This window comes from Rathayibacter agropyri (assembly GCF_013249015.1).
Classification (GTDB): Bacteria; Actinomycetota; Actinomycetes; order Actinomycetales; family Microbacteriaceae; genus Rathayibacter; species Rathayibacter agropyri.
The window spans coordinates 512,001-569,048 of record NZ_JABRPL010000002.1 but is presented as its reverse complement, the minus strand read 5'-3'; the positions used below and the strand labels follow the sequence as shown (position 1 = coordinate 569,048).

Sequence of the window (57,048 nt, the reverse complement as noted above, 5' to 3'; positions counted from 1 at the left end):
CGAGATCGGTACTGCCTCAGGCTCGGAGAAGTTAGTGATGATGATTTTGCCGACTGCCCGCGGGGTGGCAGCGGGAATGGTGCAATGGTGCAGTTGCGATGCTCCGGCGCAGATCGGACGCTGCACCGTTGATGGAGGAATGGTGGCGAGTGCGACGTCGTAGGTCGGCGACGCCCAAGTTACAGTGCCGACGACCTCGCGAATGACTCTGATCTGCCGTCCGACGACAGCGCAGTGCTTGGCTAGCACGGCGTAGCGGGTCGCTTGTCGAAATGGCGTTGCGAGCGACGACCAGGTCCTGGACTTGAGGACAGCGCCCACTGTGCACTGGCGAGCGCCGGGTAGCCCTAGTGCCGTACCCGCCACGATCGGGATCTGGTGACGAAGGCTTTGGGCGTGTGTCGGAGGAGCGGCCGAACCAAGGGTCGCGAGAGTCGCGCAGCCACAGACCGCGACGACAAGCGCTAGTACTCGGCGCACTGAACGGGTGAGCGTCATGATCGCCTCTCTGGTGCGTTCGCCAATCGTGCGCCACAGCTTTCGTCTGTAGCTTTTTCTCTGCGAGTTGCCCTCGGTGACTATATGGCCTTCGAGAGGAGGGAAGCATGTTTATGCCATGAGGATCGCCTCAGCACAGAAACCGATGTCGACCCTTTCCGCTTGTGTGCGGAAATTGCGACAAGAATGCGCGGAAGGGGGCTCGACGCTGGAGCTACGCCGGTGCGAGGCCGTAGGCGTACCCGAGATCCTGCAGGATGACGTCCATGGGCAGGTAGCCCATGAGGCCCACGTTTCGATTGTCCCCTGCAACGACAAAGATGCCGTAGAGCCTGCCGTCCATGCTTACCACCGGAGCGCCGGAGTCTCCGAACTCCATGCTCCGAACGCTATAGTTACGGGCCGCCACTTCTCCGGCCCTCCAGGGGGGTGAGGGGAGAATCGACGTGAGTTGGAAGGAGCAATTGACGAGGCTCACGGCGCCGCTGGTGCACAAGCGTTCGCCGTAGGCGGGCACTCCGAAGGCAGAGTGCGAGAAGAATGTGCGGAAAGGGCGATGGGAAGAAGCGACGCAGCCGCCCTTATCCCCACGTGAACCACGTTCCCCCTACTCGTGTCGGCGTCACCCGTTCACTCGTGCCCGGCGCCACCGCCGACAGGAGCATCCGCCACCGGCGCCGCCGCACGCAGCCATCCCAGGTCGCCCGCCTCCGTGTTCATCGCCACGACCTCGGGCCGCCCCGAGCCGTAGCGGATGATCGACACGGACGCAGGCCCGACGCTCAATCGCTGGAACAGGTCGAGATGCATCCCGAGCGCGTCGGCGAGGATTGCCTTGATCGTGTCCCCGTGGCTGACCGCCGCCCACACCGCGCCGGCCCCGTGCTCCTCGGCCACCGCCGCGTCGTGCCCTCGAATCGAGCCGACCGCCCGCGCCTGCATCGCCAGCAATCCCTCACCGTCCGGGAAAACAGCCGCCGACGGCTGGTTTTGCACGGTCGCCCACAGCGGCTCCTTCGCGAGATCCCGGAGTGAGCGGCCCTGCCACTGCCCGTAATCGCACTCGGTAATGCCCTTGTCGATCACGGTCGCGGGCGATCCGCTCTGCCGCTCGAGCACGAATCGCGAGGTCTGTCGGCACCGCTCAAGAGGGCTCGATACCACTGTGGCGAGTTGGACAGCCGCCAGTCGGTCTCCTGTGCGCGCGGCCTGCGCGCGGCCCACCTCGTCGAGTCGCACTCCAGCGGTACGCCCGGCAAGTATCCCGGCGGTATTAGCGGTGGTACGCCCGTGCCGGACGAGCAAAAGCGTGGGCATTGTCCCAGCGTAGGCGCGCCGTCCGCCTCCGTGCCGTCGCCGAGATTCGGTGCCGTCGCTGAGACGTCCGAGATGGTCGTCCCTCTCGGCGTGTCGAGTGCAGGCTCGGGCAACTCAGTTCGGGGGCGTGGGGCAGGAGAGTCCGTCGTGCGGCGGATGTGCGCGGGGGGTGGAGCGTCTATTTTGACGTGGCGGCTGCGCACCGCGGCCCTGAAGGGACATATATGGACGCGACGACACCGGCCGACGCCCACCCGGCGTGGGCAGCTCCGGAGGCGACCGGCCGCCACGGCGAGATCGCCCTGCGTCTCCGCGGGTTGCGCAAGCGTTTCGGCGACAAGGAGGCCGTCAAGGACATCGACCTCGACGTCCCCGCCGGCTCCTTTTTCGGACTCGTCGGCCCCAACGGAGCAGGCAAGACCACGACCCTCTCGATGGCCACGGCCCTCCTCCGCCCCGACAGCGGCGTCGTCACCATCCACGACGTCGACGTCTGGAAGGACACCCTCGCGGCCAAGAGGCTGATCGGCGTTCTCGCCGACGGCGTGAAGCTGTTCGACCGTCTCACCGGGCTCCAGCTCGTCACCTACTACGGCCTGCTCTGCGGGCTGGAGCGGCCGACCGTGATCGAGCGGACGAACGACCTACTCGCGCTGCTCGGCCTCGACCCGGCCGACCGCACCCTGGTCGTGGACTACTCCGCGGGCATGACCAAGAAGATCGCTCTCGCCTGCGCCCTCGTGCGCGCCCCGCGCCTCCTCGTGCTGGACGAGCCGTTCGAGTCCGTCGATCCCGTGTCGGCCGCGAACATCCGCGACATTTTGACCGGCTTCGTCGCGTCGGGCGGCACCGTGATCGTCTCCTCCCACTCGATGGACCTGGTCGAGCGGATGTGCGACCGCGTCGCCGTCATCGCCGACGGCCGCGTCCTCACCTCGGGCACCCTCGAGGAGGTCCGCTCCGGCTCCAGCCTCGAGGAGCGCTTCGTCGAGCTGGTCGGCGGCCGCACCCACCAGGAGGGACCGGCATGGTTGCGCATCTCCTGAGGCTGCGGCTGCTCCTCCTGCGCAACTCGCTGACGCGCAACGTCTGGCAGCTCATCGGCGTCATCGTCGGCGGCCTCTACGCGATCGGCGTGCTCGCCCTGGTGTTCACGGGGCTGGTCGCGCTCGGCGGGACGGACCCGGCGTTCGCGAACGTTGCGGTGATCCTCGGCGGATCCGTGCTGATTCTGGGCTGGGTGCTCGGGCCGATCTTCGTGTCGGGCTCCGACCAGAGCCTCGACCTGCCCACTCTCGCGACCTTCCCGATCCCGCTGCGCACCCTCATGATCGGACTCGCCGCGGCCGGACTCGCGGGCATCCCCGGACTCGTGACCATGCTCGGCGCGCTCGCGTCGGCGGCCGCCTGGTGGAGCAACCCTGTCGGCATCCTCCCCGCCGTCGTCTCGGCGGTGATCGGGGTCGCGATCTGCGTGGTCGCCTCCCGCCTGATCGGCGCGCTGACGACGGGGCTGGGCTCGAGCCGCCGCTACCGCGAAGTCATCGGCGGAGTCGTGCTCGTCGTCGTCATCCTCCTCGGCCCCCTGTTCGTCGGGCTCACGAACGTGATCCGCGGCGGCCTCGACGTGCTCCCCGTCATCGCGACCGCCCTCGGCTGGTCGCCGCTCGGCGCGATCTGGGCCGTACCGGGCTCCGTCGTTGCGGGTGACGGGGTCGCGGCGATCGCGCGCCTGCTGATCGGACTCGCGACCCTCGCCGTACTCGTGTGGGCGTGGGCGCGAGCGCTGCGCCATGCACTCGCCGAGCCCGCCGCAACGGGCGCGCACTCCGCCTCCGGATCCGCGGGCCTTGGCCTGTTTGCCCGCTTCCCCGGCACTCCCACAGGTGCGGTCGCCGCCCGCGCACTCGGCTACTGGTGGCGGGACCCCCGGTACAGCCGCGGCCTGCTGGTCGTGCCCGCAGTCGTCGTTCTCGCGTTCTTCTACTCCGCGATCGGCGGCGGGGGGAGCACGCTGGTCATCCTGTCGAGCCTGCTCATCGGGCTGATCTTCGGCGTGACCCTGTGCGCCGACGTGTCCTACGACGGCACCGCATGGGCGGCGCACGTCAGTTCAGGAGTGACGGGGTCGGCCGATCGCGCCGGTCGCGTCATCGCCGCCGCCCTGATCGGCATCCCGGCGGTGCTCGTCGTGACCGTCGGCACCTGCCTGTACGCGGGGCGACCGGACGCCGTGCCCGGCGTGCTCGGGATGTCGCTCGCGCTCGTGCTGAGTGGGTTCGGCGTCTCGAGCGTCGCGTCCTCGCTGGTCGTGTATCCCGTGCCGGCGCCGGGGGACAGTCCGCTGAAGACGCCGCCCGGGTCGGGGATGATCTCGAGTGTCGTGATGCTCGGCAGCATGGCCGCGACCGGCCTGCTCGCGGTGCCGTCGATCGTGCTGGGCGCGATCTCGCTGATCCGCGGCGACGTGGTGCCGGGCCTGATGTCGCTAGCGGTGGCAGTGGTGCTGGGCTCGGCGCTCGCCGTCGTCGGGATCCGCGTCGGCGGGCGAATCGTGGACCGCCGCGCCCCCGAGCTGTTCGCCGCCCTCGTGACGGTGGGCTGAGCGCGGGCGCGCCGCTCCGCCGCGCCGCCGCTCCGCCCGGCGCCTGCCGCCTGCCCACTCTCCAAAAGTTGTCGCACTCGACGCCGAGTGCGACAACTTTTGGCTTCTCGCACTTCCGCCGGCTCTCGCGCGCGGCCCCGGCCCGGTCGCGCGGTCGTGCGACTGTCCAAAAGTTGTCGCACTCGACCCCCGAGTGCGACAACTTTTGGCTTTTCGCGTGCGCGGCTAGCGCGTTGGGGCGGGTCGAGCCGCTCCGGCAGGATAGGGGCATGCGCAGCATCGAAGTGCTCCTCGATCCGGAGTCGGAGGCGCGGGTCCGCGGACAGTGGCAGGCACTCGAGGCGGCCGGCATCCCGAGCCTCGCGCTGCACACCTCGGACAGCAACCGCCCGCATCTCACCCTCGTCGCGGGCCCCGAGCTCGTCGCCCCCGAGCCCGGCGCGCTCGGCCCTCTGCCCGCCTCGCTCGACCTCGGCGCTGTCCTCCTCTTCCCGCACGTCGGCCGCTTCGTGCTCGCCTGGGGCGTCGTTCGCTCCCCGGCCCTCGAAGCGCTGCACGCTCGCACTACGCGCCTGGTCCCGGGCGGCGTCGGCACCTCGCTCCCCGAGTCATGGACACCGCACATCAGCGTCTCGCGCCGCCTCCGCGCCGAACAGCTCGGCCAGGCCATACCGCTGCTCGGCGAGCCGTTCACGGCCGGCCTCACGGGCATCCGCTTGTGGGACGGCGACGCCAGAACCGTGACCGACCTCTGAGCCCGCTCCGTCTCGGGAGGCGCCCCCGCTGTGACAACCTCAACCGTTCCTGCGAGCCGATTGTCGCCCGGCGACCCGACCCCATCCCAACCCGACCCCCCCTCGAACATCCCTCCACACCCCGCTCCTCACTGCCCTCTCCACAGAACCCCGCGCACCCGGGGCGGCGTCGGAGGCGGCCGGTAGAGTTCCCCGCGTGACAGACCCCACCGCAACCGTCCTCGCCGCTTCTCCGACGCCCGCCGCTCCGGCGGAGCCGCGTGGCACCGCGCACAGCGGCGCGAGCGAGGCTCAGGCGATCCTCGAGAAGGTCTTCGGCTACGCCTCGTTCCGCGGCGAGCAGCAGGCCATCGTCGAGCAGGTCATTCACGGCGGTGACGCCGTCGTCCTCATGCCCACCGGCGGCGGCAAGTCGCTCTGCTACCAGATCCCGGCGATCGTCCGTCCGGGCACGGGCGTGGTCGTCTCGCCGCTCATCGCCCTCATGCAGGACCAGGTCGACGCCCTCCGCGCCAATGGCGTGCGCGCCGAGTTCCTGAACTCCACGCAGGACGCGGGCGAGCGCAACCGCGTCGAGCGCGCCTACCTCGCCGGCGAACTCGACCTGCTCTACGTCGCCCCCGAGCGCCTCGGCAACGAGGGCACGAAGCAGTTCCTTGCTCGCGGGCGCATCGCCCTTTTCGCCATCGACGAGGCGCACTGCGTCAGCCAGTGGGGTCACGACTTTCGCCCCGACTATCTGGCGCTCGGCGAGCTCGCCGAGCGCTGGCCCGACGTCCCCCGCATCGCCCTCACCGCGACCGCCACCGAGGCCACCCACCGCGAGATCACGACCCGCCTGCACTTGGGCGCGGCCCGCCACTTCGTCTCGAGCTTCGACCGTCCCAACATCCAGTACCGGATCGTCAACAAAGTCGAGCCGCGCAAGCAGCTGATCGATTTCCTCCGACGTGAGCACGCGCACGACGCGGGCATCGTCTACGCGCTCTCCCGCAAGAGCGTCGAGGCGACAGCGGAGGCACTGCGCGCGGCGGGCTTTGACGCGGTCGCGTACCACGCGGGTCTCGACTCCCGCGTCCGCGCCGCCGCCCAATCGCGCTTCCTCCGCGAGGAGGGTGTGATCGTCTGCGCCACCATCGCCTTCGGGATGGGGATTGACAAGCCGGACGTCCGCTTCGTCGCGCACATCGACCTGCCTAAATCGGTCGAGGGCTACTACCAGGAGACGGGTCGCGCCGGTCGCGACGGCCTCCCCTCCACCGCCTGGCTCGCCTACGGCCTGCAGGACGTCGTCCAGCAGCGTCGGATGATCGACGAGTCGCCCGGCGATCTTGCTCACCGCAGGCGGATGTCCGCGCACCTCGATGCGATGCTCGCCCTCTCCGAGACGGTGCAGTGCCGCCGGGTCAACCTTCTCGCCTACTTCGGCCAGCAGAGCGCCGCCTGCGGGAACTGCGACACCTGCCTTGAGCCGCCGGCTTCCTGGGACGGTACGGTCGCGGCGCAGAAGTTCCTCTCGACCGTCGTGCGACTCAAGCGCGAGCGCAACCAGCAGTTCGGCGCCGGCCACATCATCGACATCCTGCGCGGAAAGACCACCCCGCGCACGACCCAGCACAAGCACGACGCGCTCACCACCTGGGGCATCGGCGCCGACCTCAGCGACACCCAGTGGCGCGGAGTCGCCCGCCAGCTCCTCGCGCAGGGCCTACTCGGAGTGAACGACGACGGCTTCGGCACGCTCGTGATTACCCCCGCCTCCGCCTCCGTGCTCGGCGGCGAGCGCAAGGTCGAGCTGCGGCAGGAGCCCGAGAAGCCAGCGCGCTCCAGCGGATCCTCGCGCTCCGGCCGGTCCGTTGTCGCCGAACTCTCCAGAGAGGCGCAGCCCCTCTTCGAGCGCCTCCGGGAGTGGCGTGCCGCTCAGGCACGTGCCCAGTCGGTCCCGGCGTACATCGTGTTCAACGACGCGACCCTTCGCGAAATCGCGACCACCGAACCGGCCACGATGGATGCGCTCAGCATTATCGGCGGTGTCGGCCAGAAGAAGCTGCTCACGTACGGCGAGGCCGTGCTCGCGGTCGTCGCGGGAGAGACCCCCGAGATCGTCGTACCGGAGCCGCGCGATGAGGCGCCCGCTCCTCGCCGCCCCCCGAGCGCACGCAGCGGCGGCTCTCGCTCAGGCGGGGCCACACCCTCGTTCGCCGGCGAGCCGTCCCGTCCGCCGGTGTCGGCCGCGGAGCCGCCCGAGGACGACTGGGTTCCGCCGGACGAACCTGACTGGGAGCCGGGTTGGGACAGCTACTGACCCCTGTGGAGGCGGAGGTGCGGATCAGCCGGTGTGCTCCGGCGGCGAGGTGCCCTCGATGTCGCGGGCGACCGATCCGCTGCCCCAGCCGCGTGCCAACCTGTAGAACAATCCGCAGAACGACAGCAGCATCGTCACCACCAGCGCCGCGGTGATCGGAACGATCGTCACCACGAGATCCCCACGCTCACCGGTGCACGATCCGCTGGTGCGAGCCCGCCGGTCTACGCCCGCACACCTCGAAAGAGCCACGGTCGAAAGAGCCACGGCGGCGGGGGAGGGGCGGCGGCTCGCTCATACTCTGAGGCTCACCGCTCCCCACTGCGCGTCGGCCCCACGACACCGCGGCCTCGAGCCACGCGACTCGTTGTCGCTGTCAACGATCTGGCGACATCCCCACCAGCCACTCAAACCAGGCCGACGAGGCCAGCCAGCCCGCAAGCGGAATGACGAACGCGAGCGTGCGCCGTCTCCATCGGAGGACCGACGCGACGACCGTCGCGTACACGATCAGCCAGAACCCGCCGAGGGAGGCCAGAGTGCCCGGGTCGAAGAAGGCGCGAGTGCAGTGGTCCTCCCAGCAGAGCGCCGACCATGTACCCGCTACCAGACCGACGAGCGATCGGACCAGTGCGATCGGACCAGTGCGATCGGACCAGTGACAGAACGACGAGAGCAAGCAGCAGGAGCACTGTCGCGATCAGGTCGGCGGTCAGAAACGCAGGATCATTGCCGCGCCGAGCATCGTCCTGCTCTGCGACCATCAGGTGCGCCCCACTGCCGCCCCGATCACGGTGACCGCGATCGTTCCGCCCGCGCCGATCACGAGCACCCACGCGGCGCTCCGGCGCCGAGCGAGGCGAACGACCGACACCACCGAAGCCAGGAGGAAGGGCACCCAGACGGCCGCCGCGACAACGAACGTCACTGTCGTGGCGGACGGGTGAGAGGAGGATCCGCCGTAGAGAGAACTCAGCATCGCCGCAACGAACGCCATCAGGGAGAGCGTGGCGGTGAGGACGAAGCCGAGGGGCAGGAGGATGAGCGTCACCACGAGATCAGCGGTCGACCCCGGACGCGGAACACGATCCTTCTGCACCGTCGCAGATCGGCGGAGTTCATCATCACTCACGTCGTCCCACTCTGCCCAGACGGACGCTAGCCGCCTTTCCTGGCGCGTCACCGCACCAGCACTGACGCGACGACGCCAGCGCTGCTCCCTGCGAGGAGTCGCGCTCCGTCGCCCCGCGCAGCTCGAAACGAGGGGTGAAGCCAACTCATGTAGTGAGGTTAGAGCGGACGTTGGACGCGCCGCTCACGATGGCGTCTGCTGTCGGGGGCGCCCTCTCTCCGCCTGGCCAGTTCCGACAACGCGTCGACGCCTCCGCCCGGCGCCCTTTGTGCCCCCACCACGGAACGTTTCCGACCTCGCGCCGCGCGGCCTACCGTGCTCACACCGCCTCCGCTGCCGCGCCCGCCGGCGCATGATGCGCCGGGAGCGGTCCCCACCAAAGACGGTCGAAGGGACACAAACACCATGGTTAGTACCGCTCCCCACCCTCGCTCCGCCGCCGATGCCGCTGATCGCGCCGCGACCGGCCGCTCCCGGCTCCGCCGCTCCCGCACCGGCTCCATCTCGCCGACGCCGCCGATCGACTCGCTCGGCTCTGAGGTCGACGCCCGCCTGGATGCCGACGGCGCCCCCTCCGTCGACGTGGCCGCCCTCGGCGAGACTCTGCTTGGAGCGTGGCGCGAGCAGCGTCTCGCCACCCGCGCGCTGACGGCCCGCGCCGACCTGCACCGCCTCGACGGGCTCCCGATGAACGAGCACCGCGCCCGCGTCTCGGAGCAGATGCGCATCCTCGCCACGGAGGGTGGCGTGCACCGCGCCTTCCCGCGCGATCTCGGCGGAGATGCCGATCACGGCGGCAATATCGCCGGCTTTGAGGAGCTGGTCACCGCCGATCCCTCGCTCCAGATCAAGTCGGGCGTGCAGTGGGGCCTCTTCGGCGCTGCGGTCCTGCACCTGGGCACCCGCCCTCACCACGAGAAGTGGCTCCCTGGCATCATGAGCCTCGAGATCCCCGGCGCCTTCGCGATGACTGAGACGGGGCACGGCTCCGACGTCGCCTCCATCGCCACGACCGCCACGTATGAGGACGGCGAGTTTGTGCTGCGGACCCCGTTCCGCGCGGCCTGGAAGGACTACCTCGGCAACGCGGCCATCGACGGGCGTGCGGCGGTCGTGTTCGCGCAGCTCATCACTCGCGGCGTGAACCACGGCGTCCACGCTTTCTTCGTGCCGATTCGCGACGAGCAGGGTGAGTTCCTTCCCGGAGTTGGCGGCGAGGACGACGGCCTCAAGGGCGGGCTGAACGGGATCGACAACGGCCGGCTTCACTTCACCGGCGTCCGCGTCCCGCGCGAGAACCTGCTCAACCGCTATGGCGACGTCGCCGCGGACGGCACCTACTCCTCGCCGATCGCGAGTCCTGGCCGCCGCTTCTTCACCATGCTGGGCACGCTCGTGCAGGGTCGCGTCTCGCTCGACGGCGCCTCGGTCGCCGCCGCGAAGATCGCCCTCACCGTTGCCGTCACCTACGGCGACCAGCGCCGCCAGTTCACGGGCGGGGGAGAGCGCGAGGAGGTTCTGCTGGACTATCAGCGCCATCAGCGCCGCCTCTTGCCGCGCCTCGCCACCACGTACGCCGCCGGCTTCGCGCACGAGAAGCTGCTGCGTGCCTTCGACGAGGTGTTTTCGGGCGCGAACGATACGGAGGAGTCCCGGCAGGACCTCGAGACCCTCGCCGCCGGCTTCAAGGCGCTCTCGACCTGGCACGCGCTCGACACGCTCCAGGAGGCGCGCGAGGCCTGCGGAGGCGCCGGCTTCCTCGCCGAGAACCGCCTCACTCAACTGCGCGCCGACCTCGACGTCTACGCCACGTTCGAGGGTGACAACACCGTGCTGCTCCAACTCGTCGCGAAGCGCCTGCTCACCGATGTTGGCCGCCGTTTCAAGGACGCGCAGCCGACCGATCTGGCGCGCTACGCCGCCTCCCACGTCGCGGAGGCGACAGTCGACACCTCAGGATTGCGGCGCCTCGCCCAGGTCGTCGCCGACCGCGGATCGACGGCCCGGTCGGTCGGACAGCTGCGGGAGGACCAGCGCGAGCTGCTGACCGGCCGTGTCGAGAGCATGGTCTCGGGCATCGCGTCGCGTCTGCGCCCGGCGTCGAAGCTGCCCGCAGACGAGGCCGCCCGCCTGTTCAACGCGCAGCAGAACGAGCTGATCGAGGCGGCCCGCGCGCACGCAGAGCTGCTCCAGTGGGAGGCGTTCACGCAGGCGCTCGACGGGATCGAGGACGCAGGCACCCGCACGGTCCTCACCTGGCTCCGGGACCTGTTCGGGCTCGGCCTGATCGAGAAGCACCTCGACTGGTACCTCATCCACGGCCGACTCTCCTCGCAGCGGGCGCTCGCCGTCACCTCCTACATCGACCGCCTGCTCGCCCGCATTCGCCCGCACGCCGCCGACCTGGTCGCCGCGTTCGGCTATGCCCCCGAGCACATCCGCGCCGCCATCGCGACCGGCGCCGAGGCGACGCGCCAGGAGGAAGCGCACGCGTGGTACGCCGCCGCCCGCACCGCCGGCACCCTCCCCGCTCCCGAGAAGCGCCGCTGAGGGGTCAGGCACGGAGGTGCGCCAGGGCCTGGTCGCGCTCGGCGCGCAGCTCGAGCACGGACTCGTTAATTTTGGCGCGTGAGTACGCATCGATTTCGAGGCCGTCGATGATCCGCCACTCGCCGTCGACCGAGCGCACCGGGAACGACGAGATCAGCCCCTCTTCCACGCCGTAGGAGCCATCCGACTCGACCGCGGCCGAGGTCCAGGCGGTGCCGTCGACCCAGTCGCGCACATGGTCGAGAGCGGCGGAGGCGGCAGACGCGGCCGACGACGTTCCGCGGACCTCGATGATTTCGGCGCCGCGTTTGGCGACCCGCGGCTCGAATTCGGAGTGCAACCACTCGGCGTCGACAAGCTCGGTCACCCGCCGGCCACCGATCGTCGCGTGGCTGACGTCCGGATACTGCGAGGCGGAGTGGTTGCCCCAGATCGCAACGCCCTCGATCGCACCGACCGGGCTGTCGAGCTTCGCCGCGAGTTGAGCGAGTGCGCGGTTGTGGTCGAGGCGGGTCATCGCGGTGAAGCGACCGGCCGGGATGTCCGGCGCGCTCTGCCGTGCAATCCACGCGTTGGTGTTCGCGGGGTTGCCGACGACCAGCACGCGAATATCGGAGGCGGCGTGCGCGTTGAGCGCTGCGCCCTGCGGCCCGAAGATGCCCGCGTTCGCGGCGAGCAGGTCGGCCCGCTCCATGCCGGCGCTGCGCGAGCGGGCGCCGACGAGGAGCGCGACGTTCGCGCCGTCGAAGGCAACGGCCGGGTCATCCGTCACTTCGATCCCGTGCAGGAGGCGGAAGGCGCCATCCTGGAGCTCAAGGGCGGTGCCCGCGGCGGCGCGGAGTCCGGCCGGGATCTCGAGGAGGCTCAGGCGGACGGGGATGTCGGGACCGAGAAGCTGACCGGAGGCGATGCGGAACAGGAGCGAATAACCGATCGTCCCTCCCGCTCCTGTGACCGTGACCGTGACCGGAGTGCGCTGCTGACTCATGGCGCCGAGCGTATTCCCGCAGCCTGCGTGTCGGGGGATCGAGGAGCGCGCGTCTCGTGATCCTCCTCCCCCCGCGGTGGCCCCGTCGACCCGCGGAGCACGAGTGTGTTGCGCAGGCGCGGGTGCGGCTCCGGCACGCTCCCGCCGTCGATCAGCGTCATCAGCGCCCGCGCCGCCGCGCGCCCTACCCGGTGCAGCGGCTGCCGAATCGTGGTCAGCGCGGGCACGATCCGGGACGCGTCCGGCACATCGTCATAGCCGACGACTGAAATATCGAGCGGCACCGAGAGCCCCAGCGCGCGCGCCGTCTCGATGACGGCGATAGCGGAGGCGTCGTTCGCCGCGAACACCGCGGACGGCCGCTCGGGCAGGAGCAGCAGATCGTGCGCCGCGGCGAGCGCGGGATCGTGGCGGTAGTGCCCTACCCGCACGAGCCCCGGGTCGTAGGCGAGGCCGGCATCGGCGAGCGCCCGCTGGTAGCCGGCTCCGCGGCGGTGCGACGACTCCAGGTCGGGGCGGCCGCCGATGAAGCCGATCCGCCGGTGGCCGAGCCCGATCAGGTGACTCGTGGCGAGCAGGGCCCCGCCGAAGTCGTCGGTGGTCACCGAGGGCAGCTCGGTCTGCGCGGTGAGCGGATCGACGACCACGAGCGGCAGGCACGACGACGCGATCACGGAGGTGGGTGTCACCAGGATCGCCCCGTCGGCCCGCGCGTCGATGAGCCGTTGCAGCGATTCGAGTTCTCCGCCGCTCGCCCCGCTACCGGCCAGTACATCGAACCGGGTACCGCGCACGGCCGTGGCCACGCCCTGGAGCACCTCCGTGCTGAACGGTTCGAAGTCGCCGAGGAGCACCCCGATCAGCCCCGGCGGATCAGCGCGCTCTCGCGTCACCGACGCGGCCTGTGCCTCGATTCGTGGTCGTGCGGACATCGGCGTCCCTCTCGCTGTCCCTGTCCGACTCCGGGCAGAGCGGCCGCGTCGACTGTCGGCGCCTGCGAGGAGGCCGAAATGCATCCTTGCAATCGGGAATGTTCCCGGTAACATTGCCCGCAAGACTAGCTGAGCGAGCGTTCAGCAGTCGAGGGCAACACGTCTGGGACAGCCTCCCTCCCCCTCGGTGCTGAGGGGTGTCGAGAGCTGGAGTTCGCGCGGCCACGCTGTGGAAGCCGCTGCGCATGAACCGCTCCTGTTCGCGCTTCTCGTCCTCTTCGTGCGCTCCGTCCTTGGGGCAGGCGCACCTTTCCTACGGCTGTCGCGGCCGTCCCACCACTCGCGCTTTTCAGCGCTCGATCTGATCGGCGATGACGCCGATCGAGGAGGCACTCTCATGTCCTTGCGATCCACCCCCCGATCCCTCCCGCTCCTACGGACGAGCGTCGCCCTCGTCGGCTGCCTTCTCGTCTCGGGAGTCGCCGCCGCGGCCGCGGCGGCGGAGACCTCCTACGGCTCCGACGATGTCGATGTGAACGTGACCGTCACCGAGCTCGACCAGCCCGGTGTCCTGTCAATGTCCGTCGCTGGGTCTGACGCTGCGCTCACCGAGTCCGGCTCCACCCCGACGATCCGCCAGTTCACCGGGCAGCTGCCCACCGTGACCGTTACCGACACCCGCACCGCTGACGAGATCCCCGACGACGCCGGCTGGTATGTCCTGGGTTCAGCGAGCGCCTTCACCGGCGATGCGGACCAGGAGGAGATTTCCGCCGACCACCTCGGCTGGACGCCCGCGCTGATCGACGGCGGCGAGTCGGGCCTGGTGTCGGAGGGTGACCCTGTCGACACCGTCCTCGACGAGGGCGACGACGCCGTGGGCTTGCTCGATCAGGAGTTGCTCGCGCTCTCGCTCGACTCTGAGGACACCGCAACCGATGGCTCGTGGAGCGTCACGGCGGACCTGACCCTGAAGACCGAGCCCGACGTTGCGGCCGGCGACTACACGTCCGTCCTGACCCTGTCGCTGTTCGAATGACCCTCCAGCGCGCACTCGCCGGTGCGGTGATCGGCGCTCTCCTCGCGACCGGGCTGCTCGCCTCGGCCACGCCGGCCGGCGCCGCCGAACCGTGGTCGCCGAAGCCGTCGTACACCTCGACGGACCGGGGCGACGGTACCTACTCCGTCCCGCTGCTCAACGCCGATGTGCCCGATGTCTCCGTCGAGCGGGTGCCCGCGGCTGAGAACGACGAGGGCCGGGACGTCTACTACATGATCAGCACCACGATGCACCTGAGCCCGGGCGCTCCGATCATGAAGTCCTACGACCTCGTGAACTGGGAGATCGTGAACTACGTCTTCGATCGGCTCGAGATCGGTGACCGCTTCTCGCTCCGCAACGGGCAGAACTCCTACGGCAATGGCCAGTGGGCCTCGTCGCTGCGGTACCACGACGGCCGCTTCTACGTGGTCTTCAACACCAACAACCTCGGTGGCTCGTACCTCTACTCCACCGACGACATCGAGGACGGGGCCTGGACGCGCACCGCTCTCGGCCGCGCCTTCCACGACCCGTCTCTCTTCTTCGACGACGCGAATGGCGGCACTCCGTACATCTTCTACGGCTCGGGATCGACCAGCGCCGTGAAGCTCAGCGACGATCTCACCACTGTGGTCGCCGAGTACCCGAACATCCTCCGCACGGCTGACTATCCGGGCGCCGCCTACCTCGGCGGGCTGTTCGAGGGGGCGCAGGTGCAGTACATCGACGGGCAGTACTACATCGTCATCATCACCTGGCCCTCCGGTCAGGGCCGGCAGGTGGCGCTGTTCCGCTCCTCCGAGCTGCTGGGCCGCTACGCAACGACCGACGGCAGCAATCCCTACGAGGGCAAGGGCGTGCTGAATTCCAGCGGCTTCGCCCAGGGCAGCCTGGTGCCGATCAGCCGCGAGGACGGCACGACCGCCTGGCACGGCATGTTCTTCCGCGATAGCTTCCCGACCGGCCGCATCCCGGGCCTCATCCCGGCGACGTGGAAGGACGGCTGGCCGACCTTCGGGACGAACGGCTCGGTGCCGGTCGGCGGGAGCTTCCCCAAGCCGATCCGTCTCAGCCCCGAGGAGGAGCTATTCGAGCGGCAGAAGAGCCTGGTCGTGTCGGACGACTTCGACAACGATGCCCCGGCGAAGGCGTTCCAGGACGAGTCGTGGACGATTCCGCCCGCACCCGCCTACGACCAGTCGCTCCTCGGCGTCGAACTGCTGCAGAACCCGGGGGCGGAGTCGGGCACGGCACCGTGGGCCGGCCAGTTCGGTGCGACCCTGAGCGCCGACACCACCGACAAGGCGTCCGGCGCCGCGTCGCTCCGCGTCAGCACCCGCACGCTCAACGGCTCCGGGCCGAACCAGGTACTCACCAGCAAGCTCCAGCGCGGAGTGACGTACACCGTGTCCGCCAAGGTGAAATACAGCACCGGCCCGGCCTCAGTGCGCTTCAACCTCTGCGCCGACTTCGGCGCCGGACCCGTGACGATGGCCTCGGCCGCCGTCCCTCAGGGCCAGTGGACGACGATCACGGGCAGCTACACCGTGCCCGAGACAGCGAACGTCGGCAGCGTGAAGTTCGCCGTCGAGACGCCGTGGGGCAATCCGCAGCCGGCGTCCTCGAGCGTCGAGTACCTGCTCGATGACGTCTCGCTCATCGGAGCCGCCCCGACCCTGGAACGCCCGACCGCCGCCGAGATCGAGCCCAACGGCTCACGACTCGACCTCGCTTGGCAGTGGAATCACGCCCCCGACAACCGCTACTGGTCGCTGACCGAGCGCGAGGGCTGGATCCGTCTCACCAACGGCAAGGTCCTCACCGGCACCGCCGCGCACACCCGGCTCTCCGGCTCGCCCGACATGACGTACCTGGAGGAGGCGCGCAACACGCTCTCCCAGCGCATCGTCGCGCCGAAGCAGTCGGCGGAGGCGACCCTCGACGTGTCCGGGATGAAGGACGGCGATGTCGCCGGACTCGCCGCCTACAACCGCGGCTTCTCGTACGTCGCGGTGAAGCGCGTCGACGGCGTGCGCACGGTCGGAGTTGTGAACCGCAGCCAGCCGTTCGCGACCACCTTCGACCAGGCCACTGTCGAGTCGTTCCTCCCCGGCACCACCGCCTCCCTCGGCGACGCCGCCGAGGTGCACCTTAAGGCCGACCTCGAGCTCGCGGCCCCCGCCGGGCAGCTCTGGACCACCTTCTCCTACAGCCTCGACGGGCTGACCTGGACGAAGCTCGGCTCCCGCGTCGGCCCGCAGACCCTTGACGGACAGCTCACGCACTTCATGGGTCACCGCCTCGGGCTGTTCAGCTACGCCACGAAGACGGCCGGCGGTCACGTCGATGTCGACGAGTTCCTCCTGAGCGACACGCTCTCCTCGGAGGCGAAGGCGCTCGACCGCTCGCAGTTGGACGCAGCGATCGCCCACGCGGCGACCCTCCGCGCCAGCGACTACCCGGCCGACGCTTGGGCCGACCTCCAGTCGGTCCTCGCGAAGGCGAAGGCTGTCGGGCAGGCCGGGACGCAGAACCAGCTTGACGCCCCCGAGCGCGCGCTCAGCTACCAGCTGGCCCGCCTCGGGACGCTGAAGGAGGCGTCGCTCGACGTCACCGCCGCGGCTGCGACCCGGTGCATCGCCGGGAAGGTCGTCGTCACGGTCCGGGCGACGAACGCCGATGACGTGCCCGTCGCCCTCCGGATGGAGAGCGCCGCCGGCACCAAGACGGTCGCCGCTCTCGCCCCCGGCTCGACCGCGAGCCACGCCTTCACGACTCGAGCGGTATCAGTCCCCGCGGCCGACGTGGTGGTCACCGCGACCGCGACGTTCGACGGCACGCCGGTGACGACCACCGTGACAGCGCCTCACCCGGCCGTCTCCTGCGGCTGATCTGCGGGGCGGCCTGCGCTCAGGCCGCCCCGCCCCTAACCCCTCGGCGGCATCCGTCGCCGACCCGCACGACACGATCAAGGAGGATCCGTGAGAACACAACGAGACACCGCCCCGAGAGGGCGGTTGCGGCTCAGACTGCTGGCCACGGCCGCACTGACCGCACTGCTGGTGGCGCCGTTCGCCGCCCAGACCTCGACAGCGGCCGAAGCGGAGCTCGTCGTCAACGGCGGCTTCGAGAACGGCACGAGCGGCTGGTTCGTCAACAACGGCAACGCCGCTGACTCCGGAACCATCGCCACCACGACGGACGCGCGCACCGGCACCGCCGCCGCGCTCGTCACCGGCCGGACGACGACAGGCGCCGGCGCCATGCAGGACCTCAGCGGAAAGGTGGTCGCCGGCCAGACCTACCAGGTGAAGGCGCAGATCAAGTACGAGAACGCCGCGAGCCCCGCGACCAAGCAGTTCTTCGCCACCATGCACTACGGAGGAGGCACTTACACAAACCTCGCGAGCGTCACCGCCACCAAGGGCCAGTGGGCGACGATCAACGGATCGTTCACCATTCCCGCCGGGCAGAGCGTCGCGACCGCGCGCCTCTTCTTCGAGACGCCGTGGACCGCGACTCCGTCGGCCGCCCCTGAGACGCACCTGATGGACTACAAGCTCGACGACGTGTCGCTGGTCGGAGCGGCACCGCCCGCGCCCGCCTCGCGCACCATCGAGGTCGTGGGCAAGCTCCCGGGCGACCACAACCCGCTCATGGGCTGGAAATTCGGCGCCGACGGCTTCGGCTTCGTCGAGAACGGTCGCGTGTACATGTACATGACGAACGACACTCAGGGCTACGCCCCGAACCCGGCCACCGGTGTCTCGGCCGGAATCGACTACGGCAAGATCAACCAGATCACCGTGATCTCCTCGGATGACCTCGTCAACTGGACCGACCACGGCGAGATCCAGGTCGCGGGCTCCACCGGAGTCGCCCCGTTCACGGGCAACTCGTGGGCACCGGGAATGGCGAAGAAGACCGTGAACGGCGTCGATAAGTACTTCCTCTACTACGCCAACGGCGGCGGCTCCAGCAACGTGATCACCGGTGACTCACCGGTCGGCCCGTGGACCAGCCAGCGCACCTCCACCCTGATCAACGCGTCCACCCCGGGCGCAGAGGCTGTCGCGTGGAAGTTCGATCCGGCTCCGCTCGTCGATGACGATGGAGAGGGCTACCTGTTCTTCGGCGGCGGACCCGCCTCGACCGCGCTCCCCGCGGCCGAGCGCTTCAATAACCCGAAGAACATCCGCGTCATCCAGCTCGGCGACGACATGATTTCCACCGAGGGCACCTCCGCGGTCGTGGATGCGCCGGTCGCCTTCGAGGCGGCCCAGGTCTTCAAGCGCGAGGGCAAGTACTACCTCTCCTACTCGTCGCACTTCGGCGGCAACGATTTCGGCGGCAATCAGACCCCCGAGCCCGGCTACCCGGGCGGCGGCGAGATCGGCTACATGATCTCGGATGACCCGATGTCGTGGCCCAAGGAGGCGTATGCCGGCGTGATGTTCCCCAACCAGAGCCGTTTCTTCGGAGCCGGCACCGGCGGCAACAATCACCAGTCGGTCTTCGAGCTGGGCGGCAAGTACTACTTCACCTACCACGCTCCGACCCTCAACAAGCGGATCAACGGTGACACCACCCAGGGGTACCGCAGCCCGCACATCCAGGAGCTGCAGTTCAACACCGACGGCACGGTGAAGCAGGTGGTCGGCGACTACAAGGGCGTCGATCAGGTGAAGGACTTCGAGCCGTTCCGCACCTTCCCAGCCGAGACCATCGGCTGGAGCAAGGGCATCGCCACCGCGCCGCTGGGCACCCCCGCGGCCGGCGCGACGCAGAACCTCGTGCTGAAGGACCTCGACAACGGTGACTGGACCGCGCTGTCCGCCGTCGACTTCGGGGACACCGGAGCGGCGATGTTCACGGCACGCGCGAAGGCTCTGCAGGCCGGCGGCACCATCACCGTGCGCCTCGACTCCGAGACCGGGCCCGTCGCTGGCACCGTCGCGGTGAACGGGACGACCGGCGAATGGGCCGACGTCAGCGCGGCGCTGACCGGAGCGACCGGAGTGCACGACGTGTACTTCAGCTACTCCGGACCCACTGGCGACCTGTTCGAGCTCGACACCTTCGCCTTCACCGAGGGCGAGGCTGCCCCGGCGCTCGAGGTCGCAGCGACCGCCGCCACTCGCTGCATCGCGGGCAAGGCGATCATCACCGTGCAGGCGACGAACGAATCCGAGGAGGCGGTGTCCGTCACCATGACCTCGCCGTACGGCACGAAGACGGTGGCGTCGGTCGCGGCCGGAACCACCGTCTCCCACGCCTTCACCACCCGTCAGGCGAACCTGTCTGCCGGCGCGGTGACGGTCGGCGCCTCGGCGACGATCGACGGGAAGGCCGTCTCGACTGAGGTAAGCGCGCCGTACGCGGCACGCCCGTGCTCGTAGTGCAGTGAGCGAACGGGGGAGCGCCCTCGGCCCTTCGGGGCCGGGGGCGCTCCTGCGTGTGCGTGTGCGTGTGTGACTCTCAACGCTCGGCTCGCTCAACGATGACGACACGTGCGCACCTCAGAGCTCTGGCGTGTTCTTCTTGTCTGTCCGAGCTACTGTGGCCTGCTTATCGTGGTGCGCATTTATGCGTAGGAGTCAATTGGTTACAGAGCGCGGACAAGCAGGTATTTCGCGCGAGGATGCTCTCTAGGCAGGCGTCGCCGCCGCAGCGGTCGAGGGGACCATCGAGAGCCCCCCCATCCAGGGGCGGACCGAGTCAAACGGCCCAGTGCCTGCGCCGCGGTCAGTAGGGTGCGGCCTATGCGAACTCTGTATCCCGAGATCGAACCGTACGACTCCGGCATGCTCGACGTCGGCGATGGCCATCAGCTCTACTGGGAGGCTTCGGGCAACCCCGAGGGCAAGCCGGTCGTGTTCCTGCACGGCGGGCCAGGTGGCGGAACCTCGCCCGCCCACCGCCAACTGTTCGATCCTGAGAAGTACCGCATCGTGCTCTTCGATCAGCGGATGTGCGGCCGCTCCACTCCGCACGCTAGCCAACCCGACGCCGATCTCGCCACGAACACAACCTGGTACCTGGTCACCGACATGGAGCGGCTCCGCGAGCACCTCGGCATCGAGCGCTGGCTCGTCTTCGGCGGCTCCTGGGGTTCAACCCTCGCTCTCGCCTATAGCGAGACGCATCCGGAGCGGGTGACCGAGATCATTCTGCGCGGCATCTTCACCCTCCGCCGCGCCGAACTCGAGTGGTTCTACGAGGGCGGTGCCGCCGCGATCTACCCCGACCTGTGGGAGCAGTTCACCTCCGTCGTGCCGGCGACCGAGCGTGGCAGCCTGATCGAGGCGTACTACCGCCTCCTGCACGATCCCGACCCCGCCGTACATGGCCCCGCGGGCGTCGCCTGGACCACCTGGGAAGCGTCGACGGCCACGCTCGTGCAGAGGCCGGAGCTGATCTCGACCTGGTCCGACCCCGACTTCGCGCTGGCCTTCGCGCGGATCGAGAACCACTTCTTCGTACATAAAGGTTGGTTCGAGGAGGGTCAGCTGATCCGCGACGCCGGCGTCCTGCGCCAGATTCCCGCCGTGATCGTCCAGGGCCGCTACGACATGTGCACCCCCGCCTTCACCGCGTGGGACCTGCACGGCGCCTGGCCCGAGGCCGACTTCCGGATGATCCCCGATGCCGGGCACGCCTTCGACGAGCCGGGCATCCTCGATGCGCTGATCGAGGCCACCGACCGTTTCGCGCCCTGAGCGCTCCGTCCGGCGCCTGCTCCCTCCCGCGCCGGAGCACTGGACTTAACCTGGGCGCATGCGTTCCGACGATTCCTCCGGGATGGATGGCTGGCCAACGGGCCGTCTGCTCTCGACCGCGTCCCGCATGGTCGAGCATGCGCGCCAGGGTGCCCTCGCCCAGATCGGCCTGACGCATGCCGGCCTGATTGTCCTGCATCTGCTCCACGCGGGGCCGGTCGCGCAAAAGCAGCTGGCCGCGGCCGCCCACGTCGAGGTGCAGACCATGTCACGCACTCTCGAGCGGCTTGAGCGTGAGGGTCACATCACTCGCACCACCGACCCCGCTGATCGCCGCCGTCAGCTCGTGTCGCTGACTTCGGCGGGTCGTGCCGCCTGGCGTCGCGCCCACCGGCTCGAGGTCGACCTGTTCCCCGGTTCCTGCGAGGACGGGGCGCTCCGGGAGGCGCTCCTCGAGATCATCCGCTCGGCGCGCACCTCCCGCTGGGGCTAGCCGCAAGCCCGAGCGCAACCGACGCACGGGGCGCTATTTTCGACGGCATGACCTTCAACGACGACTCCCAGCTCAGCGGCGGCAAGGTCCGTCGCCGCGGCCGAACGACCGGCGTCGCGGTCGGCGGAGGCGCGGTGGGTATCGTGGTCCTCGCGTTGCTCTCGCAGCTGCTCGGCGTTGATCTCTCGAGTCTCGGCGGCCTCGTGGGTGATTCTTCTCCGCAGCAGATTACGAGCACGGCGGTCGCGTGCGAGAGCGGCGCCGACGCGAACGCCGAGGTCGACTGCCGCCTTGAAGGCGCTGCGGAGTCGCTCGACCGCTACTGGGACGCCTCAGCGCAGACCCTTGGAGTTGCCTACCGCACTCCCGCAGGCGTGGACCTCTTCGAGGACCAGACCTCCACGGGCTGCGGAGGCGCGACCGCAGCGGTTGGTCCGTTCTACTGCCCACCGGATCAGACCATTTACCTCGACACCGCGTTCTTTGACGAGCTGCGCACCCGCTTCGACACCTCGGGCGGATCGCTCGCGCAGATGTACATCCTGGCCCACGAGTGGGGGCACCACATCCAGAACCTGACCGGGGCGATGGAGTCGGCCGACCGCTCCGGAACGGGCGCCGAGTCGGATTCGGTGCGGCTTGAATTGCAAGCCGACTGCTATGCCGGTGCTTGGGTCGGCGACGCCTCCACCGTGCCGGACGAGACGGGCACGCCCTATCTCCGCCCGGTGACGGCGCAGGAGTATCAGGACGCTCTGGGCGCTGCGGCCGCGGTCGGCGACGACCGCATCCAGGAGCAGGCGACCGGCACGGTCGATCCGGAGGGCTGGACGCACGGCTCGGCCGAGCAGCGTCAGCGCTGGTTCCGGGCGGGCTTCGAAGGCGACGCGACGAGCTGCGACACCTTCACCGCCGCCCAACTCTGACCCGCCCTCCGGGCCCTGCGCCCCTCCCGCCGCTCTGCCGCTCTGCCGACCCTCTGTGCGATTTGCAGGAACGTGCGCGATTTGCAGGAACGTGCGCGATTTGCAGGAACGTGCGCGATTTGCAGGAACGTGCGCGATTTGCAGGACTTCAGCTGAAAAGAGCGCTCTCCTCCGCAGAGGACAAGCGACTGGAGGCGGAATCACCTGCGAATCGGACGGACTCCTGCACATCGCACGGACGCCCGCGGGCCCTCACGAAACCGAGTCGGCCGGCTCCTCCATATACCACTCCGTGAACGAGCGCGCCCGCCCGTCCGCCGCGAAGCGGACCACCCACAGGTTCAGATACGTCCGGTCGCCCGGGTACACCGTGCGCGCCTGAACGACCGCCGTCTCCTCGGTCAGCGCGACCAGCCCCCACGCGAACGTCGGATCGCCCGGCTCCTCCTCGGCGAGCCACCACGCCACGATGGCGTCGCGCGGAGTGATGGCGTCGCGATAGGGCGCCTCGAAGTACTCGGCGTCTTCGGTGAACAGCGCTGCCACATCGTCTGCGTCGTCCGTGGCCCAGGCCTTCTCGTAGGCGGCGATCCAACTCTCGATGTCGATCATCCGTCCATCCTCGTCCTGCCAGACGCGCGCGTGAAGAGCGGAATCGGGAACAATATCCCGAGCTTGGACGTTAGCCCCCGAGTCGGAGAGAGCAGAGCCGAGCGATACTTTCCCGCCGCCGCCGCCGCCGCCGCCGACGCCGACGACGGCCCGCCGGCCGCCCCCCGGCCGTCCGCTCGCCGCCAACCCGAAGGACCGCCGTGCCCGACTCCGACAGACGCTCCCTGACCCGATCACCTGACCCGCGCCTCGTCACCGCCGTCCTGGCCTTCGCGGGGATGAGCGCCTCCTTCATGCAGACACTGGTCGTGCCGATCCAGTCGGAGTTGCCGACTCTCCTCGGCACGGACCGCAGCGCGACCGCGTGGGTGATCACCGCGACCCTGCTCAGCGCGTGCATCCTGACCCCGGTCTCTGGCCGTCTCGGCGACCTCTACGGCAAGCGCCGGATGGCCGTGGCCGCGCTGGTCGTGCTCGTGATCGGCTCGATTGTCTGCGCCTTCGCTGGCGACGTCTGGACCCTCGTCGTCGGCCGCGCGCTCCAGGGCGCCGTGACGGGCGTCATCCCGCTCGGTATCTCGATCCTCCGCGACACCCTGCACCGCGACCGCCTTCCGGGAGCCATCGCGCTGGTCAGCGCGACCCTCGGCATCGGCGGCGCGCTTGGCCTGCCGCTCAGCGCCCTCATCGCGCAAAGCACCGACTGGCATGTCCTGTTCTGGATGTCCGCCGGACTGGGCGTCCTCGACATCGTCTTGGTGATGCTCGTCGTTCCCGTGTCCACCCTGCGCTCGTCCGGCACGTTCGACGTGGTCGGTACGATCGGTCTCGCGAGTGGCCTGAGCGGCGTGCTGATCGCCGTCTCGCGGGGCAACGACTCCGGCTGGACGAGCCCCGGGATCCTCGGCTCCGGGCTCGGCGGCATCGCCGTCCTGCTGCTCTGGGGCTGGTATGAACTGCGGCAGGAGAGTCCACTCGTCGATCTGCGCGTGGCGGCCCGCCCCGCCGTGCTCTTCACGAACCTCGCCTCGGTGGCGGTCGGTTTCGCGTTCTTCGGTGCGCAGATCACGCTCCCGCAGCGGCTCGAGCTGCCCGCCGCCTCCGGAGTCGGCTTCGGCCTGAGCCTGATCGTCGCGAGCCTCGTGCTCGCCCCCTCGGGACTGGCGATGATGGCGACCTCACCGCTCGCCGCCCGGCTCTCGGCGCAATCGGGGCCGAGGCTGGTGCTGGTCGCCGGAGCCGCGCTGATCGCCGTCTCGTACCTGCTGATCCTGTCGTTCGGGAGTGAGGTTTGGCAGATTCTGGTGATCAACGCGCTGATCGGCGTCGGCCTCGGACTCGCCTACGCCGCGATGCCGACCCTGATCATGCACGCCGTCCCCGCCTCCGAGACCGCCGCGGCCAACGGCTTGAACTCCCTGATGCGCACGCTCGGCACGACTCTGTCCTCCGCCGTCACCGCGGGCGTGCTCGCGCAACTCACGGTGCCGGTCGGGGCAGTCGAGCTGCCCAGTCCGCAGGGCTTCCAGACCACGTTCGTCATCGGCGCTGTTGGTGCGGCGGTGGCGGTCGTTCTCGGTCTGCTCATCCCGCGGGCTTCGCGTCCGGAGGCGCGCCCCGCGCTGCCCTGACCCGTCCTGGTCCGCGCACCGTGAGAGCACCCCCGTCCGGCCGAGCGGTTCAGCCCGCGAAGGCTCCGCGGTAGGCGCGGGCGGGATGCGTCGCAGGCAGTTCGTCCGTGCCGAAGAGCTTGCGGCGCAACGTCCCCTCCGCGTACTCCGTCTGGGCGAGGCCCCGCTCCTGCAGCACCGGCATCACCCGGTCGACGAACTCCTCGTAGCTGCCCGGCAGGATCCAGTTGACGACGTTGATCCCGTCGATGCCCGCGTCCCGCCACTCGGCGAGGTGGTCGGCGATCTGCTCGGGAGTGCCGACGACGCGCCCCCGCAGCTTCGCCGAGAGGCGCGCCAAGTCGCGAACGGTCGGCTCCCGGTCCGGTGAGGCATCACGGATCCACTGCAGGTGGCTCTGCCCGGCGTACGTCTCGATCGCCGACAGCGGCAGGTCCGGGTCGAGCTTCTCGCCAGTCATCGGGTCGAAGCCGAGGTTCGAGTGCACCAGGAAGGCGTCGGAGGAGAGGTACTCGTCGATGTCGCGCTCGGCTCGCCGCGCCTCCTCCTCCGTGTCGCCGGTGATGAAGGAGAGGCCGAGAGAGAAGGCAGGAGCGCCCAGCTCGCGGCCCGCCTCGGCAGCCAGGCGGCGGGTGTCGTCGATCAGCTCGCGCGTCTTCTCGCGTGACCCCGAGAACACGAACTGCGCCTCCGCGTTGCGCGCCGCGAAGCGTCGGCCAGCGGGGGAGGAGCCGGCTTGGAACAGGACCGGTGTGCGCTGTGGTGACGGAGCCGAGAGGTGCGGGCCCTGCACGCGGTAGCGCTGTCCGACGTGGTCGATGCGGTGGATGCGAGCCGGGTCCGCGAAGGAGCCGCTCTTGTCGCGCAGCAGTGCGCCGTCGTCCCAGGATCCCTCCCACAGCTTGTAGACCACGTCGAGGTACTCCTGCGCCCACGCGTAGCGCTCGTCGTGCTCCTCGAGGCGGTCGTAGCCGAAGTTGCGGGCGGCACCGTCGAGTGCGCTCGTGACGATGTTCCAGCCGATGCGCCCCTTCGAGAGGTGATCGAGCGTCGAAACCTTCCGGGCGAAGTCAAACGGATGCGACTGAAGCACCGAACTCGTGAACGCGAAGCCCAGATGCTCGGTGCTGACCGCCAGCGCTGAGAGCAGCACCGACGGATCGTTGCTTGGCAGCTGGAGTCCCTCCCGTGCGTTGACCTCCCAGTCGCCGTCGGCCGGCCCGTAGAGACCTGCGACATCCGCGAAGAACATCGCGTCAAACCGGCCGCGTTCGAGCGTTCGGGCGAGGTCGACCCACAGCTGCACGTCGTCGAATTCGTGCTGACGCGCGTCCGGGTGTCGCCAGAGCCCGTGCTGGATGTGGGAGGCGGTGTTCATGACGAAGGCGAAGAAGCGCAGCGGGCGGGGCTCGATACTCACGTCTCCACAGTAGGGCGGGCACTCCCACCTGCCTCGGACGTCGGCGCGCGTAGGGTGTCCGACTGTGGACCCGAGCCCCTCCAACCCCGTAACCGCTGTCCCGCCGCTGACGGACGACGTCGCGCAGGCCCTGGACGCCACGACCGTTGCCGAGATCCGCGCGCTGCGGGATGACTTCGCGCGGTTCATGCTCCAGTACAAGTTCGGGATGGACGAGATCGTCACCAAGGTGTCGATCCTGCAGGAAGAGTTCCGCGAGCTGCGGGAGTACAACCCGATCGAGCATGTGACGAGCCGCCTGAAGTCGGCCGACAGTCTGATCGGGAAGATCGAGCGCAAGGGCTGCGAAACGACGTTCGAGGGGATTGCCGACGCGATCACCGATATCGCGGGCGTCCGGATCACCTGCAGCTTCGTCTCGGACGTGTACCGCGTCTTCGACCTGCTCACGTCGCAGTCCGACGTGACCGTGCTCGAGGTGAAGGACTACATCGCCCGGCCGAAGGAGAACGGGTACAAGAGTCTGCACGCCATCGTCCAGGTGCCGGTATTCCTCTCGGGCGGATCGGTGGACGTCCGCGTCGAGGTGCAGTTCCGCACCATCGCCATGGACTTCTGGGCAAGCCTGGAGCACAAGATTTACTACAAGTACGAGTGCCAGGTGCCGCAGGAGCTGCTCGACGGCCTCGCCGATGCGGCCCGTACTGCGGCCACGCTCGACGCCGACATGGAGCGGTTGCACCTCCAGGTGCGCGGCGAGCTACCGGGGGCGCGTACGAACGACGTGTGAGGGGTGTGTGAGCCGCGGTTGGCTCCGACGACGCACGGCACCTGGACGCATTGCAGCGCACGCTCGATGCTGCGATGCGTGCTCGATCCGTGGATCCGCCGTGCACGGCGGTATCCCGCGCGCCCCTCAGTAGCCGGCCGGGCGGGAGATGCCGCCGGGTACGAAGAAACCCCCGCCATGTAGAAGCTAGGCGAGGGTTTCCGTGGCTCCGACGGGCGTCGATCCCGTGACCTCACGATTTTCAGTCGTGCGCTCTACCAACTGAGCTACAGAGCCATTGTGACGAACACCGTGCGGTTGCGACGCACTGTCGAACTGCTCGATGTCGAACCGCTGCGACGAAATGTCGCCGGAGAGGTGGTCTCCTGAAAAAGGCCCTCCCTCTCGGAAGGACCCTTTGCGACCCTGACGGGACTTGAACCCGCGACCTCCGCCGTGACAGGGCGGCACGCTAACCAACTGCGCTACAGGGCCTCGTTGCGAAGACAAGCATACTGCCTTCGAGGCTGTTCAATTTTCACGCCCCGACCCTGACGGATCAGTGCACTTGCCAGTAGTCCCATCCGTGACCCCAACGGGATTCGAACCCGTGCTGCCGCCGTGAAAGGGCGGTGTCCTAGGCCACTAAACGATGGGGCCGAAAGCTGGACGGGACGACCTGTGGCCGACCCACCCATGACTACCGACACGCAAGCATAGGGGACCTGGCCTCGGATGCAAAATCGAACGTTTTGTGGGGCGCGCGCACCCCTTCCGGGGTTGACCCGGGTCTAGGAGATCGGGCGGGGGCGCGATTAGGGTGGGGCGGAATCGCTCTTCACCTGCGCGCCGGCGCCGCACCGCCGTGGGAGGAGGCCCCACCAATCCCCGAGGTCCTATGCCCTACTCCCTGCGCAGCCCGCGTCCCGCCCACCCATCGGGTATCACCCGACTCGGGCGACTCCGCGGTGGGGTGTTGAGCCGACTCCGTAGCGCGGCACTCGCCTCCGCCGCCCTCGCACTCGTCAGCGGACTGTTGGTCGCGACTCCCGCTCAGGCGGCCGATTACCCCACGTGGGCGGACGTCGAGGCGGCCAAGGGCAACACCGCTGCAGCAGCGGCGCAGGTTGACCGGATCACGTCACTGATCGGCGACCTGCAGCGCGAGGTCACGGCGGCCCAGCAGCTCGCCCAGCAGCGGGGCGACGAGCACTTTGCCGCGCAGCAGGCTTTCGACCTCGCGTCCGACCGCTCGAGGGAACTGGACGACAAGGCGAGCGCCAGCGCGCAGAAGGCCGACGCGGCCTCGCAGCAGGCGGGCCTGCTCGCCGCTCAGCTCTATCGGAGCACCGGCACTGACCTTTCGGTCAACATGTTCCTCGACCAGAAGTCCGGTCAGGCCGACCAGCTGTTGTCGAAGATTGGCAACATGACCAAGCTCGTGGAGCGCTCCTCCGCGATCTACGAGCAGGCCAGCGCCGCACGCAACACGGCCTCCTCCCTCGCCGATCAGGCACTGGTGGCGCAGACCGAGCGCGAGCGGCTCCGCGTCGCTGCCGAGCAGAAGCTCGCCGAGGCGACCGCGGCGCAGGCGGCGTCGGAGGCGGCGCTCGCCGAGCAGCAGCAGCAGAGCGTCGTTCTCGAGCAGCAGCTCGCCGCTTTGCGCGATACCGAGTCCAAGACCGTCGCTGAGTACGAGGCCGGAGTCGCAGCCCGCGAGGCGGAGCGCCTGCGCAAGCTCGCGGAGGAAGAGGCGTCCCGTCAGGCCGCTGCCGAGGCCGAGCGGCAGGCATCGGCCGCGGCTGCGAGTTCCGGCGGCTACAGTGCTGGCAGCAGCTCCACCGCGGTGAGCGACTCCGGCTGGGTCCGTCCCGCAGCGGGTCGCATCTCCGGAACCTACGGGGCCCGTGACAGCATCTCTACCGGTGGCGGCTCGTCGGGCTCGTTCCACCGCGGCACCGACATCGCGGGCGGGTGCGGCATCCCCATCTTCGCGGCCCATAGCGGCACGGTGACCTACGCGGGTCCGAATGGCACGTACGGAAACTGGGTGCTGATCGATCACGGCAGCGGCATCAGCACGGGCTATGCACACATCATGCCGGGCGGTATCTTCGTCCGCGTCGGCGACAGCGTCCAGGCGGGCGAGCAGATCGCCGCCGTCGGCACCACCGGCGCCTCGACCGGTTGCCATTTGCACTTCGAGACCCGCGTCAACGGTTCGGCCGTGGACGCCCAACCGTTTATGGCCACACGAGGAGTCACCCTTGGTTGACGCACAGACGACTGCCCGCAGCTTCACTCCAGCACCTCGGGAGCGCGCCTGGAAAGGCCGCCTCCCCCTCACGATCTCGGCGGCCTTCGCGGTGAGTGCCGTAACGGCCTCGCTGGGCATTGCCCCCGCTCTCGCGGAGGACGCGAAGTACCCCTCGTGGGACGACGTGCAGAATGCGAAGAAGGACGAGGCGAGCAAGCAGGCCGAGATCGACTCGATCACCGGGCTCATCGCACGCCTCCAGGCCAGCGTCGACGAGAAGTCGATCACGGCGATGAAGAAGGCGGAGGCGTGGCGCCAGGCCAAGGAGGCTCTCGACGCCGCCGCACAGGCCGTCTCCAGCCTCGGGGAGAAGGCGACCGCCGCCTCCGCGCAGGCCCAGACCTCGAAGATGCGTGCGGGTCTGCTTGCCGCACACCTCTCGCGCGCAGCCGGTGGCGACCTCTCCGCGAGCCTCGTGGCCAAGGGCCAGGACGCCGGCGACCTGCTCTACCAGCTCGGTGCGATGTCGCAGCTGTCGGAGCAGTCGCAGAAGGTCTACGCCGACGCTCTCGCTGACAAGCAGAACGCGGAGTCGCTTGGTCAGCAGGCCGACGTGGCCGTGACGGAGCACGAGAGGCTGTCGAAGGAGGCGGACGAGGCGCGCGCCGACGCCGATGCCGCGGCCGAGTCCGCCCGCTCGGCCCTGACCGCGCAGGAGCAGAAGTCTGAGCAGCTGATTGCCCAGCTGGCGATGCTCAAGGACTCGACTGTTGACGTCGAAAAGGCATTCCTCGCTGGCGAGGAGAAGCGCAAGGCAGACGAGGCCGCTGCCGCACAGGCGCAGGCGGAGGCTCGCGCCCAGGCCGAGGCGCAGGCTGACGCGAAGGCGCAGGCCGACGCGCGAGCTCAGGCTGACGCCAAGGCGCAGGCCGAGGCCGCTCGATCCGCAGCGTCGTCGCAGCGCGGAGCATCGTCGTCCAGTTCCTCCCAGGCGGTGCAGTCTGCTCCCTCCCTCCCGCAACCGGCCGCACCGCAGCCCGCAGCCCCTCTCCCACAGCCTGCGGCGCCGCAGCCCGCTCCGCAGCAGCCTGCGCCGGCGCCCGCCGCTGCCCAGCCCGCACCGGTCCAGGCCCCCGCGCCCCTTCCGCAGGCGGTGTCCGCCCCTGTCCTGCAGCCGCAGAGCAGCGCGGTGGAGACCGCCATCTCGTACGCGATGGCTCAACTCGGTGAGGAGTATGTGCTCGGCGGTATGGGTCCGAACCAGTGGGACTGCTCCGGTCTCACCAAGGCGTCGTACGCCTCCGCGGGCCTGTACATCGGGACGCATTCCGCGACGAATCAGTACTCCACCATGGCCGGTGCGGGCAAGCTCGTTCCGTACAGCCAGCGTCAGCGTGGCGACCTCATCTTCTGGGGTGGCGGCGGCGACTACTACCACGTGGCCATTTACCTCGGGAACAATCAGATCCTCGAGGCCGCCGATTACGGCAAGCCTGTGCGGATCTGGAACACCTGGGGCTCCCCGGCCACGATGGTCGGCCGCCCGAGCGCCTGAGGTCTCGCCGCCCCGAGAACGACAGCCCCGAGACGACGGCCCCGAGACGACACGAACCCCCTCCCGTCATGCCACGGGAGGGGGTTCGTGTCGTGTCAGGCGAGGGGTCAGTGCCCCTCTTCGGCCAGCTTCTTGATGCCGTCCTGGACGATCTGCTCGGCCTCTGCCGCGTCGCCCCACTCCTCGACCTTGACCCACTTACCGGGCTCGAGATCCTTGTAGCGCTCGAAGAAGTGCTTGATCTCGTTCTTCGTCTGCTCGGGAACGTCGCCGATGTCCTGGATGTGCTGCCACCGCGGGTCCTTCGCGGGGACCACGATCACCTTGGCATCGGAGCCGGCCTCGTCGGTCATGTTGAGCACGCCGACCGGGCGGACCGAGACGCCCACGCCCGGGAACACGGGGTACTCGAGCAGCACCAGCGCGTCGACGGGGTCGCCGTCGAGGCCGAGGGTGTTCTCGAAGTAGCCATAGTCCGTCGGGTAGACGAAGGAGGTGAAGAGCACGCGGTCGAGGTACACGCGACCGGTCTCGTGGTCGACCTCGTACTTGTTGCGGCTCCCCTTGGGGATCTCGACGACGACGTCGTATGCGGCCATGCTCTCTCCTTGAGTCGGTGGCGCCGCGAGCGGCGCATCGGCGGTGGTGATCCGCCCCGACGCGCTCGTGCGCATGCGCGCTCGCAGGCCGGATCGCTGGCCTAACGTTACTTGATGTGCCCGATCGCCCCCGCCTAACCCCCGCTGTCGCCGACATTCGGCGGGCGGTGCGAGCGAGCCTCGCTGAGCTCGATCCCGGGGCGCTGGTACTGGTCGCGCTGAGCGGTGGCGCCGACTCGCTCGCGCTCGCGGCGGCCGTCGCGTTCGAGGCGCCCCGAGGTGGCCGAAGGGCCGGCGCGGTGGTGGTCGATCATGGGCTGCAGGAGGCGTCGGCCGATGTCGCGCGGCGCGCGGGGGAGCAGGCCCACGCGCTCGGGCTCGCTCCGGTGCTGGTCGAGGTGGTCTCGGTCCCGGCGGTCGGTGAGGGCGGTCCGGAGGCGGCGGCCCGCACTGCGCGGTACCGCGCTTTCGACGATGCGATGGCGGCCTCGGGCGCGGCCGCGATCCTCCTCGGACACACCCTCGACGACCAGGCGGAGACGGTGCTTCTCGGACTCGCCCGCGGAGCGGGAGCCGCTTCGCTGCACGGGATGGCGGCGGTGAGCGGTCGGCTGCGTCGCCCCCTCCTGGGCTTGCGCCGCGAGGCGACGCGGAGCGCCTGCACCGATCAGGGGATCGTGGTCTGGGACGACCCGCAGAACATCGACTTGCGGTACTCCCGGGTGCGGGTGCGCCGCCGCGTGCTACCGGTGCTTGAGGACGAACTCGGGCCGGGCGTGGCGCAGGCGCTGGCGCGCACGGCGGAGCAACTACGCGAGGACGCCGACGCGCTGGACGCGCTTGCGCTCGACTGGGCGCTTGAGCTGGTCGGGCAGGATGACGCGGGGCACGTGACCATCGACGCCCGGGGGCTCGCCGCCGATCCGCCGGCCCTCCGACAGCGCATCATCCGCCTGGTCGTCGCCAACGAGTTCGGAGTCGCGCTCTCGCGCGCACAGACGCTGGCCGTCGCCGCGCTGGTCACCGACTGGCACGGCCAAAAGGGCATCAACCTCCCGGGCATCGTCGCGACCCGCTCCGGCACCACCCTCGTCTTCGCCCCGCTCCCGCCCCCTTCGTGAGATGCCTCTTGAGTACGCGACACGCCGACGGAGGCGTGCACATGTGGCATCTCGCGAGGGCCATCCGGAGCCGGACCAGCCGTAGAGTTGCCGGGTGGAAGCAGCCGACATTGCCGACGACATCACCGAGGTCCTCTACACCGAGGCGCAGATCCATGAGCGGATTCGTGATCTTGCGCGCGCTATTGAACGCGACTACGCGGGCGAGAACCTGCTTATCGTCGGCGTCCTCCGCGGTGCCGTGATGGTGATGGCGGACCTGGCGCGAGAGCTCAAGCTCGACATCGCAATGGACTGGATGGCCGTCTCCTCCTACGGGAGCGGCACCAAGTCCTCCGGCGTCGTCCGCATCCTAAAGGACCTCGACTCCGACATCACGAACCGCAAGGTCCTGATCGTCGAGGACATCATCGATTCCGGACTGACCCTCTCGTGGCTGCAGGGCAATCTGCGCAGCCGAGGAGCGGACTCCGTCGAGATCTGTGCCCTGTTCCGCAAGCCCCTCGCGGCCAAGGTCGAGGTCGAGGTTGCCTACGTCGGCTTTGACATCCCGAACGAGTTCGTGATCGGGTACGGACTCGACTACGCCGAGCGCTACCGGAACCTGCGCGATGTCGCCGTCCTCGCCCCGCACGTCTACGAGTAGCCTCGCGGACACCGCGCAGGAGAGTCTCGAGCGGCTCTTCGCGGTGCCGCTGCTCGGCTACCACATGAGCTACCCGACGTCGCTGCGAGCGGATCTCGAGTTCAACTACTGGTGGCTGGCGCACGCGATTGACGCGGCGGTCGACGCCTTCGAGCGCACGGGCGATGAGGCGCACCTTGAGCGGGCCAGGCAGATCCACCGCGCCATCCGCCTGCGCAACGGCGGACGCCTGGTCAACGGCTACTTCGACGACATGATGTGGCTCGGTGGTGCCCTTGCGCGGCTCGGTGAGGCCTCGGGCGATCCGCGGTGGCTCGACCGTGCCGATCGGCTGTGGCGCTTCGCGGTCGAGAAGGGGTGGAACCTCCGTCACGGGGCGAGCCTCGCGTGGCGCCGCCGTCAGCTGCACTACAAGAACGCTCCGGCGAACGGCCCCTTTGCGATCCTCGGCGCGCGGCTGGAGCGCCTTCGCCCCGCTGGCCGCGAGGAGCTTTCGCGAGCCGCCTTCGACTGGATGCATGTCCGGTTGCGGGACGACGACACCGGCTTCGTGGCCGACGGCATCGGTCGCGAGGGCGGGACGACGCGCGATGAGTGGGCCTTCAGCTACAACCACGGCGTCTACCTGGGGTCCGCCCTGGCGCTGCACCGGCTGCGGCCCGATTCGCGCCTCCTCGAGCACGCATCCCGGACGGCGGAGGATCTGCTCGACCGGCTCGCTCCCGACGGCGTCTTCGTCGAGCAGGGCACGGGCGACGGCGCGCTGTTCGGCGGCATCGCCTACCGGCATCTTGTCGACCTCGCAACGACCCGCGGAGTCGAGCCAGCGGTCGCGGAGCGTGTGCGCGGCTTCGTCACGGGCAGTGTCGCCGCTCTGCAGCGCTCGAGTGAGCGTCGCGGAGTGCTGCTGGCCGGCCCGCGCTGGGACGCCCCACCCTCAGGGCCCGCCAGTCTTTCGGCCCAAATCGGCGCCGTTCTGGCGATCGAGGCCGCCGCGGCGCTGGAGCGGGCGTCGTTCGTCGCAGACTGACCGGGTGAAGGCACTCGAAAAGCGAACCCTGGCCGTCGTGATCAATCCGAGCAAGTTCGACAACGTCGTTGCGGCGGAGGACCTGGTCGCGACGATCGCCCGCCGGCACGGCTGGAACGAGCCGCTCTGGTTCACGACCAGTCCCGACGACTCCGGTGCGGCCGCGGCCCGAGCCGCCGTGGAGGCCGAGCCCGACCTGATCTGCTCGATGGGTGGCGATGGCACGGTGCGCGCAGTGGCGACGGCCCTCCGCGGCACCGGGATTCCGTACGGACTGCTGCCGAGCGGGACGGGGAACCTCCTCGCCCGCAACCTTGGGATCCCGCTCGGATCGCTCCCCGAGGCCGTCGAGATCGCCCTGCTCGGGCAAAATCGGGCGATCGATGTGGGCATCGCGACGTTCGACGACGGCGAGGAGCGGGTGTTCATGGTGATGGGCGGCGTGGGCCTCGACGCGGAGATCATGCAGAACACGGACGAGGAGTTGAAGAAGCGGGTGGGCTGGGGCGCCTACTTCGCGGCCGGGGCGCCGGCGATGTTCAAGGCCGGCTTCGAGGCGACGCTGACGATTGACGGGGCGGCGGAGCCTCCACAGCGCTGCTTCATGCTGTTGGCCTGCAACTGCAGCTCTGTCGTCGCCAACATCGAACTCGCGGCCGGCGCGGTGCTCGATGACGGCGATCTGGAACTGGTGCTGTTGCGCCGTCGCTTCGGCTTGGCACTCGATGTGGCGACCGGCAACCGCAACGGGCTCGCGTCGCTGCGGCAGTGGCCGGGCCGCGAGTTCGCGTTCGACCTGGACCAGCCTGTTCTCGCGGAGCTGGACGGCGATCTGCTCGGCCGCACCAGGTCGGGGCGCTTCGGAGTGGACCCGGGTGCGTTGCTGGTGCGCCTGCCTGTGCCGATTCCGCGCAGCCCTGGGCTCACTCCGCACGACTCTGTGATCGTCGCCACCTCCGAGATCGCGACGTTGATTCCCCGGCCTCCCGCCTCCTGAGCGCTTGCGCGCTCTTCTTTACGGCTGTAAGTTACTTGACGGACGTAAAGAAGGCGCTTCCGGGCGCCGGAGAAGAGGACCCTCGTGACCGACCCGCGGCTCATCCGCTCGCGCGAACTGCTGCTGTCTGCGATCACGACGGCGCTGGACCGACCAGGCGACGAGCAGCCGTCGATCACCGAACTCTGCGCGGAGGCGGGCGTGAGCCGGCCCACGTTCTACCAGCACTTCGGCGACGTCCCCTCGCTGATCGAGGCCGCTGCCGTCGAGCGGATGCACGCGCTGTTTGCGGCTGTCGCGCCCGTTGCACCGCAGGCTGACTGGGAGGGCGCGGTCCCGCGCGTGGTCCGCGGGTTGCTCGAGGGCCTGCTCGGGCACGCCGACTTCTTCCGCCGGGTGCTCAGCGGAGGCACGGCCCGCGCGGTGCAGGAGTCGGTCGTCGCGTTCCTCGCGCAGCGGCTCCTCACCTTCTCGCCCCTCGCGGAACGCACTCCGGGCGAAGGCGACCACGCCCGTGTCGAGCGCTTCGCCGTCTTCCTCGCTGCCGGAACGACCTGGCTCGTCGTCGGCTGGCTCCTCGACGGCGAGGCCCGCCGCCCGGCCGCCGAAGCCTCTGCCGATATCGCCGAACTCCTCGTCACTGGAGTCGCGTCGCAGCGGCTCGCCGCCCTGCACTCCACGAAGTAGAAGGACCATGACCACCACACCGCTCGGCCGTACCCTGCGCGCCGTGAACCCGCGCCTCGCCGTCGTCTTTGCCGCGATCGCGCTCATCCCGCTGATTTATGCGGGTTTGCTGACCTCGGCGAACCTCGATCCGACCCACCACCTCGACACCGTGCCCGCCGCGATCGTGAACGAGGATGCCGGCGCGACCGCCTCCGACGGCTCGGCCCTCGCCCTCGGCCACGACCTGGCCGAGGAGCTGACCAGCAGCACCTCGGAATCGAACTTCGCCTGGACCGCCGTCGGTGCCGACGAGGCAGCGCGCGAGCTGGCCTCGGGCGACGTGTATGCCGTGCTGACCGTTCCCGCGGGGTTCTCCGCGGACGTTGCTTCAGTGGGCGGCGACGATCCGTCCGCCGCCGTGCAGGCGATGCTCTCGGTCGAGACGAACGACGGCGCCAACCTGATCGTCGGCAACATCGCGTCGACGATCGGCAGTACCGTCACGCAGACGCTCGAGAAGAAAGTGGGAGAGACGTACCTGCAGAACGTCTACCTCGGTTTCACCGATGTGCACTCGAGCCTGGAGCAGGCGGCCGACGGGGCGGGGCAACTCGCGGATGGCGCCGACCGCGCTTCGGCGGGGTCCTCGAAGCTCGTCGTCGGCCTCGCGCAGCTCCAAGACGGCACGGCGCAGCTCGCGACCGGTGCCGCCGCGCTCCGCTCCGGCGCCTCGTCGGCTTCCGACGGAGCCGCGACCCTGTCCTCGGGGCTCCAGCGAATCGCCGATGGGACGGGCCAGCTGCCCCAGCAGGTGGGAGCCCTCGACTCCGGCGCACGCACGGTCGCATCTGGTGCGCAGCAGCTCGACAGCGGCGCGGGCGGCCTCGCCTCGGGAGCCGCGGACCTCGCGTCGGGGACATCGGGGTTGAAGGACGGAGCCGTCTCGGCGGCCTCAGGGGCACAGTCCCTCTCGACCGGCGCCGGTTCTGTGGCGGACGGCGCACGGGCGGCACTCGGTGCGGCGCAGCAGCTCGCGGCCGGCGCGGGAACCCTCGCCGCGGGCACCCCGGCCCTCGCGACCGGTGCGGCGGGAGTCGATTCCGGTCTCGCCTCGCTCCTTGCCCGCTACGACTCCCTTACGGACGCCCAGCGCGTCGCTGCACTGACAGCGCTCAAGCAGGGCGCCGCCGCCGTCGCCGGTGGAGCGTCCACGGCCGATGCGGGGGCGCGGGCTCTCGGCGGCGGGACGACGGCCCTCGTCGGCGACGGCAGGTCCGGTCTGACGGCCCTCACCGCCGACGCCTCCTCGGTCTCCGGCGGGGCTGCCGACCTCGCGACCGGCGCGTCCGCGGTCGCGACCGGCGCCGCCTCCGCCGACGCCGGAGCGCAGAAGCTTTCGGCCGGCGCGCAGACGCTGGCCGGCGGCGCGGCGTCGCTCGACGGCGGCGCAACGCAGCTTGCGGGCGGAGTGGACACCCTCGCGGGCGCGATCGGCCCGCTCAGCACCGGCATCGCCGATGCGGCCTCCGGTGCCGCGACTCTCTCCTCCGGGACGGCCGACGTCGCAACCGGCGCCGCCGCACTCGCCGACGGTGCCAGCTCCGCCGCCTCGGGAACCACCGTCGCCGCCGACGGCTCCCGCGACCTCGAGAGCGGCGTCGACTCCCTCGCCTCCGGATCGCGGACACTCGACACGAAGCTGACCGACGGCGCAGCCGACGTGCCCAGCTACACCGACGAGCAGGCGCGAGCGCTCAGCGCGGTCGCCGCGGCTCCGGTCGGCCTCGATGCGCAACGGCTGAACCGCGTGCCCTCCTACGGCTACGGCCTCGCTCCCTACTTCTTGGCCCTGGCGCTCTGGGTCGGAGCGCTCGCGTTCTACTTGATGAGCGCGCCCCTCAGCGCCCGCCTCCTCGCCGAGCGCCGACCCGCCTGGGTGATTGCGGTGCGCAGCTACCTGCCGGGCGCGCTGATGGCCCTTGCTCAGGGCGTGCTGGCCGCGCTGGTCATCCGCTTCGGGGTGGGGGTCGAGGCCTCGAACCTGCCGGGGCTGATCGGAATCGCGGTCCTGACGAGCCTGACCTTCGTGGCTATCAATCAGGCGCTGATCGCACTGCTGGATGCGCCGGGACGGTTTCTGGCCCTGCTGTTGATCGTGCTGCAGTTGTCCTCTGCCGGAGGGACGTACCCGGTTGAGACCGCGCCGGCCTTTTTCCAGGTGATCCACGGGGTGCTGCCACTGACGTGGACGGTGGAGGCGTTCCGCTCACTGATCGCGGGCGGGAGCATCGGGGTGGCGCACGCGGTGCTGGTGCTGCTGCTGTGGCTGGCCGGGGCGTTCGTGGTCACCGTGCTGGCAGCGGCGCGCCGACGTCGGGGGCTGACCCCCGCGCTCCGCGACCCGGAGCCGCTGCTCGAGTCGGCGTAACGCGCGTCGCCGTGAGTGTCCAAAAGTTGTCGCTCTCAGCGTCGAATGCGACAACTTTTGGACACTGGCGAAGTCGGCGCAGGTGTCAGGACGCGCGCGTTCGGCCCACGGCGAACGCGTGGGCGCCGTCCAGAGAGCGGGAGGTAGCCTGTCATTCACATTTCCTCGTCAGAAAGGCGCCGGGTGTCGCACCCGCAACAAGCATGAACGTCAAGCGCATCTTCCGAGGTCCCATCCTCTACGTCGTCCTGGCGATCGTCGCGGTGTGGATCGGCTCCTCGCTGATCACGATGTCCGGCTTTCGCCCGGTTACGACGCAGGAGGGCCTCGACCTCCTGAAGGACGGCAAGGTCGACTCCGCCAAGATCGTCGACGGCGAGCAGCGCGTCGACCTCACGCTTAAGCAGGCCGACGGGGACAACGGGACGCAGGTGCAGTTCTACTACGTCGCCCCGCGCGGATCCGAGGTCGTCAACGCGGTGTCTGCGGCGGAACTCGGCAGCACCGGCTACAACGACGAGGTCCCGCAGACCAACTGGTTCCTCTCGGCGCTCGGATTCCTGCTCCCCATCCTCCTGATCGGCGCGTTCTTCTGGCTGATGCTCTCGGGCATGCAGGGCGGCGGCAACCGCGTCATGCAGTTCGGCAAGTCAAAGGCGAAGCTGGTCTCGAAGGAGTCGCCGAAGGTCACGTTCGGCGACGTCGCCGGCGCCGACGAGGCGATCGAGGAGTTGCACGAGATCAAGGAATTCCTCAAGGAGCCGGCCAAGTTCCAGGCGGTTGGCGCCCGCATCCCCAAGGGCGTCCTGCTCTACGGCCCTCCCGGCACCGGCAAGACCCTGCTGGCCCGCGCCGTTGCGGGGGAGGCGGGCGTCCCCTTCTACTCCATCTCCGGCTCCGACTTCGTGGAGATGTTCGTCGGAGTCGGCGCGAGCCGCGTCCGCGACCTCTTCCAGCAGGCGAAGGAGAACTCGCCCGCCATTATCTTCGTCGACGAGATCGACGCCGTGGGTCGCCACCGCGGCGCAGGCATGGGCGGCGGGCACGACGAGCGCGAGCAGACCCTCAACCAGCTCCTGGTCGAGATGGACGGCTTCGACGTCAAGACGAACGTCATCCTGATCGCGGCGACGAACCGCCCGGACATTCTCGACCCGGCGCTGCTGCGCCCCGGCCGCTTCGACCGCCAGATCGGCGTCGACGCTCCCGACCTGCTCGGCCGCAAGCGGATCCTCGAGGTCCACGGCCGCGGCAAGCCGCTCGCGAGCGGGGTCGACCTCGAGGTCGTTGCGCGCAAGACTCCGGGCTTCACCGGCGCCGACCTGGCCAACGTCCTCAACGAGGCCGCACTGTTGACGGCCCGCTCCAATGCGCAGTTGATCGACAATCGTGCGCTTGACGAGGCCATCGACCGTGTCATCGCCGGGCCGCAGCGCCGCACGCGGGTCATGCGTGACAAGGAGAAGCTGATCACCGCCTACCACGAGGGCGGCCACGCCCTGGCTGCCGCGGCGATGCGCCACACCGACCCGGTGACCAAGGTCACGATCCTCCCGCGCGGTCGCGCCCTCGGCTACACGATGGTGCTCCCGCTCGAGGACAAGTACTCGACCACCCGCAACGAGCTGCTCGACCAGCTCGCCTACGCGATGGGCGGGCGTGTTGCCGAGGAGATCGTCTTCCACGACCCGACCACGGGAGCGTCGAACGACATCGAGAAGGCGACTTCCATCGCCCGCAAGATGGTCACCGAGTACGGCATGTCCTCCAACGTTGGAGCGGTGAAGCTCGGCCAGTCCTCGGGCGAGATGTTCCTCGGCCGCGATATGGGCCACCAGCGGGACTACTCCGAGCAGATCGCCGAGACGGTCGACGCCGAGACCCGCCAGTTGATCGAGCAGGCGCACGACGAGGCGTGGCAGGTCATCAACGCCAACCGCGACATCCTCGACCGTCTCGCAATGGAGCTTCTCGAGAAGGAGACGCTCGACCACGACCAGTTGGCCGAGATCTTCAAGGACGTGCGCCGCATCGATGAGCGCCCGCAGTGGCTCTCCAGCGACAAGCGCCCGCTGTCCGACCTGCCGCCCATCGCGGTGCCGGTCGCCAAGGCGCCGATCGACTCCGGCGCGACCGACGGAGGCGTCTCCTCCGCAGGAGCCGACGCAGTCGCCCCGAAGCGCCCGCCGCTGATCAACCCGCGCCCCGCGACGGCGTAGCGAGCGCGTGCCCGTCGACAAGGCGCGCATCGAGGCGGCCGTCGCCGAAATCCTCGTGGCCATTGGGGAAGATCCCGGCCGCGAGGGCCTGGTAGCGACGCCCCGCCGAGTTGCCGAGGCGTACGAGGAGTTCTTTAGCGACTTCTCCGCGAACGCCGCTGCCCAGCTGACCGAGACGTTCGCGGTCGTCGAGGACGGCCAGAAGCCGCCGGTGGAGCACACTGTGATCGTGCGCGATCTCGTTTTTCGCTCCGTCTGCGAGCACCATCTGCTGCCGTTCATCGGCGTGGTGCACATCGCCTACCGACCGCACGAGCGGGTCGTCGGGCTCGGACGGCTGCCGCGCGTGGTCGACACGGTCGCCTCGCGACCGCAGATCCAGGAGCGGCTCACCGAGCAGATCGCCGATGCGCTTGATGAGGGGCTCGCCCCCGAGGGGGTGCTGGTCGTCGTGGACGCGGAGCATGGCTGCGTCCGGATGCGCGGACCCCGGCAATCCACCAGCTCGACCGTGACGGTCGCCGCTCGCGGCAGCCTCGCAGAGACGGCCGCCCGCGCCGAGATCATCGCGCTGATCGGCGCCGCACGGGGGCAGTGAGATGGCCCCCTCCGTCGTGGACCTCGCCCCGGCAGACCGCAGCGCGCTCGTCGGGATCCTCAACGTCACTCCGGACTCGTTCAGCGACGGCGGCCGATGGGTCTCGGTCGATGACGCCGTCCGCCACGGCCTCGCGATGACTCGCGCGTCCGGCGAGGGGCCTGCCTCCTTCGGCGCCGATCTGATCGACATCGGAGGCGAGAGCACCCGCCCCGGTGCCGTCCGTGTCGACCCCGCCGCCGAGCAGGCGCGAGTGCTGCCCGTCGTGCGCGCGCTCGCGGCGGAGGGCGTCCGGGTCAGCATCGACACGATGAGCGCGGAGACCGCCGGCGCCGCCCTCGACGCGGGTGCCGTCGTCGTCAACGACGTCTCGGGCGGGCGTGCGGACCCGGCCATGCTGCCGCTGGTCGCCGAGCGCGAAGCGGTCTATATCGCGATGCACTGGCGCGGCCACAGCGCGGGCATGAACGCGCTCGCCGAGTACGACGACGTCGTGGCAGAGGTGCGCGACGAGCTCGAGCGCCGCGTCGACGCGGCCCGGGCGGCCGGGATCCGCGACGATCGCCTCCTGCTCGATCCGGGCCTCGGCTTCGCCAAGAACGGTGGGCACGACTGGGCGCTGCTGGCCCGGCTCGGCGCGATCCGCTCGCTCGGGTTCCCGGTTCTCGTCGGGCACTCGCGCAAACGCTTTCTCGCCCCCTTCGCCCCCGCCGGCGTCCCGGCCGCCGAGCGCGACGACATCTCGGCGATGCTGAGCCTCGTCGCGGCCGAGCGGGGAGCATGGGGTGTGCGGGTGCATGACGTCCGCTCGAGCGCCAGGGCACTCGCGCTCGCCGCCCGACTCCAGGAGGAGACCCCGTGACCGCGCTCGATCCCGCCACCCTCGCCCTGCGCGACTCCATCACGCTGACTGGCTTGCGCGTGCGCGCGCACCACGGTGTTTTCGACTTCGAGCGCGAGAACGGGCAGGACTTCGTGATCGACGTGACGGTCTGGCTCGACATGTCCGCCGCAACTGAGGGGGACGCCCTGGCCGAGACGGTGCACTACGGCGAACTCGCGATTGCGCTGGCCGACGCCGTCACCCGCGATCCAGTCGACCTGATCGAGACACTGGCTGAACGCCTCGCCAGCGTGGCACTGGGCTTCCCGGCGGCCGACGTCGTCCGCATTACCGTGCACAAACCGGATGCGCCGATCCCGCTGCCGTTTGAGGACGTCGCCGTGCAGATCACGAGGACCCGCTCGTGAGGCCCCGACAGGAGCGGATCCGTCCGGTGCGGCACGTGGTTCTGGCGCTGGGCAGCAATCTCGGCGATCGCCTCGCGCATCTCGAGGAGGCGCTGCGCTTGCTCGCGACGACACCGGGGTTGCGGATCGAGGCAGTGTCGAAGGTGGTCGAGTCGCCGGCGTGGAAACCCGAGGGCGTCGATGAGTCTGCCCCCGGATACCTCAACGCCGTGATCACTGGGTCGACGACGCTGGAGCCCGAGGACCTGCTCGCGGCAACGGCGGCGATCGAGGTGGCCTGCGGGCGGATCCGCGGCGCGGGCGAGGAGCGCTGGGGCGACCGCACGCTCGACATCGACGTGATTGCCATCGGAGGTGTGCGCCGCGACGACGCGCATCTCACCCTGCCGCACCCGCGCGCGGCCGAGCGCGCCTTCGTGCTGGAACCCTGGCTCGACGTCGAGCCGGATGCGGTGTTGCCGGGAGCCGGGCCGGTGGCCGAGTTGCGCGCGCGGGCAGTGGACCGCGTGGCCGACCACGTCGCGGCGCTGACCTGGCCGGCGCCGACGCATCCGTCCGCCGACCCCGAGAGCAGGACCCCGTGAGGCGCACCCGCATCAGCACTCTGCTCGGCCTCGCCCTGGCCGGAGCCGTGGCCGGCTTCCTCTTCGACCTCGCCATCGCCGCCGCGGGACGTCCTGTGCTCATCCCCCCGCTGACCGTCCCGCTCACCCTCGTCGTCGTGGCGGCCCTCGTGCTCGGCTTCGCGATTCCGATCCACCGGGCTACGACAGGCACGCTGCACCATCCGATCGACCCGTTCCGTGCGATGCGCGTCGTGGTGCTCGCGAAGGCGTCCAGCCACGTCGGCGCGCTGCTGCTCGGAGCGTCGGGCGGCATCCTCGTCTACCTCCTGAGCCGGGCGATCCCTTCGCTAGGCTCCGTGTGGCAGGACATCGCGTCCATCGTGGGCGCGGTTGTGCTGCTGGTGGCCGGTGTGATCGCCGAGTACCTGTGCACCATCCCGCCGAGTAACGACGACGACAGCGCCGTCGGCGAGGTGAACCACGCCTGACGCCGACGCCCGCTCGCACGTGGGCAGGGAGGACGACGCCATGCCCGCCGAGCCCGAGGACGCGGTGCTGCCGACGCGCCGCGACGCGGTCACGCGCGGGAGAGACCGCCTCGAGGTCGCGGGGGAGTGGCGGCGTGTCTCGCCGAAGTACGTCGCGGTCGAGGTCGTGTCGGCCGTGGTGTCCAGTGTGATGCTGCTTGCTGTGCCCGTCGTGCTGCTGCTGATCGGCGTCTCGTGGGCGTGGATCCTGGTGCTCGCCGCCGCGGTCCTCGCGGTGACCCTCCTGATCGTGGCGCCTCGCCGGGCGCGCGCCTACGGGTACCTCCTGCGGCAAGACGATCTGCTCTTTCGTCGCGGCATCATGTTCCAGCGTTTCGTGTCGGTGCCCTACGGGCGGATGCAGCTCATCGACGTCACTCGCGGGCCGCTCGCCCGGGCGCTCGGCCTCGCCGACCTCCGCTTTGTCACCGCCGCCGCGGCGACCGGCGTCAGCATTCCGGGCCTCGCCGAGAGTGATGCGGAGGAGCTCCGCGACCGCCTCGTCGAGCTCGCTGAGTCGCGCCGGGCGGGCTTGTGACGGAGTTCCGCGCTGTCGAGACGGACCTCGCCGACGGCGACTGGCACCGCCTCCATCCCGCAACGCCCGTCCTCAAGGGCGGGATCGGCCTGCTGGTCGTCCTCGGGATCATCGTCACCAACCTCCGCGAGCGCCTGGTCGAGCTGTTCCTGCCCGGCCCCGAGGGCTTCGAGAGCGGCGACCCGGTCGACGAGCTGCTGCGTCGCGGCTTGGTCGGCTGGGCGCTGTTGGCGGTCGCGGTCGGACTCGCCGTGGCCGTCTTCGCGTTCTGGCTGTCGTGGCGGATGCATACGTTCCGCATCACGGACGAGGTCGTCGAGGTGCGCTCGGGCGTGCTCTTCCGCACCAACCGGAGGGCGCGATTGGATCGCATCCAGGGCATCGCCGTGCAGCGACCGTTGTTCGCGCGGCTCTTCGGCGCGGCGAAGCTCGAGGTGAGCGTTGCTGGCCAGGACGCGACGGTGCAGCTCTCGTATCTCGGCTCGCGGCTGGTCGATGCTGTGCGCCGCGACATCCTGCGCCTGGCGTCGGGGGTGGGTGAGCGGGAGTCGGCGGTCGCGGGCGAGGGCCGGGCCGGCGGATTCCTCGCGCGCCGGCTCGAGGAGTTCGGCGAACCGGTGGACGACGCGCCACCCGAGTCGGTCGTGTCGATCCCGCCGGGCCGCCTGCTCGGGTCGCTGGTGTTCAGCGGATTCACGCTGTTCCTCGCCGCCGCGGTGGTGGCCGTCGTCTTCGTGGCCGTCTACGGCTCGCCGATCGTGCTCGTCGCGATCCTTCCCGGCCTGATCGGCTCGGGCAGCTATTACATCCGGCAGTTCGTGCGCTCGCTCCGCTACTCCATCGCCGCGACGCCCGACGGCGTGCGCGTCGGCTACGGCGTGCTCTCGACCAGCAGCGACACACTGCCGCCCGGGCGGATCCACGCGGTCGAGATTACGCAGCCGCTGCTCTGGCGGCCCTTCGGCTGGTGGCGTGTCCGGATCGACCGCGCCGGCCACGCGGCGTCTCGCGGGGCGAACGGCGAGCCGAACACCACGATCCTGCCCGTCGGCGATCTCACGACGGTCGAGCGCGTGCTCGGCCTGTTGCTGCCAGGCACACAAGAGTCGACTCCGGTTGGCGACGCGCTGCGGCACCGCGACGCCGCAGGATTCACGCGGGCGCCCCGCTCGGCGGTGTGGCTTCGGCCGTTCTCGTTCCACAGGACGGGTTACCGGCTGACGGATGAGGTCGCGATCCTGCGCAGCGGTGCGGTGTGGCGGCGGGTCGCGGTGGTGCCGTTGGCGCGCATACAGAGCATCGGCGTGCAGCAGGGGCCGCTTCAGCGCCTGCTCGGGCTGGCCTCGGCACACGTGCACACGGTCGCCGGCCCCGTCACTCCGACCGTGCCGGTGATGAGCGCTGCCGACGGGATGGTCCTCTTCGAGCGGCTCGCGAGTGCGGGCGTCCGGGCGGCGGCGCGGGATGCGAGCCACCTGTGGGGCCGGCGGGCGGAGTCGAGCCTGCCGACGGTGACGACCGCGACCGCCGCAATGACCGCACCCGCGGCGACGTCCTGGCCCGCTCCGAAGGGGGACCCGTATGCCTGAGATCCGCCGCGATGGACGCCTTGGCGTCGGCATCATCGGTGCCGGCCGGGTGGGCCCGGTGCTTGGTGCGGCGCTGGCTGGTGCCGGCCACGCCGTGATCGGGGTCGCGACCACCAGCGAGAGCGGGCGGGAGCGCGCCGACGCGCTCCTTCCGGGAGTGCCGGTCCTTCCGATCCCGGACCTGGTGGAGCGCAGCGAGTTGGTGATCATCGCCGTCCCCGGGAGTGAGATTGCGGCGCTCGTCTCGGGCCTCGCGGCGATCGGGGCGTGGCAGCCGGGACAGCTCGTGCTGCACACGGCACCCGAGCACGGCTACGGCGTGCTGGCGCCTGCGCTCGCGTCCGGAGTCATTCCGCTCGCCGTCCATCCCGCGATGGCGTTCAGTGGTACGAGCCTGGACCTCGCCCGGCTCGCCGAGACCTACTGTGCGGTGTCGGCGCCCGGCCCGGTACTACCGATCGCGCAGGCGCTCGTCGTGGAGATGGGCGGCGAGCCGGTGACCGTAGCGGAGGGGGACCGTGCGGCCTACGCCGAGGCCGTGTCGACGGCGACCACCTTTTCGACGGCCATCGTCGACCAGGCGGCCGGATTGCTGGCGAGCATCGGTGTCGAGAAGCCGGGCTTCTTCCTCTCGAGCCTGGTCCGCTCCTCCGTCGACGACGCCCTGCGCCGCGCCTCCGGCTGACGCCGCGGCCGCTGGTGCGCCCGACGCGCCGGAGACATCGTCGTGTCGCCGAGACGGCGCGGCGGGCGGGACGCCTCGGCGGTCAGCGCGGCGTCTCGTGGCCTCGCGCGGCGCCGCGGGCCGCAACGAGGACGGTGAGGCAGCACAGGATGACAGCGGTGGCGCTCGTCGCCAGCACGGCGTACCCGGCAGCGGCGGCCACGAGTCCGGCGGTGATGCTCGCTGCTCCGCCGCCCACGTTGAGCAGGAGGTCGGTCATGCTCTGGGCGGCCGCGCGGTCCGCGGGGGCGAGGTCGAGCGTGACCAGCGTCGAGCCGGCGACCGTCCCAAGCGACCACGCCGCGCCCAGCAGGACGAGGCCGATCCCGAACAGCAGGGGCCCGTTCGAGGCGCCGATGGCGAGGATTCCCGCGGCAGAGGCCGTAAGAGCGAGGCCGGCCGCACCGCAGCGCAGGGCGCCCCAGCGCCGCACGAGCAGCCCGAAGAGGGGACTCAATCCGTACATCGCGGCGAGATGCCCGCTGAGCACGATGCCGACGACCACCGTGGTCTCATCCGCCCCGTGCTCGCCGCCGCCGTGCTGACCCGCGTGGTGCAGGTGCACCGGAGCCAGCGCCATGAGCGCGATCATGACGGCGTGCGAGGCCACCGAGATCGCGACTCCCGCGAGGGCCCGAGGGTGCTCACGGAGCACAGTGATCGCGTTCGCGCGCACGATGACAGGTCGGACCAGCGCCGCTGTGGTCGTCGGCAGGCCGATGCGAATGCACGCTGCGGCGGCTCCGTAAAGCACAGCAGGGAGGAGGAAGGACGTCGCGCCGGCGGTGAGCGCGGCGAGGTTCGGACCGACGAGCGAGCCAACCGTCGATGCCCACAGGACCATTGCGATCATGGCGGCCGTTGTGTCGGGGGCAGGAGCGGAGTCGGCTGCGGCGAACCGCGCGGCCAGCCCGGCGACGGCTCCGCCGCCGATCAGGACGGTGCCGAGCACGAGCAGCCACCACAGCCCCAGCCCGATCGCCGCGGCGCCGACCAGCGCGCCGGTTGCCGCGATGCTGTACGCGAGGGAGAGAGCCGCGCGGCGACCGAAGCGTTCGGAGAGACGTGCGATCGGTAGTGTCAGCACGCTCGCTCCGACAACCATCGCCGTCTGGGTCGCTCCGGCCACCTGTTCGGTTCCCGCCAGCGCCACCGCCGTGACGCTCGCCGTCGCCAGCACCAGTCCCGCCGCTGTGGACGCCAGCACCTGCGCCGCGACAAGCGTGCGCAGTGCGGTGCCGTGCGCGGGCGGCTTCCCGATGCGAGTAGGGCTCATCGCATGGCACGGTACCAGTATGGCTCCCAGCCCGGATCGCCTGGCGCCTTCACGTTCCTGTCAGCCCGAGACACCGCCGTATCGCTCGAGACGCCACGGCGGGCGGGCCGTCTCGGCGGTCTGCCTGGTGCCTCACGCCGCGGTGCGCCCGCACTGCTCACTCGAGGAGGAGGACGTTCGGCAGGGCGGGGTCGATCTCGCGACAGAGAGCGTAGAGGGCACCGGCGGTCCCGAGCAGGAGACCGCGGACGGTGGTGATTCCGCTCGGAAGACCGCTGCGGGCACCGGAGCGGCCGATCGAGCCTGGTCCGCTCCTCCATCGACGACGCCCTGCGCCGGGCGTCCGGCTGACACTCCGGGCCTCGAACGCGATCGTTGACGGGCAGGTCATTGGAGCAGCAGCACCCATTGGCCCAGCGCGACAATCCCTGCGACGCCGGCTACGCCCGCCCAGCAGAAGGCGAACAGAGACCATTCGCTGTACTCCGAGTGCTGGCGGCGGTCGTGAATCGCGGCGACGACTGCGGCGCCGGTGAAGCCGAGCGTGAGACAGCTCGCGCCGACCGCGACGACCGCCCTCACGGCAGAATCTCGATCGTACCGGGATCGGTGAGCAGCGGCTCCGCGGTCCGCTCGATGTGCTCGAAGGTGCCGGGGCGGTTGGCGACCGTGATGAGAAAGCGGCCGCGGCTGGGACGCTGGAACTTGTACCCGGGTACTGGGTCCCCGGGTGGGTCTTGCCAGGCGGCAAGCATCGCCTGCTCCGCGATCGACAGAGGCACCGCCGACGTGAGCAGAGGCATTTGTGCGCCGGGTAAGTCGCCGCAACTCACCATGCTAGAGCGTTCCGCGAAGCCCTTCGCCTTCATCTGATCCTCTACGGAGGCGAGTGCGAGGAGGCCGCTCATGGTGCGGCTGATGATCGCGAAGCCCACGCCGCGGGCGCGGTTGGAGTGGGCGAGCCTGCCCGATACGAGGAGAATTGCGGGATGCCCGCCTCCGCGGAGGCGAGAGCATCTTCGTGACGGAACATGGTCTGTGCCAGCCTTCGGGTTGATCGCTGAGGTGAGGATCGTGGGTAGCCTGGGAGCGAATCCCGAGTCGTCTGCCATGCGGATGTCGTCAGCGACAGGCGCGTATGGCCGTGCCGCACTTGGTCGTGAGTGTGCACACCCGGCCGCTGCTGCTCTGGTACGGGCTCACGACGGTAGCCTCCTTCTCGAGAATCTCGGGTATCATTTCCTTCTTTCCTTTGTCATCTATTTCGATCTCCCACTCCGCGTCGCGAAGGGAGCAATGTTGCGCACCAAGCGACGACGGAGCGCAGCGGGGTGCACGGGATGACCGGAGTTCGAGAACCAGATGATGTCGAGATAATCATTGGGATTTGAGGAAGCAGAGACGGCGGCGACGTCCGGTCTTTGCAGAGATGCCATGGTGAGAATTTCCGGTAGTCGCGGCATCCCGATTCCGGGTGTGCCGCGACTGTAAGACGTCGCGGTGGTGGGACGGAACTATCCGATGGTGGGAGCTTTGGTGACGGAGTGATCCGGTCGGTGTGTCCGCCTCCCCCGATCGGTGGAGACGGAACGCGAGCGACCCCTGTCATCGGGCGCCACTTCGCGTCCGTCCCCTGGTGCCCGGCCTATCGTCGGGTGGTGCGGGACACGAAAAGTGAATGGTGGACACGCGACGTCATCGTCGCTGCTGTCGCGGTCCAGGTGTGCGCCGTGACGGGTGTGCTGGGTCATCCTGAGTGGCGGTGGTCGGTGCTCATGGCCGTGCTGCTGATTGTGCGACGGACCCGTCCGGTGGCCTTCGCCGTGGTGGCCGCAGCGGTGTCGGTGGCCCACCTCATCGTCGATGGCGGGCTGCTCCTGCCGGGTGGCGTGGTCCTGCTCGTTGCGGTCTTCTCCGTCGCTGCGCACGCCTCGGAGCAGGCACGCAGCATCGGTCTGCTTCTGGGGATTGGCTACGCCGTCTCTCTGGGTGGCTGGGCTCTCTTCGGGTCCTCGTCGGGATTCGGGGCGGCCGGTCTGGTCGTCGGGCTGGTCTTGATCAGCATCGTGACGGCCTGGGCGCTCGGGCTTCTCGAGCGGCGCAGGGCCGAGGCGCTGCGCGACGCCCGCCGTCGGCGCGAGCTTTCCGAGCGCGATGTCGCGATCCGGGGCCGGCTGGCCGCCTACGAGGAGCGCGAGCGCATCAGCGGTGAGATGCACGATGTGCTCGCGCACACGCTCACGAGCATTGTGGTGCAGGCCGAAAGCGGCCGGGCAAGAGCGTCGGATGCACAGGCCGCGGACGCGTTCGAGACGATCTCCGTAACGAGCCGTTCCGCACTCCAGGAGATTCGCGGGCTGCTCTCAGCCGAGATCGTGTCAGCGGCGCTGCCGACACCCGGGATCGATGACCTCGGAGAGCTGGTCGAGGGCTTCGCGAGATCGGGGATGACCGTCGCTCTCCAGGTCACCGGCGTGCCGCAGCCGCTGACTCCGGAGATGTCGCTGTCGGTCTACCGGGTGGTCCAGGAGTCGCTGACCAATGCTCTGCGGCACGGCAGCGGTGACCAGGCGCGGGTGAGGGTGGCCTGGGAGGAGAAGACGCTCACAGTCGTCACGACGAATCCGATCGCCTCGACTCCGTCCGTACCTCTTCGTGAGCAGCGGGGAATCGCCGGAATACGTCGTCGCTGTGCGCTCTACGGCGGCAGCGTTTGCTACTCGCACAGCGACGTCTTCATGCTCACGGCGTGCTGGCCGCTGCGGACAAGCGCTCACGGAGCGGGAGCTTCCGCGTGACGGCGGCGAGGGGCCGGATCTCTGTGATCGTGGTGGACGATCACGCTCTGGTCCGCGACGGCTTGATCCGCATCGTCAACGCCCAGCCCGACATGGAGACGGTGAGCTATGCGGTCGACGGGGCGACCGCCATCGAACGTGTGCGCGACCTGCGACCGGACCTGGTGGTGATGGACGTCCGGATGCCCGTGCTGGACGGGATCGAAGCGACGCGGGTCATCACGTCCGAGCGGATCAGCCCCAGAACCCGAATCCTCGGACTCACGACTCACGACAGCGACGTCTACGCCATCCGCATGCTTCAAGCCGGAGCCGTCGGCTTCATCCTCAAGGACAGCACCGCCGAGCAGCTCGTCGATGCGCTTCGGGCCGCGCACAGCGGGACCTTCACGACCTCGGCGAGCACCGCGGTGCGGCTGGTGAATCGAATGGCCGCGGGGGAGGCAGAAGGAGGGCCGCCGGACGATTCGGCGCTCGCCGCGCTGACCAAGCGCGAGCGGGTGGTCTTCGAGCGGGTCGTGTCGGGCAAGTCGAATCCTGAGATCGCGCGGGATCTCTGCGTCGCCGAAGTCACGGTCAAGACGCACGTCGGACACATCCTGGCCAAGCTGCATGTGCGCGACCGCGTTCAACTCGTCATTTGGGCACACCGACGAGGGCTCGGCGCGGCCGAGTTGACCCTCGACAGCGCTACCTCCGGCTGACGCGGATCACCTGCCGCTGCGCCCGTCTCCGACCATCAGAGGAGAAGCGCCGTCGCAAGTCACACCGCAGCATGATTCGCATCGGCTGCCTTGCCGCGACGATGGAAGCCACCTCAGTCTGGGACGCCAATACGCCCGGACAGGGCGGATCAAGGAGGAGTGCATCATGAGCACAGTCATCGCCACGCACGGGCTGACGAAGCGCTTCAAGCGCCACACGGCCGTGGACGGGCTGAACCTCGTCGTGCCGTCGGGTGTGGTCTATGGCTTTCTGGGCCCCAACGGTTCCGGCAAGTCCACGACGATGAAGATGCTGCTCGGACTTACCCAGCCGACGTCCGGCTCGATCGAGCTGTTCGGACAGCCTCTCACGCGCACCGCGCGGGGCGAGCTGCTCGCCTCGATCGGCTCGATGATCGAGGCGCCTCCCGGATACGGGCACCTGACGGGGTGGGAGAACATGCTGATCGTGCGGGACATGCTCGGTCTCACCGACGCGCAGATTGAGCGCGCACTGAGCACGGTGCGACTGACCGAGCACAAGGGCAAGCTCGTGCGCAACTACTCCCTCGGTATGAAGCAACGCCTCGGAATCGCCATGGCTCTCGCTCGCAATCCCGTCCTTCTCGTCCTCGACGAGCCGACCAACGGTCTGGATCCTGCCGGCATCGAGGAGATCCGCACACTCCTGCTCGACCTGGCCGACCAGGGGATCACGGTGATGGTTTCCAGCCACCTTCTCGACGAGATCGACAAGATGGCCTCCGTCCTCGGCATCCTCGCCACAGGGAAGCTGATCTTCCAGGGCAGCCGCGACCAGCTCTTCGCGCATTCCGTGCCCGACCTCGTCCTCGACTCTCCCGCGCCCCAGGAGGTCCTCCGGTTGGTCCCCGACGCGGTGGCGACAGGAGAGCGGATCCGGGTCGGCGGCTACGGGAAGGATGAGACCGCTGCGCTTATCAAGCGCCTCGTCGACGCGGACGTTCCGATCCACGAGGTCCGTCGCGTCCAGCAGAGTCTCGAGGACGTCTTCATGGATCTAACCGGCCGGGGTGGTCTCCTGTGACGCGGCCAGGATTACGACGGCTCATCAACTCCGTGGCACTGGAGTTCCGCAAGATGCGACGGCTGCGGGCGATCCCTCTCCTGATCGGTCTCGTCGCTGCTGTCGCTGCCCTCAGCTCCGCCTCCCTGTTTTCGGGAAGCGCTCGGGCGACGTTCGATGACTCGGATGCGTCGCCCTGGGCGGCACTGCTGCTCAGCTACACCATGATCGTGGCGATGACCTCGCCGATCCTCGCCGCCGTGCTCGCCAGCAGGCAGACCGACATCGAGCACTCGGGGTCCGGCTGGAACCTCGCTGCCGCTGCCGGGCGTCGTCGTCCGAGCCTCTGTCGGGCCAAACTCTGCGCTCTGGCCCTCTTGCTGGCGCCTGCCGTTGCCTGTCAGACGCTCCTGGTGATCGGCATTGGCGTCCTCGTCGGGATCACCGTGCCCCTCGATGCCGTGCCCTGGATCGTGTACACCGGACTCGTCTATCTGCTCGACGTCACGTTCTGCGCGCTGCACATTTGGCTCGCCGCACGGGTGGAGAACCAGCTCGTCAGCGTGGGAGTCGGGATGCTTGGCGCGTTCCTCGCGGCGTTCTCCCTGCTGATTCCCGCTTCCGTCAGCCGGGTTATCCCGTGGGGGTACTACGCCGTCATCTCGCAGGCCGGGCAGTCCGGCGACGTCGTCGTCTACATCCAGGCGCCCTACGGATGGATTGCGGGGTTCCTGATCCTCGCCGCTGCCGCCTTCTCGGTGGGAGTGCACCGTCTCGATCGCATCGGAGGATGATCCATGTTCCGCGCCGAACTCACGAAACTGAGGCGATCCAGCACCTGGATCGTCGCCCTGATCCTGCCGATCCTCGCGGTGGTCACCGGCACGATCAACCTCGCAACCAACGTCGAGGTTCTCGATTCGGGGTGGGGGTCGTTCACCTCTCAGGTTGTGCTCTTCTACGGAATGATCTTCTATTCGATGGGGATTAGCCTCCTGACGGCCACCGTCTGGCGCGTCGAGCACCGCGGCACGAACTGGAACCTTGTGCTGACCTCCACCGTCGGGGCGTCACGGCTCTCGCTGGCGAAGATTGCCGTGGTCCTCTTGCCCACCGCCGTCATGCAGGGTGTCCTCGTCGCAGGTACTGCGGTCTCCGGAACCTTCGTGCTCCATCTGCCGGGGCCCTTTCCGTGGGAATTCGCCGTCGTGGGGCTCGTCGCCGTCGTCGCGGCTCTTCCTCTCATTGCCGTGCAATCGCTCCTGTCGATGCTGCTGCGATCCTTCGCGGTGCCTGTCGCCCTCTGCCTTGTCGGCTGCGTCGTTGGGGTCGCCGCAGTCACGTCCACGGCGCTCCATCCCCTCGGCTACGTCCTGCCGCAGGCCATCACCACGCGGGCGTTGAACCTCGGTTCCACCGCGATTGTCGGCTCCGGGTCACTCACTGTCGACGATGCGCTGCCGATCGTCCTGACCGCACTTGCCCTCGCGGCGGCGCTTACCTGGCTTACTGTCGTCGCGCTCCGCATCGTCAAGCTCCGCTGAGAGGCGGCGGCACTCGCCGAGACATCCCGGCCCCGCCGAGACGCCGCGCCGGTCGGGTCGTCCCGGCGATCAGCGCGGTATCTCGCGGAGCCGGAGGCTGGCACCGGCCCGCCGGTAGCATCGACAGGTGATCAGCACCATCGAGCGCATCGACGTTCTCCGCGAGCGGCTGCAGGAGGCGCGGCGGGCCGGAAAGCGCGTCGCACTCGTTCCGACGATGGGGGCGCTGCACGCCGGACACCTGGCGCTCGTCGCCCGGGCGCGCGAACTCGCAGACATCGTCGTGGTCTCGGTTTTCGTGAACCCGTTGCAGTTCGGGCCGACCGAGGACCTCGACCGCTACCCGCGCGACCTCGCTGGTGACACCGCACTGCTCGACGCGGCAGGGGTCGACGTCGTCTTCGCGCCACACGTCGCCGAGATGTATCCCGATGGAGCCTCCTCGACACGCGTTGTCGCCGGCCAGGTCGGCGAGCTCTACGAGGGTCGCTCGCGGCCGGGGCACTTCGACGGAATGCTCACCGTCGTTGCGAAGCTGCTGAACATCGTGCAACCCGATTTCGCGGTGTTCGGGCAGAAGGACGCGCAGCAGTTATTCCTCGTGCGGCGGATGGTCGGCGACCTCAACCTCCCTGTCGCGATCGAGGGCGTCGACATCGTGCGGGAGGAGGATGGACTCGCCCGCTCCAGCCGCAACCGCTACCTCGACGACGAGCAGCGTCGAGCGGGACTCGCGCTGCCGCGACTCCTCGCCGCCGCTGCCGCAGCGGCTGACCGCGGTGCCGACGCGGCGATCGACGCGGCGCACGCCGTCGCGCGGGACGAACCGCTCGTTAGGCTGGACTACCTCGCCGTGGTGAATCCCGCGACGCTCCTCCCGGTCGATGCCGACCACCGCGGTCCGGCCCTCGTGCTCGTCGCCGCGCGTGTCGGCACCACCCGCCTCCTCGACAACGGCCCGATCCTGCTCGCCTGATCTCGGCCGTCCGCCTCCTACCGAAAGCACTGCGCCATGGCCGACACTCCCGACGCCCCCGTGCCCCCGACCGAGCCGACCGAGCGCACCGCCGCCGAGCAGCAGGCGCTCGACCAGGAGGCCTCCGAGCAGAAGGCCGTCCGCCTCGGCAAGCGTGAGCGTCTGCTTGAACTCGCCGGCGACGATCTTGGCGCGGGTGCCTACCCGGTCGCGGTCGGGGTCACCGACACCGTCGCGGCCGTTCGCGCGCGGCACGAGGACATCGAGCCGGATGCGAAGACCGGTGAGCGCGTCGGCCTCGCCGGGCGGATCGTCTTCCAGCGCAACACAGGCAAGCTCTGCTTCGCGACCCTCCAATCGGGCGATGGCGAGCGGATCCAAGCGATGGTGTCGCTCGGCGAGGTCGGCGAGGAGTCGCTGGCCGCGTGGAAGGAGTTGGTCGACCTCGGCGACCACCTCTTCGTCGCCGGTGAGGTCATCTCGAGCAAGCGCGGCGAGTTGAGCGTCTGGGTCTCGGAGTGGACCATCGCCGCGAAGGCGCTCCTTCCGCTGCCGAACCTGCACAACGACCTCGGCGACGAGACCCGGATGCGCCAGCGCTACCTCGACCTCATCGTGCGGCCCCAGGCCCGCGAGACCGTGGTGACCCGGGCGAGGGTCAACGCCTCCCTCCGCAGCACCTTCGCGGCGCACGGATTCCTTGAGGTCGAGACGCCGATGCTCCAGGTGATGCACGGCGGCGCCTCCGCTCGCCCCTTCGCCACGCACTCCAATGCGTTCGACACCGAGTTGTACCTGCGCATCGCGCCCGAGCTCTACCTCAAGCGCGCGGTCGTCGGAGGCATCGACCGGGTCTTCGAGATCAACCGCAACTTCCGCAACGAGGGCGCCGACTCCACCCACTCGCCCGAGTTCGCGATGCTCGAGGCGTACCAGGCCTACGGCGACTACACCTCGATCGCCGACCTCACCCAGGAGCTGATCCAGAATGCGGCGCAGGCCGTCGCCGGCTCGCACGTCGTCACCTGGGCCGATGGCACCGAGTTCGACCTCGGCGGCGAGTGGGACCGGCTCTCGATGTACGAGAGCCTGTCGCTCGCGGCCGGCATCGCGATCACTCCCGAGACTCCGCTGATCGAGCTCGAGACCCTCGCCGCGCGCGAGGGCGTCGACGTTCACGTCCCCACTCACGGCAAGTACATCGAGGAACTGTGGGAGCACTTCGTGAAGGGGGGCCTCACGCGCCCGACCTTCGTGATGGACTTCCCAGTCGACACCTCGCCGCTCGTGCGCGCGCACCGGAGCGTCCCGGGCGTCGTCGAGAAGTGGGACCTCTACGTCCGTGGCTTCGAGCTGGCGACCGGCTACTCCGAGCTGGTTGACCCTGTCGTGCAGCGCGAGCGCTTCGTCGAGCAGGCGCGCCAGGCCGCGGCGGGTGACGATGAGGCGATGCGCCTCGACGAGGACTTCCTCCGCGCGCTCGAGCATGGCATGCCGCCGACGGGCGGGATGGGGATGGGCATCGACCGCCTGCTGATGGCGATCACCGGCCTCGGCATCCGCGAGACGATCCTGTTCCCGCTGGTCAAGTAGGTCGAGAGGCGTCGGCGTCCGCCGGGTCGGAAGGCTGAGAAGTCGACGCCCCGGCTTTCCCTGGCGCGCGAATCACAGGTCCCCCTGGTTCCACTCGAAGAGCCGAGCGGCGAGCAAAGCCGTTGCGGCTCCAATCGCCGTCATCGTCAGCCAGAGCCAATACACCGAGAGGAATGGTGCCGTTCCCGCGATATCGGCGCCGACCGCCTGCATAAACCACGTGCTCGGGAGGGCGTAGGTGAAGGAGCGGACGACATCCGGGAAGACGTCGAGCGGTATGACGCTCCCTGACGTCAGGATCACGACGACCGGCAGGAATCCCGTGATCTGGGTGATCAGGTCCGGATTCGACGACCGGCTGGCGAGCAGGTAGGCGAACGCGAAGAGCATCGCGAGCCCCAGGACGAGCGTGACGAACAGCCTCACAACGTTGAATGATTCGACGTATCCCTGCATCCAGGCGATTCCGACGATCACGAGGGCTTCCGCCATCCCGAGAGCGAACCGGACGGGGCTCTGCGCGAGGATGAACGACATCCGGCGCACAGGCGTCGTCCCGAGCAGACGAAGCGTCCCGCGCTGACGCAGCGCAACGAGCGGCACCGACGTGCCCATGAACGCGATCGCCATGAACCCGGTCACCAGGACTGTTACTACAGATCTGATGCGGATGGCGTCGTGACGGTAACAGGTTTCCGAGAGGGAAGTAAGCCCGACAGCACGCAGACGTGGACGACGCAGGACTTCGGTGATGACATCAAATGCTGGCTAGGGATTGTTGGGAGTGGCGTCGGTGGGGCATTTAGTGGAACGGCAGTGGGCACCGCCACCTTCTGTTGACGGAGCGTGCATCATGGAGAGTATGGATTTCACCTCATGGAGAACGATCCGCTGGTTCCTGCTCTTCCAGGGTGCGCTGGCGGTATTTTTCTTTTTTCTCGGCGCGCCGATCGGGGGGTGGCTGTGCTTGGTCGTGCCCTCATTCGTCACCGCGCTCACCTTGATTACTCGAGCGAGGCAGAAGGAAGAACGGCCGCGCAACGAAGAGCGTCATCAGGACTCATAAAGACAATCTCGTAGGGCTATCGATATCACCCCCTTCTA

Annotated in this window: 53 protein-coding genes and 3 tRNA genes (1 of these 56 cut by a window edge); 38 read left to right on the top strand and 18 right to left on the bottom strand. The window is 69.4% G+C overall.

Going from position 1 to position 57,048, the window contains the following annotated elements; genetic code table 11:
* The 3 genes from HRF29_RS08320 to HRF29_RS08310 all read right to left on the bottom strand — a co-directional run.
* Positions 1-498: the 5' portion of a trypsin-like serine protease gene (locus HRF29_RS08320; protein WP_173247405.1), read on the bottom strand. 309 nt of this gene lie to the left of the window's left edge; only the first 498 of its 807 coding nucleotides appear in the window; its start codon is at positions 496-498; its stop codon lies beyond the left edge, outside the window.
* A 214-nt stretch (positions 499-712) separates the two neighbouring features.
* Positions 713-877, bottom strand: a complete 165-nt coding sequence (locus tag HRF29_RS08315; RefSeq protein WP_173247402.1) for a hypothetical protein — start codon at positions 875-877, stop codon at positions 713-715.
* A 251-nt stretch (positions 878-1,128) separates the two neighbouring features.
* Positions 1,129-1,815: an MSMEG_4193 family putative phosphomutase gene (locus HRF29_RS08310; protein WP_173247399.1), complete on the bottom strand. Its 687-nt coding sequence runs from the start codon at positions 1,813-1,815 to the stop codon at positions 1,129-1,131.
* Between the two features lie 224 nt (positions 1,816-2,039).
* Here HRF29_RS08310 and HRF29_RS08305 point away from each other — a divergent pair, with 224 nt between their 5' ends.
* The 4 genes from HRF29_RS08305 to recQ all read left to right on the top strand — a co-directional run bounded on the left by HRF29_RS08305 (position 2,040) and on the right by recQ (position 7,480).
* Entirely contained in the window at positions 2,040-2,861 is an 822-nt protein-coding gene (locus tag HRF29_RS08305; RefSeq protein ID WP_173247396.1) for an ABC transporter ATP-binding protein, read from the top strand.
* Positions 2,843-4,420: a transporter gene (locus HRF29_RS08300; RefSeq protein WP_173247393.1), complete on the top strand. Its 1,578-nt coding sequence runs from the start codon at positions 2,843-2,845 to the stop codon at positions 4,418-4,420. The genes HRF29_RS08305 and HRF29_RS08300 overlap by 19 nt, the downstream gene beginning before the upstream one ends.
* A 269-nt stretch (positions 4,421-4,689) precedes the next feature.
* On the top strand, positions 4,690-5,175 hold the full coding sequence (locus tag HRF29_RS08295) for a 2'-5' RNA ligase family protein (protein ID WP_173247391.1): 486 nt from the start codon (positions 4,690-4,692) through the stop codon (positions 5,173-5,175).
* Positions 5,176-5,371: 196 nt separating this feature from the next.
* Positions 5,372-7,480: a DNA helicase RecQ gene (recQ, locus tag HRF29_RS08290; RefSeq protein WP_173247388.1), complete on the top strand. Its 2,109-nt coding sequence runs from the start codon at positions 5,372-5,374 to the stop codon at positions 7,478-7,480.
* A gap of 24 nt (positions 7,481-7,504) precedes the next feature.
* On the opposite strand, the gene HRF29_RS08285 is transcribed toward recQ, so the two are convergent.
* Complete coding sequence (locus HRF29_RS08285; protein ID WP_173247385.1) at positions 7,505-7,651, bottom strand: hypothetical protein; 147 nt, start codon at positions 7,649-7,651, stop codon at positions 7,505-7,507.
* Positions 7,652-8,243: 592 nt separating this feature from the next.
* Complete coding sequence (locus tag HRF29_RS08280; protein ID WP_173247382.1) at positions 8,244-8,612, bottom strand: DUF6264 family protein; 369 nt, start codon at positions 8,610-8,612, stop codon at positions 8,244-8,246.
* Positions 8,613-9,017: 405 nt separating this feature from the next.
* On the opposite strand from HRF29_RS08280, the gene HRF29_RS08275 reads away from it, so the two are divergent.
* Positions 9,018-11,162 carry an acyl-CoA dehydrogenase family protein gene (locus tag HRF29_RS08275; RefSeq protein ID WP_173247379.1) on the top strand — a complete coding sequence of 715 codons (2,145 nt, stop codon included), beginning with the start codon at positions 9,018-9,020 and terminating at the stop codon, positions 11,160-11,162.
* 4 nt (positions 11,163-11,166) lie between these two features.
* Here HRF29_RS08275 and HRF29_RS08270 read toward each other — a convergent pair whose 3' ends face one another.
* Both HRF29_RS08270 and HRF29_RS08265 read right to left on the bottom strand, forming a co-directional pair.
* Positions 11,167-12,150 (bottom strand): malate dehydrogenase, encoded by a 984-nt coding sequence (locus HRF29_RS08270; RefSeq protein ID WP_173247376.1) that lies wholly within the window; start codon positions 12,148-12,150, stop codon positions 11,167-11,169.
* Positions 12,147-13,082 (bottom strand): LacI family DNA-binding transcriptional regulator, encoded by a 936-nt coding sequence (locus HRF29_RS08265; RefSeq protein ID WP_173247373.1) that lies wholly within the window; start codon positions 13,080-13,082, stop codon positions 12,147-12,149. Before HRF29_RS08265 ends, HRF29_RS08270 begins: the two co-directional genes overlap by 4 nt.
* 397 nt (positions 13,083-13,479) lie before the next feature.
* On the opposite strand from HRF29_RS08265, the gene HRF29_RS08260 reads away from it, so the two are divergent.
* The 6 genes from HRF29_RS08260 to ypfJ all read left to right on the top strand — a co-directional run bounded on the left by HRF29_RS08260 (position 13,480) and on the right by ypfJ (position 22,262).
* Complete coding sequence (locus HRF29_RS08260; RefSeq protein ID WP_173247370.1) at positions 13,480-14,121, top strand: hypothetical protein; 642 nt, start codon at positions 13,480-13,482, stop codon at positions 14,119-14,121.
* The gene (locus tag HRF29_RS08255) at positions 14,118-17,015 is read left to right on the top strand and encodes a family 43 glycosylhydrolase (RefSeq protein WP_173247366.1); all 2,898 of its coding nucleotides are present in this window, start codon (positions 14,118-14,120) and stop codon (positions 17,013-17,015) included. Before HRF29_RS08260 ends, HRF29_RS08255 begins: the two co-directional genes overlap by 4 nt.
* A gap of 90 nt (positions 17,016-17,105) precedes the next feature.
* Entirely contained in the window at positions 17,106-19,523 is a 2,418-nt protein-coding gene (locus tag HRF29_RS08250) for a family 43 glycosylhydrolase (protein WP_222929617.1), read from the top strand.
* Between the two features lie 363 nt (positions 19,524-19,886).
* Positions 19,887-20,843: a prolyl aminopeptidase gene (gene pip, locus HRF29_RS08245; protein ID WP_173247363.1), complete on the top strand. Its 957-nt coding sequence runs from the start codon at positions 19,887-19,889 to the stop codon at positions 20,841-20,843.
* A gap of 58 nt (positions 20,844-20,901) precedes the next feature.
* Entirely contained in the window at positions 20,902-21,336 is a 435-nt protein-coding gene (locus tag HRF29_RS08240; protein ID WP_173247360.1) for a MarR family winged helix-turn-helix transcriptional regulator, read from the top strand.
* A 47-nt stretch (positions 21,337-21,383) separates the two neighbouring features.
* Positions 21,384-22,262, top strand: coding sequence for a KPN_02809 family neutral zinc metallopeptidase (gene ypfJ, locus HRF29_RS08235; protein WP_173247356.1), 879 nt, complete (start codon positions 21,384-21,386; stop codon positions 22,260-22,262).
* Positions 22,263-22,514: 252 nt separating this feature from the next.
* On the opposite strand, the gene HRF29_RS08230 is transcribed toward ypfJ, so the two are convergent.
* Positions 22,515-22,874 carry a nuclear transport factor 2 family protein gene (locus HRF29_RS08230; protein ID WP_173247346.1) on the bottom strand — a complete coding sequence of 120 codons (360 nt, stop codon included), beginning with the start codon at positions 22,872-22,874 and terminating at the stop codon, positions 22,515-22,517.
* Between the two features lie 200 nt (positions 22,875-23,074).
* Between HRF29_RS08230 and HRF29_RS08225 the strand changes: the two genes are divergently transcribed.
* The gene (locus tag HRF29_RS08225) at positions 23,075-24,505 is read left to right on the top strand and encodes an MFS transporter (RefSeq protein WP_343043694.1); all 1,431 of its coding nucleotides are present in this window, start codon (positions 23,075-23,077) and stop codon (positions 24,503-24,505) included.
* Positions 24,506-24,554: 49 nt separating this feature from the next.
* Here HRF29_RS08225 and HRF29_RS08220 read toward each other — a convergent pair whose 3' ends face one another.
* The gene (locus HRF29_RS08220; RefSeq protein WP_173247776.1) at positions 24,555-25,883 is read right to left on the bottom strand and encodes an LLM class flavin-dependent oxidoreductase; all 1,329 of its coding nucleotides are present in this window, start codon (positions 25,881-25,883) and stop codon (positions 24,555-24,557) included.
* Between the two features lie 229 nt (positions 25,884-26,112).
* On the opposite strand from HRF29_RS08220, the gene HRF29_RS08215 reads away from it, so the two are divergent.
* Positions 26,113-26,715, top strand: a complete 603-nt coding sequence (locus tag HRF29_RS08215) for a GTP pyrophosphokinase (protein WP_173247774.1) — start codon at positions 26,113-26,115, stop codon at positions 26,713-26,715.
* 203 nt (positions 26,716-26,918) lie between these two features.
* Here HRF29_RS08215 and HRF29_RS08210 read toward each other — a convergent pair.
* The 3 genes from HRF29_RS08210 to HRF29_RS08200 form a co-directional block, all read right to left on the bottom strand.
* Positions 26,919-26,991: transfer RNA gene (locus HRF29_RS08210), tRNA-Phe, on the bottom strand.
* A gap of 124 nt (positions 26,992-27,115) precedes the next feature.
* A tRNA-Asp gene (locus HRF29_RS08205) sits at positions 27,116-27,189 on the bottom strand.
* Between the two features lie 92 nt (positions 27,190-27,281).
* Positions 27,282-27,354, bottom strand: a tRNA-Glu gene (locus HRF29_RS08200).
* 238 nt (positions 27,355-27,592) lie between these two features.
* Here HRF29_RS08200 and HRF29_RS08195 point away from each other — a divergent pair.
* Both HRF29_RS08195 and HRF29_RS08190 read left to right on the top strand, forming a co-directional pair.
* Positions 27,593-28,969: a peptidoglycan DD-metalloendopeptidase family protein gene (locus HRF29_RS08195; RefSeq protein ID WP_246226822.1), complete on the top strand. Its 1,377-nt coding sequence runs from the start codon at positions 27,593-27,595 to the stop codon at positions 28,967-28,969.
* Entirely contained in the window at positions 28,962-30,506 is a 1,545-nt protein-coding gene (locus tag HRF29_RS08190; RefSeq protein WP_173247343.1) for a C40 family peptidase, read from the top strand. The genes HRF29_RS08195 and HRF29_RS08190 overlap by 8 nt, the downstream gene beginning before the upstream one ends.
* A 107-nt stretch (positions 30,507-30,613) precedes the next feature.
* Here the strand turns inward: HRF29_RS08190 and ppa are convergent, their stop codons facing one another.
* Entirely contained in the window at positions 30,614-31,105 is a 492-nt protein-coding gene (ppa, locus tag HRF29_RS08185; protein WP_173247340.1) for an inorganic diphosphatase, read from the bottom strand.
* 116 nt (positions 31,106-31,221) lie between these two features.
* Here ppa and tilS point away from each other — a divergent pair, with 116 nt between their 5' ends.
* The 15 genes from tilS to HRF29_RS08110 all read left to right on the top strand — a co-directional run bounded on the left by tilS (position 31,222) and on the right by HRF29_RS08110 (position 45,969).
* The gene (gene tilS / locus HRF29_RS08180; RefSeq protein WP_173247336.1) at positions 31,222-32,226 is read left to right on the top strand and encodes a tRNA lysidine(34) synthetase TilS; all 1,005 of its coding nucleotides are present in this window, start codon (positions 31,222-31,224) and stop codon (positions 32,224-32,226) included.
* A 94-nt stretch (positions 32,227-32,320) separates the two neighbouring features.
* Positions 32,321-32,872 (top strand): hypoxanthine phosphoribosyltransferase, encoded by a 552-nt coding sequence (gene hpt, locus HRF29_RS08175; RefSeq protein ID WP_173247333.1) that lies wholly within the window; start codon positions 32,321-32,323, stop codon positions 32,870-32,872.
* Positions 32,838-33,902 (top strand): glycoside hydrolase family 76 protein, encoded by a 1,065-nt coding sequence (locus HRF29_RS08170; RefSeq protein WP_173247329.1) that lies wholly within the window; start codon positions 32,838-32,840, stop codon positions 33,900-33,902. Before hpt ends, HRF29_RS08170 begins: the two co-directional genes overlap by 35 nt.
* Positions 33,903-33,906: 4 nt before the next feature.
* Positions 33,907-34,899 carry a diacylglycerol kinase family protein gene (locus HRF29_RS08165; RefSeq protein ID WP_173247327.1) on the top strand — a complete coding sequence of 331 codons (993 nt, stop codon included), beginning with the start codon at positions 33,907-33,909 and terminating at the stop codon, positions 34,897-34,899.
* 84 nt (positions 34,900-34,983) lie between these two features.
* On the top strand, positions 34,984-35,586 hold the full coding sequence (locus tag HRF29_RS08160; RefSeq protein ID WP_173247324.1) for a TetR/AcrR family transcriptional regulator: 603 nt from the start codon (positions 34,984-34,986) through the stop codon (positions 35,584-35,586).
* A gap of 7 nt (positions 35,587-35,593) precedes the next feature.
* Entirely contained in the window at positions 35,594-37,996 is a 2,403-nt protein-coding gene (locus HRF29_RS08155; RefSeq protein WP_173247321.1) for a YhgE/Pip domain-containing protein, read from the top strand.
* 203 nt (positions 37,997-38,199) lie between these two features.
* A complete protein-coding gene (gene ftsH, locus HRF29_RS08150) occupies positions 38,200-40,215 on the top strand; it encodes an ATP-dependent zinc metalloprotease FtsH (RefSeq protein ID WP_173247318.1) in 2,016 nt (671 codons plus the stop codon).
* A gap of 7 nt (positions 40,216-40,222) precedes the next feature.
* Positions 40,223-40,813, top strand: coding sequence for a GTP cyclohydrolase I FolE (folE, locus tag HRF29_RS08145; RefSeq protein WP_173247316.1), 591 nt, complete (start codon positions 40,223-40,225; stop codon positions 40,811-40,813).
* 1 nt (position 40,814) lies between these two features.
* Entirely contained in the window at positions 40,815-41,675 is an 861-nt protein-coding gene (folP, locus tag HRF29_RS08140; RefSeq protein ID WP_173247314.1) for a dihydropteroate synthase, read from the top strand.
* Positions 41,672-42,064 (top strand): dihydroneopterin aldolase, encoded by a 393-nt coding sequence (folB, locus tag HRF29_RS08135; protein ID WP_173247311.1) that lies wholly within the window; start codon positions 41,672-41,674, stop codon positions 42,062-42,064. The genes folP and folB overlap by 4 nt, the downstream gene beginning before the upstream one ends.
* Positions 42,061-42,648, top strand: a complete 588-nt coding sequence (gene folK, locus HRF29_RS08130) for a 2-amino-4-hydroxy-6-hydroxymethyldihydropteridine diphosphokinase (protein ID WP_173247309.1) — start codon at positions 42,061-42,063, stop codon at positions 42,646-42,648. The genes folB and folK overlap by 4 nt, the downstream gene beginning before the upstream one ends.
* Positions 42,645-43,118: a DUF3180 family protein gene (locus tag HRF29_RS08125; protein ID WP_173247306.1), complete on the top strand. Its 474-nt coding sequence runs from the start codon at positions 42,645-42,647 to the stop codon at positions 43,116-43,118. The genes folK and HRF29_RS08125 overlap by 4 nt, the downstream gene beginning before the upstream one ends.
* A 40-nt stretch (positions 43,119-43,158) precedes the next feature.
* On the top strand, positions 43,159-43,695 hold the full coding sequence (locus tag HRF29_RS08120; protein ID WP_173247303.1) for a PH domain-containing protein: 537 nt from the start codon (positions 43,159-43,161) through the stop codon (positions 43,693-43,695).
* Positions 43,692-45,284: a PH domain-containing protein gene (locus HRF29_RS08115; RefSeq protein WP_173247300.1), complete on the top strand. Its 1,593-nt coding sequence runs from the start codon at positions 43,692-43,694 to the stop codon at positions 45,282-45,284. Before HRF29_RS08120 ends, HRF29_RS08115 begins: the two co-directional genes overlap by 4 nt.
* Positions 45,277-45,969: a Rossmann-like and DUF2520 domain-containing protein gene (locus HRF29_RS08110; protein WP_173247297.1), complete on the top strand. Its 693-nt coding sequence runs from the start codon at positions 45,277-45,279 to the stop codon at positions 45,967-45,969. Before HRF29_RS08115 ends, HRF29_RS08110 begins: the two co-directional genes overlap by 8 nt.
* A gap of 82 nt (positions 45,970-46,051) precedes the next feature.
* Here HRF29_RS08110 and HRF29_RS08105 read toward each other — a convergent pair whose 3' ends face one another.
* The 4 genes from HRF29_RS08105 to HRF29_RS08090 all read right to left on the bottom strand — a co-directional run bounded on the left by HRF29_RS08105 (position 46,052) and on the right by HRF29_RS08090 (position 48,087).
* Positions 46,052-47,284 carry an MFS transporter gene (locus HRF29_RS08105; protein WP_173247294.1) on the bottom strand — a complete coding sequence of 411 codons (1,233 nt, stop codon included), beginning with the start codon at positions 47,282-47,284 and terminating at the stop codon, positions 46,052-46,054.
* 157 nt (positions 47,285-47,441) lie between these two features.
* Positions 47,442-47,675: a hypothetical protein gene (locus HRF29_RS08100; protein WP_173247292.1), complete on the bottom strand. Its 234-nt coding sequence runs from the start codon at positions 47,673-47,675 to the stop codon at positions 47,442-47,444.
* Positions 47,672-47,866 (bottom strand): hypothetical protein, encoded by a 195-nt coding sequence (locus tag HRF29_RS08095; protein WP_173247289.1) that lies wholly within the window; start codon positions 47,864-47,866, stop codon positions 47,672-47,674. The genes HRF29_RS08100 and HRF29_RS08095 overlap by 4 nt, the downstream gene beginning before the upstream one ends.
* Complete coding sequence (locus HRF29_RS08090; RefSeq protein ID WP_173247285.1) at positions 47,863-48,087, bottom strand: hypothetical protein; 225 nt, start codon at positions 48,085-48,087, stop codon at positions 47,863-47,865. Before HRF29_RS08090 ends, HRF29_RS08095 begins: the two co-directional genes overlap by 4 nt.
* 855 nt (positions 48,088-48,942) lie before the next feature.
* On the opposite strand from HRF29_RS08090, the gene HRF29_RS15155 reads away from it, so the two are divergent.
* The 7 genes from HRF29_RS15155 to lysS all read left to right on the top strand — a co-directional run bounded on the left by HRF29_RS15155 (position 48,943) and on the right by lysS (position 55,944).
* A complete protein-coding gene (locus tag HRF29_RS15155; RefSeq protein WP_173247282.1) occupies positions 48,943-50,082 on the top strand; it encodes a DUF7134 domain-containing protein in 1,140 nt (379 codons plus the stop codon).
* The gene (locus HRF29_RS08080; RefSeq protein ID WP_343043693.1) at positions 50,034-50,786 is read left to right on the top strand and encodes a response regulator; all 753 of its coding nucleotides are present in this window, start codon (positions 50,034-50,036) and stop codon (positions 50,784-50,786) included. The genes HRF29_RS15155 and HRF29_RS08080 overlap by 49 nt, the downstream gene beginning before the upstream one ends.
* Positions 50,787-50,952: 166 nt before the next feature.
* On the top strand, positions 50,953-51,852 hold the full coding sequence (locus HRF29_RS08075; RefSeq protein WP_173247278.1) for an ABC transporter ATP-binding protein: 900 nt from the start codon (positions 50,953-50,955) through the stop codon (positions 51,850-51,852).
* A gap of 32 nt (positions 51,853-51,884) precedes the next feature.
* Positions 51,885-52,625, top strand: a complete 741-nt coding sequence (locus tag HRF29_RS08070; RefSeq protein ID WP_343043692.1) for an ABC transporter permease — start codon at positions 51,885-51,887, stop codon at positions 52,623-52,625.
* Positions 52,626-52,628: 3 nt separating this feature from the next.
* Positions 52,629-53,375: an ABC transporter permease gene (locus HRF29_RS08065; RefSeq protein ID WP_173247275.1), complete on the top strand. Its 747-nt coding sequence runs from the start codon at positions 52,629-52,631 to the stop codon at positions 53,373-53,375.
* 127 nt (positions 53,376-53,502) lie between these two features.
* On the top strand, positions 53,503-54,351 hold the full coding sequence (gene panC, locus HRF29_RS08060; RefSeq protein ID WP_173247272.1) for a pantoate--beta-alanine ligase: 849 nt from the start codon (positions 53,503-53,505) through the stop codon (positions 54,349-54,351).
* Between the two features lie 36 nt (positions 54,352-54,387).
* Entirely contained in the window at positions 54,388-55,944 is a 1,557-nt protein-coding gene (gene lysS / locus HRF29_RS08055; RefSeq protein WP_173247269.1) for a lysine--tRNA ligase, read from the top strand.
* 72 nt (positions 55,945-56,016) lie between these two features.
* Here the strand turns inward: lysS and HRF29_RS08050 are convergent, their stop codons facing one another.
* A complete protein-coding gene (locus HRF29_RS08050) occupies positions 56,017-56,589 on the bottom strand; it encodes an ABC transporter permease (protein WP_281357303.1) in 573 nt (190 codons plus the stop codon).
* A gap of 217 nt (positions 56,590-56,806) precedes the next feature.
* Between HRF29_RS08050 and HRF29_RS08045 the strand changes: the two genes are divergently transcribed.
* Positions 56,807-57,010, top strand: coding sequence for a hypothetical protein (locus HRF29_RS08045; RefSeq protein ID WP_173247263.1), 204 nt, complete (start codon positions 56,807-56,809; stop codon positions 57,008-57,010).
* Positions 57,011-57,048: the final 38 nt, after the last annotated feature.

What these genes read in the sequence shown, in the direction of transcription:
- HRF29_RS08315 (WP_173247402.1), bottom strand. Translation starts at nt 877, where the DNA reads ATGGAGTTCGGAGACTCCGGCGCTCCGGTGGTAAGCATGGACGGCAGG.
- HRF29_RS08310 (WP_173247399.1), bottom strand. Translation starts at nt 1,815, where the DNA reads ATGCCCACGCTTTTGCTCGTCCGGCACGGGCGTACCACCGCTAATACC.
- HRF29_RS08305 (WP_173247396.1), top strand. Translation starts at nt 2,040, where the DNA reads ATGGACGCGACGACACCGGCCGACGCCCACCCGGCGTGGGCAGCTCCG.
- HRF29_RS08300 (WP_173247393.1), top strand. Translation starts at nt 2,843, where the DNA reads ATGGTTGCGCATCTCCTGAGGCTGCGGCTGCTCCTCCTGCGCAACTCG.
- HRF29_RS08295 (WP_173247391.1), top strand. Translation starts at nt 4,690, where the DNA reads ATGCGCAGCATCGAAGTGCTCCTCGATCCGGAGTCGGAGGCGCGGGTC.
- HRF29_RS08275 (WP_173247379.1), top strand. Translation starts at nt 9,018, where the DNA reads ATGGTTAGTACCGCTCCCCACCCTCGCTCCGCCGCCGATGCCGCTGAT.
- HRF29_RS08270 (WP_173247376.1), bottom strand. Translation starts at nt 12,150, where the DNA reads ATGAGTCAGCAGCGCACTCCGGTCACGGTCACGGTCACAGGAGCGGGA.
- HRF29_RS08265 (WP_173247373.1), bottom strand. Translation starts at nt 13,082, where the DNA reads ATGTCCGCACGACCACGAATCGAGGCACAGGCCGCGTCGGTGACGCGA.
- HRF29_RS08260 (WP_173247370.1), top strand. Translation starts at nt 13,480, where the DNA reads ATGTCCTTGCGATCCACCCCCCGATCCCTCCCGCTCCTACGGACGAGC.
- HRF29_RS08255 (WP_173247366.1), top strand. Translation starts at nt 14,118, where the DNA reads ATGACCCTCCAGCGCGCACTCGCCGGTGCGGTGATCGGCGCTCTCCTC.
- pip (WP_173247363.1), top strand. Translation starts at nt 19,887, where the DNA reads ATGCGAACTCTGTATCCCGAGATCGAACCGTACGACTCCGGCATGCTC.
- HRF29_RS08240 (WP_173247360.1), top strand. Translation starts at nt 20,902, where the DNA reads ATGCGTTCCGACGATTCCTCCGGGATGGATGGCTGGCCAACGGGCCGT.
- ypfJ (WP_173247356.1), top strand. Translation starts at nt 21,384, where the DNA reads ATGACCTTCAACGACGACTCCCAGCTCAGCGGCGGCAAGGTCCGTCGC.
- HRF29_RS08230 (WP_173247346.1), bottom strand. Translation starts at nt 22,874, where the DNA reads ATGATCGACATCGAGAGTTGGATCGCCGCCTACGAGAAGGCCTGGGCC.
- HRF29_RS08220 (WP_173247776.1), bottom strand. Translation starts at nt 25,883, where the DNA reads ATGAACACCGCCTCCCACATCCAGCACGGGCTCTGGCGACACCCGGAC.
- HRF29_RS08215 (WP_173247774.1), top strand. Translation starts at nt 26,113, where the DNA reads ATGCTCCAGTACAAGTTCGGGATGGACGAGATCGTCACCAAGGTGTCG.
- HRF29_RS08195 (WP_246226822.1), top strand. Translation starts at nt 27,593, where the DNA reads ATGCCCTACTCCCTGCGCAGCCCGCGTCCCGCCCACCCATCGGGTATC.
- ppa (WP_173247340.1), bottom strand. Translation starts at nt 31,105, where the DNA reads ATGGCCGCATACGACGTCGTCGTCGAGATCCCCAAGGGGAGCCGCAAC.
- HRF29_RS08170 (WP_173247329.1), top strand. Translation starts at nt 32,838, where the DNA reads ATGTCGCCGTCCTCGCCCCGCACGTCTACGAGTAGCCTCGCGGACACC.
- HRF29_RS08155 (WP_173247321.1), top strand. Translation starts at nt 35,594, where the DNA reads ATGACCACCACACCGCTCGGCCGTACCCTGCGCGCCGTGAACCCGCGC.
- ftsH (WP_173247318.1), top strand. Translation starts at nt 38,200, where the DNA reads ATGAACGTCAAGCGCATCTTCCGAGGTCCCATCCTCTACGTCGTCCTG.
- folP (WP_173247314.1), top strand. Translation starts at nt 40,815, where the DNA reads ATGGCCCCCTCCGTCGTGGACCTCGCCCCGGCAGACCGCAGCGCGCTC.
- HRF29_RS08120 (WP_173247303.1), top strand. Translation starts at nt 43,159, where the DNA reads ATGCCCGCCGAGCCCGAGGACGCGGTGCTGCCGACGCGCCGCGACGCG.
- HRF29_RS08110 (WP_173247297.1), top strand. Translation starts at nt 45,277, where the DNA reads ATGCCTGAGATCCGCCGCGATGGACGCCTTGGCGTCGGCATCATCGGT.
- HRF29_RS08105 (WP_173247294.1), bottom strand. Translation starts at nt 47,284, where the DNA reads ATGAGCCCTACTCGCATCGGGAAGCCGCCCGCGCACGGCACCGCACTG.
- HRF29_RS08100 (WP_173247292.1), bottom strand. Translation starts at nt 47,675, where the DNA reads ATGACCTGCCCGTCAACGATCGCGTTCGAGGCCCGGAGTGTCAGCCGG.
- HRF29_RS08090 (WP_173247285.1), bottom strand. Translation starts at nt 48,087, where the DNA reads ATGCCTCTGCTCACGTCGGCGGTGCCTCTGTCGATCGCGGAGCAGGCG.
- HRF29_RS08075 (WP_173247278.1), top strand. Translation starts at nt 50,953, where the DNA reads ATGAGCACAGTCATCGCCACGCACGGGCTGACGAAGCGCTTCAAGCGC.
- HRF29_RS08065 (WP_173247275.1), top strand. Translation starts at nt 52,629, where the DNA reads ATGTTCCGCGCCGAACTCACGAAACTGAGGCGATCCAGCACCTGGATC.
- lysS (WP_173247269.1), top strand. Translation starts at nt 54,388, where the DNA reads ATGGCCGACACTCCCGACGCCCCCGTGCCCCCGACCGAGCCGACCGAG.
- HRF29_RS08045 (WP_173247263.1), top strand. Translation starts at nt 56,807, where the DNA reads ATGGATTTCACCTCATGGAGAACGATCCGCTGGTTCCTGCTCTTCCAG.